Source organism: Chitinophagales bacterium (assembly GCA_040877935.1).
GTDB lineage: Bacteria > Bacteroidota > Bacteroidia > Chitinophagales > CAIOSU01 > JBBDNB01.
Genome location: JBBDNB010000039.1, coordinates 173,014 through 230,684 on the forward strand (window position 1 = coordinate 173,014; position 57,671 = coordinate 230,684).

The 57,671-nt window shown below is 39.1% G+C and carries 51 protein-coding genes and 1 tRNA gene (1 of these 52 running past the window's edge); 30 read left to right on the forward strand and 22 right to left on the reverse strand.

Annotated elements, in window-relative coordinates:
• The 4 genes from WD048_09910 to WD048_09925 form a co-directional block, all read left to right on the forward strand.
• A protein-coding gene (locus WD048_09910; protein ID MEX0812518.1) for an MBL fold metallo-hydrolase crosses the window boundary here: on the forward strand, positions 1 to 1,320 show its 3' portion. It extends 93 nt beyond the left edge of the window; the window shows 1,320 of its 1,413 coding nt (coding positions 94–1,413); its start codon lies beyond the left edge, outside the window; its stop codon occupies positions 1,318 to 1,320.
• 67 nt (positions 1,321 to 1,387) lie between these two features.
• Positions 1,388 to 2,218: a universal stress protein gene (locus WD048_09915; protein ID MEX0812519.1), complete on the forward strand. Its 831-nt coding sequence runs from the start codon at positions 1,388 to 1,390 to the stop codon at positions 2,216 to 2,218.
• Positions 2,219 to 2,239: 21 nt separating this feature from the next.
• Complete coding sequence (locus WD048_09920) at positions 2,240 to 2,815, forward strand: YeeE/YedE thiosulfate transporter family protein (protein ID MEX0812520.1); 576 nt, start codon at positions 2,240 to 2,242, stop codon at positions 2,813 to 2,815.
• A 19-nt stretch (positions 2,816 to 2,834) separates the two neighbouring features.
• A complete protein-coding gene (locus WD048_09925) occupies positions 2,835 to 3,248 on the forward strand; it encodes a DUF6691 family protein (GenBank protein MEX0812521.1) in 414 nt (137 codons plus the stop codon).
• 77 nt (positions 3,249 to 3,325) lie between these two features.
• On the opposite strand, the gene WD048_09930 is transcribed toward WD048_09925, so the two are convergent.
• The 3 genes from WD048_09930 to WD048_09940 all read right to left on the reverse strand — a co-directional run bounded on the left by WD048_09930 (position 3,326) and on the right by WD048_09940 (position 6,216).
• Positions 3,326 to 4,483 carry a porin gene (locus tag WD048_09930; protein MEX0812522.1) on the reverse strand — a complete coding sequence of 386 codons (1,158 nt, stop codon included), beginning with the start codon at positions 4,481 to 4,483 and terminating at the stop codon, positions 3,326 to 3,328.
• A 112-nt stretch (positions 4,484 to 4,595) separates the two neighbouring features.
• Positions 4,596 to 5,828, reverse strand: a complete 1,233-nt coding sequence (locus WD048_09935; GenBank protein ID MEX0812523.1) for an ammonium transporter — start codon at positions 5,826 to 5,828, stop codon at positions 4,596 to 4,598.
• A 49-nt stretch (positions 5,829 to 5,877) separates the two neighbouring features.
• Positions 5,878 to 6,216 carry a P-II family nitrogen regulator gene (locus tag WD048_09940; protein ID MEX0812524.1) on the reverse strand — a complete coding sequence of 113 codons (339 nt, stop codon included), beginning with the start codon at positions 6,214 to 6,216 and terminating at the stop codon, positions 5,878 to 5,880.
• Positions 6,217 to 6,645: 429 nt separating this feature from the next.
• Between WD048_09940 and WD048_09945 the strand changes: the two genes are divergently transcribed.
• Positions 6,646 to 8,058 (forward strand): MBL fold metallo-hydrolase, encoded by a 1,413-nt coding sequence (locus tag WD048_09945; GenBank protein ID MEX0812525.1) that lies wholly within the window; start codon positions 6,646 to 6,648, stop codon positions 8,056 to 8,058.
• Between the two features lie 72 nt (positions 8,059 to 8,130).
• Here WD048_09945 and WD048_09950 read toward each other — a convergent pair whose 3' ends face one another.
• Positions 8,131 to 12,702, reverse strand: a complete 4,572-nt coding sequence (locus WD048_09950) for a T9SS type B sorting domain-containing protein (protein ID MEX0812526.1) — start codon at positions 12,700 to 12,702, stop codon at positions 8,131 to 8,133.
• A complete protein-coding gene (locus WD048_09955; GenBank protein ID MEX0812527.1) occupies positions 12,702 to 13,157 on the reverse strand; it encodes a hypothetical protein in 456 nt (151 codons plus the stop codon). Before WD048_09955 ends, WD048_09950 begins: the two co-directional genes overlap by 1 nt.
• Before the next feature lie 234 nt (positions 13,158 to 13,391).
• On the opposite strand from WD048_09955, the gene WD048_09960 reads away from it, so the two are divergent.
• From WD048_09960 to WD048_10005, 10 genes are all read left to right on the forward strand, one after another.
• Positions 13,392 to 13,712: a hypothetical protein gene (locus tag WD048_09960; GenBank protein ID MEX0812528.1), complete on the forward strand. Its 321-nt coding sequence runs from the start codon at positions 13,392 to 13,394 to the stop codon at positions 13,710 to 13,712.
• A 238-nt stretch (positions 13,713 to 13,950) separates the two neighbouring features.
• On the forward strand, positions 13,951 to 14,910 hold the full coding sequence (locus WD048_09965; protein MEX0812529.1) for an endonuclease/exonuclease/phosphatase family protein: 960 nt from the start codon (positions 13,951 to 13,953) through the stop codon (positions 14,908 to 14,910).
• A 120-nt stretch (positions 14,911 to 15,030) separates the two neighbouring features.
• Complete coding sequence (locus WD048_09970; GenBank protein MEX0812530.1) at positions 15,031 to 15,846, forward strand: ABC transporter permease; 816 nt, start codon at positions 15,031 to 15,033, stop codon at positions 15,844 to 15,846.
• Positions 15,843 to 17,024 carry an ABC transporter ATP-binding protein gene (locus WD048_09975; GenBank protein ID MEX0812531.1) on the forward strand — a complete coding sequence of 394 codons (1,182 nt, stop codon included), beginning with the start codon at positions 15,843 to 15,845 and terminating at the stop codon, positions 17,022 to 17,024. The genes WD048_09970 and WD048_09975 overlap by 4 nt, the downstream gene beginning before the upstream one ends.
• Before the next feature lie 7 nt (positions 17,025 to 17,031).
• On the forward strand, positions 17,032 to 17,907 hold the full coding sequence (locus WD048_09980) for a phytanoyl-CoA dioxygenase family protein (protein MEX0812532.1): 876 nt from the start codon (positions 17,032 to 17,034) through the stop codon (positions 17,905 to 17,907).
• A 12-nt stretch (positions 17,908 to 17,919) separates the two neighbouring features.
• Entirely contained in the window at positions 17,920 to 18,951 is a 1,032-nt protein-coding gene (locus WD048_09985; GenBank protein ID MEX0812533.1) for a hypothetical protein, read from the forward strand.
• A gap of 7 nt (positions 18,952 to 18,958) precedes the next feature.
• On the forward strand, positions 18,959 to 20,065 hold the full coding sequence (locus WD048_09990; GenBank protein MEX0812534.1) for a transglutaminase domain-containing protein: 1,107 nt from the start codon (positions 18,959 to 18,961) through the stop codon (positions 20,063 to 20,065).
• Between the two features lie 6 nt (positions 20,066 to 20,071).
• Positions 20,072 to 22,834, forward strand: coding sequence for a tetratricopeptide repeat protein (locus WD048_09995; GenBank protein MEX0812535.1), 2,763 nt, complete (start codon positions 20,072 to 20,074; stop codon positions 22,832 to 22,834).
• A gap of 482 nt (positions 22,835 to 23,316) precedes the next feature.
• Entirely contained in the window at positions 23,317 to 24,858 is a 1,542-nt protein-coding gene (locus WD048_10000; protein ID MEX0812536.1) for a hypothetical protein, read from the forward strand.
• Positions 24,859 to 24,872: 14 nt separating this feature from the next.
• The gene (locus WD048_10005) at positions 24,873 to 25,304 is read left to right on the forward strand and encodes a hypothetical protein (GenBank protein ID MEX0812537.1); all 432 of its coding nucleotides are present in this window, start codon (positions 24,873 to 24,875) and stop codon (positions 25,302 to 25,304) included.
• Positions 25,305 to 25,392: 88 nt separating this feature from the next.
• Here the strand turns inward: WD048_10005 and WD048_10010 are convergent.
• A tRNA-Asn gene (locus WD048_10010) sits at positions 25,393 to 25,466 on the reverse strand.
• 212 nt (positions 25,467 to 25,678) lie between these two features.
• Here WD048_10010 and WD048_10015 point away from each other — a divergent pair.
• Both WD048_10015 and glpK read left to right on the forward strand, forming a co-directional pair.
• The gene (locus WD048_10015; GenBank protein MEX0812538.1) at positions 25,679 to 26,614 is read left to right on the forward strand and encodes a PfkB family carbohydrate kinase; all 936 of its coding nucleotides are present in this window, start codon (positions 25,679 to 25,681) and stop codon (positions 26,612 to 26,614) included.
• 19 nt (positions 26,615 to 26,633) lie between these two features.
• On the forward strand, positions 26,634 to 28,106 hold the full coding sequence (gene glpK / locus WD048_10020) for a glycerol kinase GlpK (GenBank protein MEX0812539.1): 1,473 nt from the start codon (positions 26,634 to 26,636) through the stop codon (positions 28,104 to 28,106).
• A 374-nt stretch (positions 28,107 to 28,480) separates the two neighbouring features.
• Here glpK and WD048_10025 read toward each other — a convergent pair whose 3' ends face one another.
• The 3 genes from WD048_10025 to WD048_10035 are packed head-to-tail and all read right to left on the reverse strand — an operon-like array spanning position 28,481 to position 29,814.
• Positions 28,481 to 28,906: a hypothetical protein gene (locus tag WD048_10025; protein MEX0812540.1), complete on the reverse strand. Its 426-nt coding sequence runs from the start codon at positions 28,904 to 28,906 to the stop codon at positions 28,481 to 28,483.
• A 29-nt stretch (positions 28,907 to 28,935) separates the two neighbouring features.
• On the reverse strand, positions 28,936 to 29,631 hold the full coding sequence (locus WD048_10030; protein MEX0812541.1) for a DUF3800 domain-containing protein: 696 nt from the start codon (positions 29,629 to 29,631) through the stop codon (positions 28,936 to 28,938).
• A gap of 9 nt (positions 29,632 to 29,640) precedes the next feature.
• Positions 29,641 to 29,814, reverse strand: a complete 174-nt coding sequence (locus WD048_10035) for a hypothetical protein (GenBank protein MEX0812542.1) — start codon at positions 29,812 to 29,814, stop codon at positions 29,641 to 29,643.
• A gap of 134 nt (positions 29,815 to 29,948) precedes the next feature.
• On the opposite strand from WD048_10035, the gene WD048_10040 reads away from it, so the two are divergent.
• Positions 29,949 to 30,335, forward strand: coding sequence for an FGGY-family carbohydrate kinase (locus WD048_10040; GenBank protein MEX0812543.1), 387 nt, complete (start codon positions 29,949 to 29,951; stop codon positions 30,333 to 30,335).
• Positions 30,336 to 30,357: 22 nt separating this feature from the next.
• On the opposite strand, the gene WD048_10045 is transcribed toward WD048_10040, so the two are convergent.
• Positions 30,358 to 30,951 carry a GNAT family N-acetyltransferase gene (locus WD048_10045; GenBank protein ID MEX0812544.1) on the reverse strand — a complete coding sequence of 198 codons (594 nt, stop codon included), beginning with the start codon at positions 30,949 to 30,951 and terminating at the stop codon, positions 30,358 to 30,360.
• A 9-nt stretch (positions 30,952 to 30,960) separates the two neighbouring features.
• Positions 30,961 to 31,125: a hypothetical protein gene (locus WD048_10050; GenBank protein ID MEX0812545.1), complete on the reverse strand. Its 165-nt coding sequence runs from the start codon at positions 31,123 to 31,125 to the stop codon at positions 30,961 to 30,963.
• A gap of 526 nt (positions 31,126 to 31,651) precedes the next feature.
• On the opposite strand from WD048_10050, the gene WD048_10055 reads away from it, so the two are divergent.
• The 8 genes from WD048_10055 to hutU all read left to right on the forward strand — a co-directional run bounded on the left by WD048_10055 (position 31,652) and on the right by hutU (position 39,317).
• Positions 31,652 to 32,536 carry a cysteine synthase family protein gene (locus WD048_10055; GenBank protein ID MEX0812546.1) on the forward strand — a complete coding sequence of 295 codons (885 nt, stop codon included), beginning with the start codon at positions 31,652 to 31,654 and terminating at the stop codon, positions 32,534 to 32,536.
• 152 nt (positions 32,537 to 32,688) lie between these two features.
• Positions 32,689 to 33,138, forward strand: coding sequence for a M67 family metallopeptidase (locus WD048_10060; protein ID MEX0812547.1), 450 nt, complete (start codon positions 32,689 to 32,691; stop codon positions 33,136 to 33,138).
• Between the two features lie 126 nt (positions 33,139 to 33,264).
• The gene (locus tag WD048_10065) at positions 33,265 to 33,543 is read left to right on the forward strand and encodes a MoaD/ThiS family protein (protein MEX0812548.1); all 279 of its coding nucleotides are present in this window, start codon (positions 33,265 to 33,267) and stop codon (positions 33,541 to 33,543) included.
• Positions 33,544 to 33,549: 6 nt separating this feature from the next.
• Positions 33,550 to 34,725: a molybdopterin-synthase adenylyltransferase MoeB gene (gene moeB / locus WD048_10070; GenBank protein MEX0812549.1), complete on the forward strand. Its 1,176-nt coding sequence runs from the start codon at positions 33,550 to 33,552 to the stop codon at positions 34,723 to 34,725.
• 212 nt (positions 34,726 to 34,937) lie between these two features.
• Positions 34,938 to 35,711, forward strand: coding sequence for a universal stress protein (locus tag WD048_10075; GenBank protein MEX0812550.1), 774 nt, complete (start codon positions 34,938 to 34,940; stop codon positions 35,709 to 35,711).
• A gap of 210 nt (positions 35,712 to 35,921) precedes the next feature.
• Positions 35,922 to 37,010, forward strand: coding sequence for a bifunctional 3-deoxy-7-phosphoheptulonate synthase/chorismate mutase type II (locus WD048_10080; GenBank protein MEX0812551.1), 1,089 nt, complete (start codon positions 35,922 to 35,924; stop codon positions 37,008 to 37,010).
• 331 nt (positions 37,011 to 37,341) lie between these two features.
• Positions 37,342 to 37,560: a hypothetical protein gene (locus WD048_10085; GenBank protein MEX0812552.1), complete on the forward strand. Its 219-nt coding sequence runs from the start codon at positions 37,342 to 37,344 to the stop codon at positions 37,558 to 37,560.
• A gap of 116 nt (positions 37,561 to 37,676) precedes the next feature.
• Positions 37,677 to 39,317 (forward strand): urocanate hydratase, encoded by a 1,641-nt coding sequence (gene hutU, locus WD048_10090; protein ID MEX0812553.1) that lies wholly within the window; start codon positions 37,677 to 37,679, stop codon positions 39,315 to 39,317.
• A 134-nt stretch (positions 39,318 to 39,451) separates the two neighbouring features.
• Here hutU and bcp read toward each other — a convergent pair whose 3' ends face one another.
• The 5 genes from bcp to WD048_10115 form a co-directional block, all read right to left on the reverse strand.
• Positions 39,452 to 39,922, reverse strand: coding sequence for a thioredoxin-dependent thiol peroxidase (bcp, locus tag WD048_10095; protein MEX0812554.1), 471 nt, complete (start codon positions 39,920 to 39,922; stop codon positions 39,452 to 39,454).
• Between the two features lie 4 nt (positions 39,923 to 39,926).
• Positions 39,927 to 41,606 (reverse strand): M23 family metallopeptidase, encoded by a 1,680-nt coding sequence (locus WD048_10100; protein MEX0812555.1) that lies wholly within the window; start codon positions 41,604 to 41,606, stop codon positions 39,927 to 39,929.
• A gap of 295 nt (positions 41,607 to 41,901) precedes the next feature.
• On the reverse strand, positions 41,902 to 42,591 hold the full coding sequence (locus WD048_10105; protein MEX0812556.1) for a TIGR00730 family Rossman fold protein: 690 nt from the start codon (positions 42,589 to 42,591) through the stop codon (positions 41,902 to 41,904).
• A complete protein-coding gene (locus WD048_10110; protein MEX0812557.1) occupies positions 42,581 to 44,059 on the reverse strand; it encodes a sodium:solute symporter in 1,479 nt (492 codons plus the stop codon). The genes WD048_10105 and WD048_10110 overlap by 11 nt, the downstream gene beginning before the upstream one ends.
• Positions 44,060 to 44,147: 88 nt before the next feature.
• Positions 44,148 to 45,890 carry a phospho-sugar mutase gene (locus WD048_10115; protein MEX0812558.1) on the reverse strand — a complete coding sequence of 581 codons (1,743 nt, stop codon included), beginning with the start codon at positions 45,888 to 45,890 and terminating at the stop codon, positions 44,148 to 44,150.
• Between the two features lie 223 nt (positions 45,891 to 46,113).
• Between WD048_10115 and WD048_10120 the strand changes: the two genes are divergently transcribed.
• Positions 46,114 to 46,464 (forward strand): type II toxin-antitoxin system RelE/ParE family toxin, encoded by a 351-nt coding sequence (locus tag WD048_10120; protein ID MEX0812559.1) that lies wholly within the window; start codon positions 46,114 to 46,116, stop codon positions 46,462 to 46,464.
• The gene (locus tag WD048_10125) at positions 46,445 to 46,756 is read left to right on the forward strand and encodes a helix-turn-helix transcriptional regulator (GenBank protein ID MEX0812560.1); all 312 of its coding nucleotides are present in this window, start codon (positions 46,445 to 46,447) and stop codon (positions 46,754 to 46,756) included. Before WD048_10120 ends, WD048_10125 begins: the two co-directional genes overlap by 20 nt.
• A 7-nt stretch (positions 46,757 to 46,763) precedes the next feature.
• Here WD048_10125 and apaG read toward each other — a convergent pair whose 3' ends face one another.
• From apaG to WD048_10140, 3 genes are read right to left on the reverse strand one after another with little or no spacing between them, the layout of a single operon-like run.
• Complete coding sequence (apaG, locus tag WD048_10130; protein ID MEX0812561.1) at positions 46,764 to 47,150, reverse strand: Co2+/Mg2+ efflux protein ApaG; 387 nt, start codon at positions 47,148 to 47,150, stop codon at positions 46,764 to 46,766.
• 17 nt (positions 47,151 to 47,167) lie between these two features.
• The gene (gene gmk, locus WD048_10135; GenBank protein MEX0812562.1) at positions 47,168 to 47,728 is read right to left on the reverse strand and encodes a guanylate kinase; all 561 of its coding nucleotides are present in this window, start codon (positions 47,726 to 47,728) and stop codon (positions 47,168 to 47,170) included.
• Entirely contained in the window at positions 47,725 to 48,597 is an 873-nt protein-coding gene (locus WD048_10140) for a YicC/YloC family endoribonuclease (GenBank protein MEX0812563.1), read from the reverse strand. The genes gmk and WD048_10140 overlap by 4 nt, the downstream gene beginning before the upstream one ends.
• A gap of 204 nt (positions 48,598 to 48,801) precedes the next feature.
• On the opposite strand from WD048_10140, the gene WD048_10145 reads away from it, so the two are divergent.
• Entirely contained in the window at positions 48,802 to 52,539 is a 3,738-nt protein-coding gene (locus tag WD048_10145) for an SNF2-related protein (protein MEX0812564.1), read from the forward strand.
• A 71-nt stretch (positions 52,540 to 52,610) separates the two neighbouring features.
• On the opposite strand, the gene WD048_10150 is transcribed toward WD048_10145, so the two are convergent.
• Complete coding sequence (locus tag WD048_10150) at positions 52,611 to 56,045, reverse strand: hypothetical protein (GenBank protein ID MEX0812565.1); 3,435 nt, start codon at positions 56,043 to 56,045, stop codon at positions 52,611 to 52,613.
• Between the two features lie 231 nt (positions 56,046 to 56,276).
• On the opposite strand from WD048_10150, the gene WD048_10155 reads away from it, so the two are divergent.
• Positions 56,277 to 56,918: an MBL fold metallo-hydrolase gene (locus WD048_10155; GenBank protein ID MEX0812566.1), complete on the forward strand. Its 642-nt coding sequence runs from the start codon at positions 56,277 to 56,279 to the stop codon at positions 56,916 to 56,918.
• On the opposite strand, the gene WD048_10160 is transcribed toward WD048_10155, so the two are convergent.
• Positions 56,915 to 57,268 (reverse strand): DUF5615 family PIN-like protein, encoded by a 354-nt coding sequence (locus WD048_10160; protein MEX0812567.1) that lies wholly within the window; start codon positions 57,266 to 57,268, stop codon positions 56,915 to 56,917. The two genes, WD048_10155 and WD048_10160, sit on opposite strands and share 4 nt — an antisense overlap.
• Positions 57,268 to 57,504, reverse strand: coding sequence for a DUF433 domain-containing protein (locus WD048_10165; GenBank protein ID MEX0812568.1), 237 nt, complete (start codon positions 57,502 to 57,504; stop codon positions 57,268 to 57,270). The genes WD048_10160 and WD048_10165 overlap by 1 nt, the downstream gene beginning before the upstream one ends.
• Positions 57,505 to 57,671: the final 167 nt, after the last annotated feature.

Sequence of the window (57,671 nt, forward strand, 5' to 3'; positions counted from 1 at the left end):
GAAGTGCAACCCTATATTGATCGGGCAGAGAAAGATGATGCCAAGATCAAGTATGTTTTTCAAACGCATTTCCATGCCGACTTTGTAAGCGGACACTTGGATTTGGCAAAGAAAACCGGAGCGGATATCGTGTATGGGCCAACTGCCAAGCCAGGTTATGACGCTATTACAGCCGAGGACAATCAGGAATTTAAAGTCGGGGATTATACCATAAAAGTAATCCATACGCCCGGGCACACCATGGAAAGTACCACTTACATGTTGATTGATGAAAAAGGAAAAGAATACGGCATTATCACGGGAGATACTTTATTTATCGGAGATGTGGGCAGACCGGATTTGGCACAAAAAGTAGTGGCCGACTTAACGCAGGACAAACTTGCCGGCCATTTGTACGATTCTTTGAGGAACAAAATTATGCCCCTAAACGATGATTTGATCGTATTTCCAAATCACGGAGCGGGAAGTGCTTGTGGCAAAAACATGAGCAAGGAAACTACCGATACTTTGGGCAATCAGAAAAAAACCAATTACGCCCTGAATCCAGAATTGAGCAGAGAGGAATTCAAAAAAGAAGTATTGACCGGTTTGGTAGAACCACCGCAATACTTTCCTGAAAATGTGCTGATGAATATCAAAGGCTACGAAAGCCTGGACAAAGTGATAGAAAGAGCCAAAACACCATTGAGTGTAGATGCTTTTGAGGTAGTGGCCAATGAAACCCGCGCATTGATATTGGATACCAGGAATGCGGAGGATTTTGCCAAAGGACATATCCCAAATAGCGTGAACATTGGTATTGATGGAAATTTCGCCATGTGGGTAGGAGAAATGATTTTGGATTTGAAACAAGAAATCCTTTTGGTTACCGATAAAGGCAGGGAAGAGGAAAGCATGATCCGATTGTCAAGAGTTGGCTATGACAATACCATTGGCTATCTAGATGGCGGTTTTGAAAGCTGGAAAAAAGCCGGAAGGGAAGTAAATACCATCAACAGAATTTCTGCTGAAGAATTTGCCAAAAAATACAAGGAAGATGCACTGGTATTTGATGTGAGAAAGAAAAGCGAATACGATTCTGAGCATGTCATCAATGCCAAAAATGTACCGCTCAATCAAATCAGCGAACATCTGGCGGAATTCCCCAAAGACAAGGAATTTGTACTGCACTGTGCCGGTGGGTATAGAAGTATGATTGCCGCCTCTATTTTAAAGCAAAGAGGCTGGGACAATTTCACTGATGTAGTGGGCGGATTTGAGGATATTTCCAAAACAGACGTGGAGAAAACTGAATATGTTTGTCCATCTACATTGTTGTAAAATTTAAAACACACAAAGGCTTTCGGGTATCATTTGCCCGGAAGCCTTTCTTTAAAATCACAAGACCATGAAACGAATACTCATCCCAATAGATTTCTCAGAGCTATCAGAATATGCATTTTCTATTGCTAAGGAAATACAGGAAAAAACCAATGCGCAATTAATTGGGCTCAATGTAGTGCATGTGGGCAAATCCGCACTTTACAAAACCGATGGAACCCTTTCTGACAGCAACGATTTTGATGTGGAAGCCATTAGAAAGCAGCAAGCGGATAATGAGCAAAAAATACAGGAATTTTTGAAAGATGTACCCAACTCAAAAGGGGTGGTCAAAATCGGGAATATTGAAGAAATTATCCTAAACTGTGAAAAAGACGAGGAAATAGATTTAATCATTATGGGCACACACGGTTCTTCTGGTCTATCCCAACAATTGAGCGGAACCATTGCCGATAAAATCGTACGCAAAGCACAGGCATCTGTCATTACATTGAAATGCAAACGCGAAACTTCTGAGTTTAAGGACATTTTATTGGTCAGCGACTATGACCAGGCCGAGAAAGACAATATCGCACAGCTAAAAGAAATAGCATCAATTTTTGGAGCAAAACTGCATTTGCTAAAGGTCAATACTCCATCTAACAGCAGCGAAGTATCAGAAATTGAAAACAATATGTCTAAATATTGCCAACTTAACGGCTTGGAAAATGTTGATTTTCATGTTGTTGAAAACGATAAGCTGGAAGATGGGATCACAAAATTCGCAGATGAAAAAGGCATAGAATTTATTGCCATTGGCTCCAAGGGTAGAATGGGCATCAGTGCCTTGTTTAGGGGCTGCATTTCTGCCGATTTGGTCAATCATTTATACAAACCCGTTTTCACTTTTAGAGCATAAAATTTTAAAAGACTATCTACTATGAACCTAATTGAATTGATAAAAGAACCTTGGCCCTGGTATGTTGCCGGGCCATTGATTGCCTTTGTATTTTTCTTATTGTCCTTTTTTGGAAGGAGCTTTGGAGTTTCCGATTCCTTGCGGACCATGTGTTCGATGAGCGGAGCTGGAAAGAAAATCGAATTTTTCGACTTTGACTGGCGCAATCAAATCTGGAACATCATATTTATTATTGGCGCAGCCATTGGAGGATTTATTGCCACATTTTGGTTGTCATCCGATACACCTGTTCAAATCCATGAATCGGTGATTGCAAATATCCACGCCATGAATTTGGATGCTCCTTCGCCCTACAAAATTTTACCCGAATCCATCTTCTCTTTTGAAGCATTGCTAACCCTAAGAGGTTTTATAGCCCTGGTGCTCGGTGGATTTTTAGTAGGCTTTGGCGCGCGCTATGCAGGTGGCTGCACTTCAGGTCACGCCATTAGCGGATTGAGCAATTTGCAATTGCCATCATTGATTGCCGTAATAGGATTTTTCATTGGCGGCTTGATTATGGCGCATTTGCTACTGCCTGTAATCATGAATTTATAAACTGAAAAAGAAAAATAAAATGAAATACTTAAAATTTTTATCGGTAGGGATACTATTTGGAATAGTGCTGGCAAAAGCAGAAGTGATTTCCTGGTACCGAATCTATGAGATGTTTTTGTTCAAGAGCTTCCACATGTATGGAATAATTGGCTCGGCAGTGATCATAGGAATTATAATCGTCTTTTTGGCGAAAAAATACAAATGGCGTACCTTAGATGGAGAAGGTATGGTCTTCAATCCCAAGCAAATGAGCATACCGAGGTATCTCTACGGTGGTATAATATTCGGATTGGGCTGGGCATTGGCAGGAGCTTGTCCAGGACCCATGTATATTTTGGTGGGAGCTGGTTATCCGGTAATTCTTGTAGTAATTTTCGCAGCCTATCTAGGTACACTGGCTTATGGCGCTGTAAGAAGCAAATTGCCTCATTAATACAAAAGGAGTGAAAATCAAATTAAGAGAGTGGCATTAAGGTTGCCACTCTTTTAATTTGAATAAAGTAAACCAACTTAAAAGACTCCAATAACTGCTATCCCAGCAGTAGTCTGGTATTTTTTAAACTTTACTTCACCATTTGTTTTGGGACCACTTATTTCAGCAGAATAAATATTTTTATTGCTCCTGTCATGTCTGATCTCAGGCTTGATTAGAACAGCCCCATTGGCTAAAGTAAAAATTCCGGTTAATGTTAATCCTGTGTATTTGGCTCCTAAGTATTGGACACCTCTGTCATCATCAAAATATTCTACCCTGGTTCCTATAGCAAATAAATCAGTAAAGTTGTAATTAAGATAGAGAGCTGCACCGCCCCAGGCACTAAAATTATTATTGTCAAACTTGTAAGTTCCGAATGCAGCATTTACTCCTATATTGAATTTTTCAGTAACAGAATAAGTAGAGGTTAAATCCACCATTTGTTTATAGCTTTTTGTTGAATCTCCTGTTATTTCAGAGCCGTCTTCGTTGCCTCCAATCCAATTGAGATAAAGCTCGAAATCATCTGAAGGGCTCAAAGCCAACTGACCAACAAAAGATTTTCCCTTATTATTGTCAGAGATATTATCCCAACCATTTACAATACCTGCCATCACTTGTACTTTATCGCTAAACGCATAATTTAATAGTAAGCCTGTATGGTAAAACGGGCCATTGCCAAAAAGATAAGAAAGGCTGTAATTGAAGTTGGCATTTGCATCTACCAGTTCATATCCAATATGAGTTCCGAATTGCCCGACTTTAAAGCTGAATTTTTTACCTAAAGAGTGTTTGATGTAGGCCTGCTTAATCAAAATACTGGTACCGGTATTGCCAAAATTTGCCAGCTCTGCGGCAGGGCCAAAAGCGAGTTCTCCTACAATTTCTGTTTTTTCTGTTTCGTACGCCACCATAGTACGCAACATACCAAATGCGATGCGGTTGTGTTCCAGATCAAATATCCTTCCTACACCCGTTGTTCCCCCGTTTTCCAGAGGCCCAGGTTTATTAAAATTATAAGAGTAATAAGTATCAAGACTTCCGGAAAATGAAAATGCACCTTTGCGAAAGAATCCTTTTTTTTCCGTAATAGTAGTGTCTGCAACTTGTGCTGACACATTTGTTCCTGTAATCAGAACTGCGCATAAGATTAGAAACCATTGTTTTAAAAGTGTTGTGTTGTTTGAATTCATGAGTAAAAATTGTTTAGGGTTAAGAGAATAGAATTCCTGCATTCCGCATATGCGGACGTTGTAAAAAGAGTGGCACAAGTGGCACTCAGGCACTAATACTTTGGTTCAAATCTTATTTAATAGTAAAATCAGGGTATGCATGCATACCGTGTTCGGTAATATCCAGCCCTTCTATTTCATCAGCTTCAGAGACACGAATGCCCAATAATTTCTTTATGATAAAAAAGAGTATAAAAGCAAACAAAAAGCAAAATACTCCTACTAGCCCGATACCGATCAATTGACTAATTAATTGAGGCATTCCTGCATTGGCGCCAAATAATCCTACGGCAAGTGTTCCCCATATTCCACATACAAGATGGACTGAAATTGCACCCACAGGGTCATCAACTTTTACTATGCGATCGAAAAAAGCTACAGCAAGAACTACCAATGCACCTGCTATAAAACCAATAATTACTGATGAAAGGGGATCCATTAAATCAGCGCCAGCTGTAATACCAACTAACCCTCCAAGAATACCATTAAGCACCATCGTTAAATCATGTGATCTGAAAATGGCAAAAGAAAATATGAATGCCCCTATAGCCCCTGCTGCTGCTGCTAATGAAGTTGTGACAAAAACTAAAGAGACCAATTCAGCGTCTGCACTGAGCACAGACCCTCCATTAAACCCATACCAACCCAGCCAAAGTATGAGTACTCCAATTACAGTCAGGGGCATGCTGTGTCCGGGAATTGGCCGGATTTTCCCTTCAATATATTTACCTAATCGGGGACCCAGAATAATGGCTCCTGCAAGAGCACCCCAACCACCAACAGAGTGAACAATAGTGGAGCCTGCAAAATCATAAAATGGAGTGGAAAGACTATCGAGAAATCCTCCTCCCCATTTCCACATGCCAACAATTGGATAGCATATTGATACATAAACCACTGAGAAAAGCAGGAAACTGAAAAGTTTGATACGCTCTGCAACTGCACCAGATATAATTGTAGCTGCAGTTGCTGCAAACATTGCCTGGAATATAAAATCAGTCCAATACGTATATCCACCTGAATACTCAGAGGTCATTCCTCCGGGAGGGGGTGTAATTCCAAAACCGGCAAAGCCAAAAAACTTCCCGGCAAACTCCGCACCAGGATACATCAGGTTAAACCCTAAAAGTGCATAAGTCAGCAAGCCGATAGATATAATCATTACATTTTTAAAAATAATATTCACTGTATTTTTAGAGCGTGTAAGTCCCGCCTCGAGCGAGGCAAATCCCAAATGCATAGCAAATACCAAAATTGCTGCTATCATTATCCAAAGGTTATTTACCGTAAAACTGACTGTTTCCATTTTTTTACTGTGTTTTAGATGTTTATTAATGTTGGTTTGAATAGTGTTTTTACAAAGCCGAAGTACCTTCTTCCCCTTTTCTGATATTAAATACACGCTCTACAGCAGTGACAAAAATCTTCCCATCTCCGATTTCTCCTGTACTGGCTGAATTTATGATGCACTGAATGATCTCATCTGTTTTTTCCTCAGAAACTATTATTTCAATAACCGTTCTGGGAATAGATGCCATATCATAGATCGCACCGCGATAGTGGATTTCCGCTCCTTTTTGCTTGCCAAACCCCTGCACATCATAGAAAGTGAAGAAGTTGACATTGATTTTCGCTAATTCTTCTCTCACTTTTTCCAGTTTGGATGTGCGGACAATGGCTTCGATTTTTTTCATCTCTAAAGTGTTTTAGTAAGAAACTCGTTAAAAAAAACTAAAAATTTTGACCAAATATATCTAAAAAGTGGTTTTAAAGAAGAAAAAAGTGATTTATTTTAATGAAAAAATGCTTTTTAAAGCATAAATCGCTAAAATAAATAGGTTTTTTGTGAGTGAAGATGATGGAAATCGAAAAATTTGACTTTTAATTGATGAATTATTGGCGAAGAGGCCAAAAGAAAGAATTGTTAATGACAGAAAAGAGTAATGTCCTTCTCGGAAATAGATCAAAATAGCCCGCCATTAAATTAATTTTTCAGTCGAGTTTCACTATTTTCCATATTTCTGAAGTAAATAATATCCGAACTCAGGCTTGATGTAACTAATGTAACACACCCTGAATCAGTCTTTGCCTAGTTTTGTTATTGAATAAAAAAATACAGCATTATGCATATTGAACAGATTTATACCGGATGTTTGGCACAAGGTGCTTATTACATCGAAAGCAATGGCGAAGCAGCAGTGATTGATCCCTTGAGGGAATCTGCACCCTATTTGGAAAAAGCCAAAAAAAGGAATGCCAAGATCAAATACATTTTCGAAACCCACTTCCATGCCGATTTTGTATCGGGTCATGTGGATTTGGCCGAAAAATCCGGTGGAATCATTGTTTATGGCCCCGGAGCAAAAACCGATTTTGATTTTCACGAAGGAAAAGACGGTGAAATATTTGAACTGGGCGATTTGAAAATAAAATTGCTGCACACGCCTGGGCATACCATGGAAAGTTCCACCTATTTGCTTTTGGATGAAAAAGGAAACGAAAAAGCCATATTCAGTGGCGACACTCTATTTATAGGCGATGTAGGCCGTCCTGATTTGGCACAAAAAGGAGACATCACCCAAGATGATTTGGCAGGAATGCTTTATGATAGCCTGCGCAATAAAATCATGCCGTTACCAGATGATATTACCGTATATCCAGCGCACGGTGCTGGTTCAGCTTGCGGAAAAAACATGAGCAAGGAAACCACAGATACTTTGGGCAACCAAAAAAAGACCAATTACGCATTGCGCGCTGATATGAGCAAAGCCGAATTCATCAAGGAAGTGACTGAGGGATTGTTGCCTCCCCCACAATATTTTGCCAAGAATGTGGCCATGAACAAAACAAAGGAAACTTCTTCGCTCGATAGTGTTTTGGAAAAAGGAAATGTAGCTTTGGATCCTGAAAAATTTGAATCCATCGCCAATCATGAAGGTGCATTGGTGCTCGATACTCGTAAGGAGAGCGAATTTGCCAAGGAACACATCCCCAATTCTATTTTCATAGGAATTGATGGCGACTTTGCCCCTTGGGTAGGCGCTTTGATTCCAGATTTGCAACAACCCATTATTTTTCTAGCAGAAAAAGGCAGGGAAGAAGAAGTGGTTACCAGGCTTTCAAGAGTAGGCTATGACAATACGCTTGGATATTTGGAAGGCGGCATAAAAGCATGGAAAGCTGCGGGAAAGGAAACCGATTCCGTTCAGTCAGTATCTGCCGGGGAATTTGCCAAAACCTATGAAAATGGCAATACAAATGTATTGGATGTGCGCAAGCAGAGCGAATTCCAATCAGAGCATGTGGAGGATGCGCAAAACTTCCCATTGGACTACATCAATGACAATATGGATGAGTTGGACAAAAACAAGGAATACCATGTGCATTGTGCAGGCGGCTACCGCTCTATGATAGCCAGCTCTATCCTTAAAGCCAGATCTTACCAAGATGTGGTAAATATTGAAGGTGGATTTGGGGCCATATCCGAAACTGATGTGCCGAAGACCGAATATATTTGCCCAAGCACATTGAAGTAAGCAAAAAGATGATCCTAATTTTCAAGAAAGACTTGATGCACAGCCAAAGGTTTTGGATTATCGGTTTTAAATTTACCTGATAACCGTTATACTGCCGGATCGTTCGTATGTTTCCAGGTTAATATATTCTGCATAAATACGATATACATAAACACCGGGTTCGATCAACTTGCCTTTATATCTGCCATCCCATGCTTCATTTACATCTCGGCTTTCGTATAGCAGTTCGCCCCAGCGGTCGAATAAGCGGAACACAAATTGGTCAACACCTTTGTGAACAGGAGCATAATAATCATTGAGTCCATCTCCATTGGGTGAAAAAGCCGTTGGCATGTGCATGTAATATTCTCCTTCAAGTACTTCAATCAGAATGGTATCGGTTTTTGTGCAATTGTTGGCATCAGTATAGCTCAGCACGAATTCCTGTGTTTCAAGTGGGGCAACAATAGGATTCAGGCAATTATCGCAACTTAATAGATATTCGGGAGACCAAACAAATATTCCCGGAGGATTGGTGCTTCCATTGATCAAGCCCTGTAATTGAGCATTGTTAAATTCCACAATGGATGTATCTTGTCCGGCATCTACAATCAATGAATCACTGATATTTGCAGTCACTGAATCAGCAGCCAGGCAGCCATTGGCATCACTTACTGTAACTGAATATGTACCACTTTGGCTTACTTCTATACTTTGACTTGTTTCGCCTGTTGACCAGGAGTAAGCAGCAAAGTTTCCTGCATCAAGCGTTTCAGATTCTCCAAAACAAAGCACTATGGTTCCTCTTAAGTTCACAGTCAGAGGAGCAGGATCAATCAATTCTACGGTATCACTTCTGCTGCAATTGTTTTGATCGGTTACTTCTACCCAATAAGTACCCGCAGGTAAATTGTCAATAAAAGTATCTGTACTTGCATTGTTCCAATTGTATTGCAGCGGGGGATTGTTCGTTCCTGCTATTGCTGAAATGCTTCCATCATCAGCTCCGTTGCAGCTGATGGGATCCACATCAAGGCTTAGGCTAACTGTATTGTTTGCTTCATCTACTTGAGCATTCACAGTATCTGTGCAACCATCGGCATCCTCTACAACAATGGTATAATTTCCGGCAAAAAGATTATCAAATACTGGATTGTTACCGAAAGCTCCGCCATCAATTGAAAAACCCAAAGGTAAAACTGCTGTGGATGAATCTGTATTTACTTCGATAGAGCCGTCATTTGAATTACAATTCGCCCCCTGAATCAGGACGGTGGATGATAGATCATTGGTTTGTAAATATAAGGTGACTATGGAATCACAACCACCAGCGTTTTGCAAAGTATCTGAATAAACACCACTTTGTGAATAGAAATCACCATTAAACTCAAACTGATCACCTGAACATATGGTATCATAAATATCTGTGAAAACCTGAGAAACCACTTCTACATCCAAAACGATGTTAGAATCACATCCAAATGTATTGGTCAATTCAAATGGATAGGAACCAGGTTCAAATATGTCCACACCATTAAAAGTAATCGTATCTGTTTCACAAATACTGGTATTTATCGTATCATAATTTGCAACAAAGGGAGGGGTGTTAACACTAGTTTGGGCCAAAAAGCCAGCAAAATTTGCAGCAGACGCTACATGTAAAATCAATGTGTTCAAACCGGGATTCCAGTCGTCACAAAGGGCTACACTTAACATACCCGATTGTGCATAGCCAGTATGTGTATAAGGATTACCAACAGGAATACCTGGTATTTGTCCGGATTGGGCAGTTCCGTTAATATATATTTCAAAAACAGAATTGTCGCTGAAAAAATCCAATGCCAAACAAAATGCATTTTGGTCTGAAAAACTTCTGCCACAAGAATCCATGCAAGGAAGCTCGAACTCAATTTTGTAGAAATAATCAAGGCTACCTCCATGTCCCCCAGTTTGATTATGTGAAATCCATTCAGCATCCGGGAAAGGGCTGCTATAATAATTTCCAGGAATACTACTCATCACGACAGCCGGATTGTAAGAGCCATTGATATCGTTTACAGCAACTTCCCAATTCAAATCATTATTACCACCTGGTAATATACCTCCACTTCCATTGTTTCCTGTATTGAAAAAATTAGGGTCTGGTGCTTGGCCGATTGCTTGGATATTGGATATGTTTAAATTAATTACCGAGTCACAACCTGAAGGGGTTTGTAAGGTATAAGAGTATGTACCTGCTGAATCAAAAACTACTCCATTAAAAACTATAGGTTCATTTGCACAAATAGCAGTGTCAATGGTAATTCCTGAGTTAACTATTCCAGTCAATGTTATAGATGTATCTATCGTACAATTCACCTGGTCTAAATCTTCCACTGTAAGATCGTACACTCCGGCACTGAGATTGCTCAAATTGTTTCCACTACCGGATGGTTGCCAGGTATAGTCATAATTGCCGCTACCATTCTGCACAGCGACAGATATGCTGCCATTGCTTGCTCCGCAATCAGGGTCAGTGATAGCAGCAGTAAGGGAAATATCGCAGCAATTTAGTCCCGGATCTACAGTCATGGAAGCAGTAGCTTCACAGCCGTTGTTGTCACTAACAGTCACATTGTAGGTGCCGGGAGATAGGTTGAATAAAACCGAATCAGTTGAAGTGCTATTGTCCCATGCAAAAGAGTAGGGGAGCATACCACCGCTTACCGCAATTCCCGCAATTCCATCATTATCGCCCAGGCAGGTCTCTGCAATGGCTACTGCGGTATCAATAACAGGCGCCCCCGGATTGCTTAGGGTAAATGTGCTGTCTTTAATGCAATTGCTTTGACCCAAATCTTCAATGGTTGCCGTATAAACCCCGGCAGACAAATTGGTGGCGGATAGCCCCGATTGTCCATTGTCCCATGAAATATCATAATTGCCACTGCCCTGGGTAATATTCAAAGTAATACTTCCATCACTTTGTCCACAGGCGGGTTCTTGCACGGTGGCCTCAAATTCCAAATCGCAGCATACCGAATCAACCTGCACAAAAACAGTATCGGAAAGCGTTACACAGCCGGCTGTATCTGTGGCAGTTAAAATATATTCTTGATCAGCAGTAGGGCAAACTGTTGGCGACAAAGTGTTTTCGTTTGTCATATTGGTAGTGGGACTCCAGGTAAAGTCGGCTTCATAGCTGAGTTCTGGGTCATCAAAGGTAATAGACCAACCAGTTAAAGTTCCTTCTCCAGCAGAGGCGAAATTAGAGCCAGCAGTAACTACAATAGACCAAACTCCGTTGGCAGTGCAACCTGTAAGGTTATTAAAATTTTCATCAGGTCCGAAACTGCTGCTATGCCTTGTCCCAGAACCTGTTGATATAGGAGGGCCTGCCGGGACAAAACAGGTGTTAACAAAAGTGACGCTATCGGGCCCTTGAAAACTTGGGAAAAATGGAATGGGCTGATAAGCGATGTTTTGTCCTTGAGTAGCTCCGGCAGGAACGAGTAATATTCTTGTGCCGTCAGGGCATTCAAGATAAATATCTAGATCAGCCGCAGTTTGTATGCTATTAGGTCCGGGAGGAATAGCAGTAATGTCGACACCGAAATAACTGAATCTATCAATACAAACCTGTGTAATAGAGTTTGGCAGCACATTGTTCATGTTTAATGTTTGCACATTAACATTAACTGAAGATTCTGAGCCAAAAGTACTACTAACTGGCTCTGGCTGGATGTTAGAATAAGTTCTATGTGCAGCAGGCCTGTGAATGACTTTAGCAGAAGCACTTAATTCTGCACAATTTCCTTCGCATATAGTAGTGTCAGCACCTGCATTAATTTCTAGTTGAGGTTCAACAACATTAATAGTTACTGAGTCTGAACATGTGGAATTACCATTGGTCATTTCTACATAATAAGTAGTTGTATTGGATGGATTTATGGGATTGGGATTTTCACCGCCCGGATTTCCTACTCCATAAGAGTAGTTGTCATGCTGCCAGGTAATTTCGTAAGTAGGGTCATTATAGTAGATATTCACATTGTCAATGCCCCAGTGGTCGTATTCAGCTCCAGAATCATAGTCCTGAAACCAACGAAAGCTGGTATTGGTTGTGATTCCTCCAGGGGGAACGGGAAAGCACCAATTGTTCCAATTGACCAGATCGGGGTCATTGCCACCATTAGGATCGAAATAATGAATATCTGTCCAGGTATTACCTCCATCGGTAGAGTATTGAATATAAACCCCTTCATCAGGTTCGTCTGGCCCTTCACAGGGTGCAGCATTCCCTTGTTCAGCAAAAAGCATATCAAAACAAATGGTGACTCCAGCAGTTGCTGGTGTTAAATCGTAGCCGACTGTTTCAAGTGCACGTGGAACGGCAGATTGATCTCCCATCCAGATGTGCGTGGTGCCATCTACACCATTGGGGCTACATGGGTTTGTAAAGGTAGCTTGTTGTGTGAATGCCCAGCCAGAAGGGTTTCCATTGTCAAACTGTTCTACAAAAACCTGTTGTCCCTGCCCTTCTCCAAAAACAGACAAAGAAATATAATCTCCACATACAATGGTATCGGGAACACTTGAAATCTCAACTTCACATTGAGCATTTAAAAACAAGGGAAAACAAATACTAAATGATAAACTTAAAAGGAAATGATATATTTTTTGCATTATTTGACGTTTTCACCATTCACAGCCAATGGTATGATTTTAAAATCAGTCAATTTTCGGGCTTTTGCAGTTCCGGTCATTTTAGAGAAAACAGCAAGTTTTCGGTTTCTATAATCTTTACATGAACCGGTAGCACTTTCACCAGCAGCCAGTTCTATTGAGAAAGAAGAATTTTCTCTTTCATCTAAATCACAATTGCTGCAAACCTCATCATACCATTTTTCGATTTTGTAATCCAGTTGCAAAGCATTTTTGCTTTTGTTCTCAATTTTCAAAAACAAGTATTCCTTGCTGATACCTTTGGATGCATCACTGCAATTGATTTTTTTAGTTGAGATTTCAAAGTTTGAATTGCCTTGGGAAATTACCCAATCAGCACTGCTTTCCTGAGCAGATATTGAATAATATATTCCAATAAAAATAATTGCTGTAAATAATCGGCTAAAAAATTTCAATGCTTTAAAATTTGTTTATGCACATAAAAATAAGGGATTTGAATTGGAATAGTAAGTGTTTATGCAACTTTATACAGAAAAGCTGTCTGCTTTGCTAAGCTGGAACTGAAGCTTTTGTCATCATCAATAAAAAATTTTAACTTTTTTTTCGAATAGTTTTAAAATTCATGAATGCTTTTTATACATTTGTGAAATCAAATTATTATTCATTCTTTAATTAAAACCAAACAAACAATGAAAAAGCAACATTTTTTAAACCTGTTTATCGCAGTTTCTTTACTTTTTGTATTGCAATCCTGTTCAGAAGATTTTGACTGTAAAACTTGTAACTGCACCGTTACAGAGAGGGATACAGAATTAGATGGCGATGGTAACACGGTAGAAGTTACTACCACCCGAACTGAAACTTTCACAGCTTGCCCAGGTGGTGACAATAATACAAGCGGTGTTCGAAGCCTAGAGTATTATGAATCAAACCCTATTGAAAAAACTGAACAAACTATTGATGGCGATACATATGTAGACGAAACATCATATAGCTGTAGCTGTAGCTAATCTATATTTTCTTTCAAATAATTTAAGAGCGTCAGTAAATATTTACTGGCGCTTTTTTTATGTTTTATAGATATTAATTGCTGAATAAAGAATTTTAACCCGCATTATGCAATTGAAAAGCGATTGCATAATTTGACGAATGAAAATCAATAACTTATCATGAAATGGAGAATACCAAAATGGTGATTTTCATTGTCAGGGTTTAATCGGGATTAAAAATTGCTGTATATTTAAGCCTATGAAATCAAAGATATACGCAATCCGCATTTTAGTATTGTTTTTTATTGTCAACCTTGTATTGTTAAGTGCCTGCAAGAAAGAACCGGTTGACGATAAGGATGATGATAAAGACAAAAACCCCAACGATACCACCCAGGTAGAGGAATACCGCGAAGTGGAATTTTCTATACTCTGCTACAATGTAGCAGGTTTACCCCAGGGAATATCTTCCTCAGATCCTGAAAAATACATGACTTCAATCAGTCCACTGATGAATGCCTATGATGTAGTGCATGTCCAGGAAGATTTTAATTATCACGATTCACTTTTGTTGTACAATTCTCATCCATATAAAACACCCCCTTCGCCTCCTGTACCCAATGGCGATGGTTTGAATACCTTTTCAAATTTCCCGATTTCCAATGTAGAACGCATTCCATGGACGGAGTGTACCGAAGCAGATTGTTTAACCCCTAAAGGCTTTTACTATTCACAAATTGAAATACAGGGCAAAACCATTGATTTTTATAATTTGCACTGTAATGCCGGTGGTGATGAAGCATCCATTACAGCTAGACGAGCCAATATTGCCCAGCTTACCGATTATATTGCAGAACATTCAGAAGGTAAGCCGGTATTGCTGTTTGGTGATTTCAACTGTCGCTATGTTCGCCAGGGAGATTCAATCAGGGCTGTGCTGGATATGGGCTTTAAAGATGCCTGGATTGAGCTGATCAGGGAAGGTGATATTCCGGCTTTGGGCAGCCCGAGGCTGGATGATTGCGATCCAGACCGGAACAGTCCGGATTGTGAGGTGGTGGACAAGGTCTTTTACCGCGGAAATGATGAGGTGGAAATTACAGCCCTTTCCTTCCAGACAGACGACCCTGCCTTTTATTTTGAAGGCGATCCCAACCAGGAACTTTCAGATCACTGGCCGCTTATTGCCGAGTTTAAATTGCGGTTTAAGGTGGAGTGATACTTCTATTCCATATGTCTGTATAAATCCAATAAATGGATATACATGGCATTTGTCACAAACCATAGCAGTTTTATTTTAAACCGATATTAGCAGTACTTTTGTGGCAGAATCAAATTAATGAAGCAGACTTTAATAACATCAGAACCGGTCGGCCTTTCCGGTTCGTTGAAAAAAATCTGGGATTACAGGGCTCTGATATTAACCTTTGCACAAAGAGACTTGAAAGTAAAATATGCCCAAACAATCCTGGGTATTGGCTGGAGTATCTTACAGCCACTTACAGCACTTTTGATATTTGCTTTTTTTTTCGGCTATATTCTAAAATGGGATGCTGAGGGTTTGCCCTATTCACTGTATGTTTTATCGGGTTTGCTCGGTTGGAATTTTTTCTCATACATTGTTTATCAGGGCACAGCGAGCATACAGGAATCAGCTATGCTTATTAAAAAAATATATTTTCCAAAAGCGGTATTGCCCTTTTCAAAAATATACATTGCCCTGGTTGAATTGGTCATCAGCTTTCTATTGTTCATCCCATTATTGTTGTGGCATCAGCAGATTGTTTCGTGGAAAATCGTATTTATACCGCTGGTATTGTTTTTCAATACACTGGCTGCTTTATTTTTGGTTTTTATCTCCACTGCTTTGGCTTACAGAAAAAGAGACATACTTCATGTCGTGCCTTTTTTGATGTATTTTGGAATATGGGTGACCCCGGTTTTTTTTACCAAACAGACATTGTCCGGTACCTTGCAATTGATATGGTATCTAAATCCAATGGCTGCTGTCACTGAAGCCTGGAGATGGTGTTTGTTTCCACAGTGGGAATTTGATTTGTATTTCCTTCCCGGATTGCTGGTACTAATCCCTTTGTTTTTATTCGGGTTTTGGTTGTTTATTAAAAATGAAAGAAAATTCAGTGATTATATATGAGCAATGATTTTGCCATTAAAGTTGAAAATGTTTCTAAAGTATTTTCTGTAAGCAACACAGAGGATGCTGAAATGGGAAACGGTCAGGAATTGTGGGCGCTAAAGAATTTGTCCTTTGAGATCAAAAAGGGAGAAAGTGTAGGTATAATAGGCCCCAATGGAAGCGGAAAAAGTACATTGTTGAAAATCCTGGCGAATGTAACCTATCCAAGTACAGGGCAAGTTCGAATAAATGGCCGACTTGCAAGTATATTGGATATAGGAGCGGGTTTTCACCCGGAACTGAGCGGCAGGGAAAATATTTACCTAAACGGTCAGATTCTCGGGTTTAGCAAAAGGGAAATAAGACAGAAATTTGACCAAATTGTTGAATTCAGCGGAATTGAAAGATTTATTGCCGAACCGGTAAAGAAATATTCCAATGGCATGTATCTGCGCCTGGCATTCAGCATTATGGCCCACCTGGATTTTGACATTTACCTGTTTGATGAGGTATTGTCGGTAGGTGATGCCGAATTCAGAAATAAGATAAAAAAGAAAACGGAATCAATTATTGACAGTGAAAAGACCATTCTGTATGTAACACATAACCTGAACGACATTGTGGAAGACTATACCAAAGGAATTATTCTTAGAAAAGGTGAGATAGAATTCATGGGGAACAATAATGCAGCAGTAAAAAAATATATGAATGACCTTTATGCTCCAGAACAATCTGAAAAAGAAATAAAATTTGATGATGTACCGGAGGATTATAAAGTTAAGATCACCGGTGTGGAAATTTCTCCAAAGGAAAAAATTTATACAAGCTCAGCTATAAATATCGAACTGGACATAGAAAAAGCAGATAACATTAAAGAAGATGTAGTATTTGGAATAGTTTTGTATGATTCATTGGGAAATCCTGTTTTTACTGCCATGTCAAATTTCGCTGAAAATCAGGTGAAATTTGAGCTGGAAAAAGGACAGCACAAAATTTCATGTGAAATACCGGCTAATTTTCTTTCATCTGGTACCTTTGTAATTGATCTTTATTTTGCCTGTCCTGAATCGAAAAGCAAACTTGTTAGAAAAAAACGGGCCATGGTCTTTCAGGTAGAAGAAGAACCGGAGATATCAAATTTGTCGTATAGCATTGGTCCTTTAAGACCCAAGTTTAAATGGCATTTAAAGAATTAAAGTTGTTATGGAAAGTGTTGTGTCAAAAAAAATAGAACTGCGTGATGAAGGTTTGAATACCACTCTATTAAATAAAGGATATGCAGTAATCCCTTCTTTTCTGTCAGCTGGGCAAATCGACAATTTGTTGAAATTTTATTCAGATTGTAATCTTGACCAAGATAAAACCCAGCCCAATTATCTGTATCTGAACCCAGAAAAAAGTTTTGAGATCAACAGATACATAAAGTCACAGATTGAAGCATCATTTGATGAGAATTTTAATTCGGGCAATCTTTTGGGCGGTGTGTTTATGATAAAAAAACCAGGAGAAAACAGGGAAGTCGATTTTCATCAGGATTGGAGCCTGGTAGATGAAACCCAACATATCTCCTATAATTTGTGGTGCCCACTTACCAATGTCACTAAAGATTCTGGTGCTCTTATGATTATTGATAAAAGCGATAAAGCCGGCCTTCCATACAGAAGTTCAACTTTTCCACCACTGGAAATAGGGCAGCAGAAAAAATACACGAGATTTATCAAAAATTTCAATTTAAAAGCCGGTGATGCTATAGTCTACAAACACAGTTTGTTTCACGGCTCTGGGAATAATAATTCGCCCAAAGACAGAATAGCCATTGCATGTGGAATAATACCCGAAAATGCTGCATTCATTTACCAGCATTGGAATGAAAATACATCAACAATTGAAAGCTATGAAGTTGATCAATCTTTCTATATTAGGTGCATACATGATGTATTGTCCGGTAAGATTCCTGAAAAGTATAAGTGTATAAAAAAAGTGCCCATGACATCAAGACCTGAAATTTCGGAGGCTGTTTTTTACAAAAAACTCAGGAAGGTGCACGGTGTGAAGAGATTTATTTTTTTTGATTTTTAGCTTGGTTTGTCTATGTTCAAAACACTATCTGAACTTGAAGAATATTGTCTTGATAAAGTCAAATCAGGTCAATGTGAAAATGGGGAATTCAAGACATTTCTCTTTTTTCCTGGTAAAAAGGAAAATGGCTGGATATATTCAGGGCCTTCGGTTTTTCTCACCACATCTATAGCAATAGCACTTTTATCATCTGATGATGAAAAGGTGAAATCCATTACAGGTAAAGCGGCCCAATTTGTAAGGTCACAGATGGAAGCAGGTGGCTTGTGGAGATTTTATCCGCACAATGGCCTGTTTAAGTTTAATACTCCGTTGGATGTTGATGATACAAGCCTTGCGTCTTTTTTGCTGACAAAGTGTGGGGTTGATTTCCCGGATAATAAAAAATTATTGCTGAAACAAATTGACAAGAGGGGTAATTTTTATGTTTGGTTTTTACCACGGTTTAAATACCTGAGCATGCCTGGTTTCCTGCTGAGATTGGTTGCTGATCTCAGGTATTCCTTACCCATTTTCTTTGCTATGAAAGGCAGAACCGATGCACCGTTGATCAATTACAATGATTTTGAACATTCGGTTTCCTCAAATGCTGTTTTATACTTGTCAAACACAAAAGAAACCCAAAAATCAATAAATCACATTACCGAAGACATACTATTTGGCAATGAGCACAACCTGTATTTTTACCCATCCTTTTTATTTACACTATTTCATATATCAAGAGCTTATCGTCAGGGCATTTCGGACTTTTCAAATTTGAAAGAGAAAGTTGGCAATTACTTTAAAAGCAACAGGGAGCAGGTCGAAAAAAATCTATTGAACAAAGCCATTGGCGCAATTACACTTTTGAATTTTGAAATTGAAAATCATATGGTCAGGGAATTGATGTATGATATTTTAAAGTCTTCTGAGAAAGAAATCAATACACCATATGGATATTTCTGCACCAAAGACAGGAATATGGAAGGGGGCAGCGTAGAGTTCAACTGTGCAATTATTTTTTATGCCATTCAACTTTATCGATCTTCTAATATTGAAAAATAATTAAAGTTTGAAAATCAGTCTAACTGCTTTAAGCATTGTTTTAATTATTAATTTTTCATGTGGAAACTTCTATATGGAAGATGAAACCGGAACCGTTGACCATGAGATTTTGATTTTGAAAAACCAGCAATTGCAAATTGTAAATACTTCTAAAGGTGAATCCTGCTTTTTACTAAAGGCAGGAGGTGGCTATTTTTCTAATGATGAAATTACAGCGCATGTAAGAAGTATGCCCGATGATATTCCCAGTGAGGCATTGGAAAGAAAGGCTTGGAGGTTTGTAATTGATAATATTGAATATTTACCTTCCATCACCGGAAGCAGAAAAATCCACCACCCATTGACCCTAATAAATTCCATAGGTTTTGGCCAATGTGATGATTTGTCAGCAAGCCTTTATTTTATATGGAAATCACTTGGCTTTAAGGCCAGGGTATGGGAATTGGGCGGACATGTGGTTCCTGAAGTCTATGCAGATGGAAAATGGCAAATGTATGATCCTTCTTTTCAGGCATATTATCTTAATAATAAAGGTGAAATTGCAAGTGTTGAGGAACTTGTCCAAAATCAGGAATATATTTTGGAACCCAGAGAAAAGATCAGTGCTTATACATTCCATTATTCTGTATCAGATAGTTTTAAAAGTGTATATGATAGTTTAAAATATTCAGATTTTATAAACAAATATTATGCAACAACAGGAAATAATAAGCCCAATGAATGGTATGAAAATACTTTTATCTACGATAGGATGAAATTTTGTTTGCCTTCCGGTGCCAGTTTGAAAGTCCCTGTTTATGCAGACAATATCATCAACTTTAAGGATTGGTTTGGAAATGAAAGTGAAATAAATTATTTCATAAAGGTTGAGTTTCCTGCCAACAGCAATGATAACATAAACCTACCCCTAGTATTTGTTCAGCCTAAGAACATGAGCGCTGGTAGTGTGAACCAAAAAAACATGTTGTTAATTTCAGATAGTTTGCAAACAGGTAATCTAGATAGCCGTGAATTATTTGCATTGATCAATAACAATTACATTGGTGATAGTATTCGTTTTTATTTTAGAGAACTGGATACCAATTCTGTAAGTATCAGGCTTTTGAATAATTGATATCTGATGGGAAATGCTGTATTTAGCTGGTTTAGTTTGTCATTGCCTTCATTTAGGGTAATGATGTTCCTATTGTTTGCTTTTGCTTTTTTGCTCTATGGTAATACAATTAACCACGAGTATAATTTTGATGATGCTCTGGTCACACAAAATCACAGACATACTTCCAGGGGTGTTGAAGCAATTCCGGAAATTTTTACTTCACATTATTATCAGGATGAGGACGGGTATGCATATGAATACAGGCCGGTAACACTTGCAAGCTTTGCCATTGAACATCAATTTTTTGGGGAAAGCCCAACGATCAGTCATTTTATTAATGTACTGCTTTATGCTATTTCTGGAGTCTTGTTGTTTGTTTTATTATCAAGTTTGTTGCCTGGGCAGGGCATTCATTTTTGCTTTTTGGTTGCTTTTATATTTATTGCACATCCACTCCATACAGAAGTGGTAGCAAGTATAAAAAACAGGGATGAAATTCTTGCGCTGCTCTTTGCAATGCTTTCCTGGGTATTTGCCATAAAATTTATACATAGGGGGTATCTGTTTTTGTTGTTTCCATCACTAATATTTTTGGTCATGGGCATATTATCCAAAATGAGTGTGGTGGTATTTGTGGTATTAATACCACTATCTGCGGTTTTCTTTGAAAATGTGAAATACAAAAGGGTATTTATTTTGAGCTTTCTCTTTGCAGTTGCTTCAGTCTTTTTTATTCCGGAAAATGCCAAGCATTTAAAATTTCTATTTTTTCTTGTAAGTGCCTTTGTTCCATTGACCATCACTTATCTTTTAAAGAGTGGTTTTGTCGAATCTGCTTACCACCGCACGTATGATTTTTTATACACAAAGGATCGACCTGTAAATGATAGGTTAAAAGCATTTTGTGGCTGGTTTAAAAAGGTATTTGAAACAAATACTATAGCAATAATTGCATTGCTGGCGATGCTTTATGTAACAGGCCTATTACTTAACAATGATATTGCTGTGCTAATAGCAGTGAATGCCTCTTTTATTTTTATGGCATTGTCTGTTGCTGATCGAAAGAGATATTTCCTGGTTTTATTGAGTTTAATGTTAATCGTGACTTTTTGGTTTGCAGCTACTGATATAGTTGCCAAATCCTCTGTATATGCCGTTGTTTTGTTGTTTGTTGCAGGCTACATACCCAAAGAGAAATTAAATATTGCTTCTATTATTGTTCTTACCATTGCTGCAGCTTTTTTTGTTCACTATTCCATTACACCGCTCATATTAATGCTTTTGGTGTCGGTTATAGCTAGCCGAAACAGGGCCTTGCTGTTCACTTCATTTTTGTATTTTATATATTTGGTATTCAGGTTTTTTCTTGGGAAATATGATAGTGCTATAGATTACATTTTCCTTGTTATAGCTTCTATCATTCCACTATTGCTAATGAGGGAAAAGTTGGGAAAAACCGGCCAGGTTTTATTGTTGTGTGCTTTTATAGGATTTACTGTTGCAGGTATTTATAATTACAGGCTTATACAGTCTGATGCCAATTTATCTTTGTCTGAACCTTTGGCTGAGATGATTGAAATGACCACACCCGAGGTATTGGAATATACTGACAGACCTTTGGGATACCTGGAATCACCATTGGACAAAGATGCTTCATGGAATACAAAGATCGGCACTTCTGCGTATGTACTGGGAGAATATCTGAAAAAAATGTTAGTCCCAATTTCAATGGGCTTTTACTATGGATATGCGCATATTGTCCCTGTTGGAACAGGTAATATGCAGTCACTGATATCGCTTGTTTTACATTTAGCATTAATGTTGGCTGCAATTATATTATTGCGCAGGCATCTTGTTTTGAGTTATGGAATTGTCTTTTACCTGGTAAGTATTTTACTGTTTTCAAATTTGTTTTATCCTGTTGTGGGGATGATGGGGGACAGGCTTACTTATGTAGCTTCGATTGGTTTTAGTATTTCACTGGTCTATTTGTTGACCTGGATATTTAAAATTAAACCAGGAAAGAATTCAAATATTAGAGTTCAATATGCTTTAGTATATATGTTTATATTAATTATAAGTGTGTATTCTGTGAAAACCGTTGCTCGCAACAACCTTTGGCAAGATCCATTAACCTTGATGGAGCACGATATCAAATACCTTGATAAATCAGCACAGGCACATAACATGCTGGCAAGTTACTATTTGAGAGAATACAATGAAAACAAGAATTCACTGGATAATCAACGCTATCTTGATCAGGCAATTAAACACTACAATAGTGCAATTGAAATTTACCCTGATTTCTTTAATGCACACTACGATCTTGGAAAAGCTTATAATCACAAGAAAGAATACAAAAAGGCAGTTAAATCCTTTAAAAGAGTGATAGAACTGGATTCAACATATACCAATGCCATGATAAGCATAGCCAATATATATGAGGTCAATGATTTACTTAAGTACAGCATTCCATACTATGAAATGGCCATTAGCAATTCTTCTGATAATTTATTGTATTACAATTCCCTTGCTTATGCCTGGTATAGGCTTGGGGAATACAATAAAGCAATAGAAGTTGGGAAACAGGCAGTTAAGGCATATCCCAATGAATTTGATCCCTGGTCAAACCTCGGAAAAATTTATATCAAGACAGGAAATAATGAACAGGCAATTATTTGCTTCGAAAAAGCGCTGCGTATAAGTAATCATAGCAAGGAAGTCTCTGACATCTTATCAGAGTTATACAGGGAACAGGAGGGTATTGAAAAAACGATTCATAATTAAATTTACAAGAAAAGACTTTTGTCTGTGCTTGTGATGCTCTATGTCCACAGATATTTACCCCCTTGATCTGCCACCTGTTATTGGAGTTGGTCAGAAGAAAAACCTACATGGCTTAACATACCTCCAGCAAATTTGTCGAGAAAATAGGGGTTTGCCTGTGTTGCTATCACAGTCTGGGTTAAGCATATAAACCAATATACCAGGGGATCAAACGGGTAAGGATTGACATGCGTCCGGCTTATTTATTCAAAGCATTAATCACACACAATACAACCAATGCTTTTCAATCGCTATTTTAGTTTGAAAAACAGTTTAGTCAAATGTGTTATTATAAACATAAGTATTGTAATTTAATTATAAGGAAATATGCTGTTTGCCAGCAATATCTATTAGCAACATAAGCAAAGCGAAATATTATTTATTAATTCTTGCTTTTCAGTTGTTTTATAGTTAATTTGCTTTTGCATAACCATCTTTGACATATGAAGAAGCATCTACTCACATTTTTGTTTGCGTTTATTTGTCTGTCAGTTTTTCCTCAATCTGGGAATATTGGCATCAATACCAGCACCCCTGATGAAAGTGCCTCTTTAGAAGTTGGCAGTACTGACCGGGGGCTGCTTATCCCTAATGTTTCGCTAACTGGTGCAACTGATGTTACCAGTGTAATTGGAGCTCCATACCCCGAGCGATTGTTGATCTATAATAGCGCAACAGCAGGTTCTGCGCCAAATAATGTAACACCGGGATATTATTATTGGAATGGCAGCAAGTGGATCAGAATGAAAGTTGGTTCTGAAGGAGAAGACCATGACTGGTATGAGTCCGGAGGAACTGCCCCCGACAATATCAATGACAATATTTATACCTATGGAAATGTAGGAATTGGTATGGCTTCACCAAGAGCAGGTACCACATTGGATGTCAATGGAGCAGTCGGCACCTCAAGAATGGGAATTGGAGGCACATATAATTCAAGCCAGGTTCAGGGTATATGGTCCATTGCCCCCAATTATAAAATCTCAACCGGCAACAATGATTTTGGCAACCAATATGGAATCACCTACGCACATACCAATGCAGGCACTTCAACATCAAAACATCCAATTTCAGGCTGGGGACATCAGATATTATTCACTAGTAATGGAAGCAGGAATGCCGTAATTGGCCTTACCAATGGACATGGATATTTTGCGGGAAATGTAGGAATTGGAACCACCAGTCCAAGCGAAAAACTACATGTGACTTCAAATATCAGGGCTGATGGTGTTGTTTACTGGGGCAATGGATTGGTGAGGACCGAAACCCGCAATGATGCAGGGTTACAGGGCAATGCAGGTGCACGCAGTGGCTTTTATGAAACTTCTTCTCCATCACCTGCAGCCAACTGGCCATCCGGAGCTTCAAACTGGTGGCACTTGCTGGATGTAAGGCACAGCAATAATTCCAATAATTACGCTATGCAGATTGCCGGAAGTTTTTTCGATCAAAACCTCTATTACAGGAAAACAAATAACAATCCTGCCCAGCCCTGGACAAAAATTGTATCGGGCAATCAAGGAGCAACAGTATATTCCAATGCTTCTGAGATAAATTTGGTAAGCAACAATTCCGGATCATTCAGCTACAACCCCGGTGTTGGGTGGACACCGGGCACCTGGCAAAATGTGTCGGGTTTTTCTGTGACACGAAATATCACATCAGGAAGTTTTGTAAATATTACAGTATCAGCATTGGTTGAAGGAGATAATTACAATTATTATGTGCCCAGTTGTGCGTATTTCAGATTGATGCGTGGTTCTACTGAATTGGCCCGCACAGCAGTTAAACTAACTACATCTAGTTATACATATGATTACTTTTGGTTTTACAACAGCAATAATTTCTCATTTAATGTTGTGGACTCCGGTGTATCAGGAAACCAAAGCTATTCGATTCAATATTGGTTGCCTGATGAATTTACTTATACCGAATATGTAAGAATAGGTTCACGAAATTTAAACGTAATAGAATTAGGCAATTAAGAAATCACAAAATCATGAAGAACATCATTTTTATACCCATTATACTCTTTTTAATTCACCAATCTGTTTTTGCACAAGAACCTACCCGAAGACCACAGATTGAATTTGAACATGGTGATCTTGTTTCTTCCAATACGGGAAGGATTGCTGATGGGATCTTGTCTAAAGCATCCAAGGCATATTCAGAATTTTTTGCAGGAGTATATAATGAAGCGTCTGGAATCAGTAATATTCCATCTATACTTACCAGTGGAATTGTTTACATCAAGTTTGACTCCAGTGAGGGACATGTTTCCTATGGAGATTATGTGACAACCTCGAACGAAAAAGGTTTTGGAATGAAAGCCTCTCGTTTAGGATTTATTATCGGAATTGCTTTAGAAGATTCCAATAACACTTCAGGATTGCTGAAGATAAGGTTAGAACCCTGCTGGGTGGAAAAATAATAATCCAAATCATTTACCCCCCCCCCAATTTTTATACGGGTTAAATAAAAAAAGGCTCAAAGTCCTAAAAACCTTGAGCCTTCCTTTGCTCCCCCACCTGGACTCGAACCAGGGACCCTCTGATTAACAGTCAGATGCTCTAACCAGCTGAGCTATGGAGGACTGTATTTTCATTATTTTCAATTCCATTCTTTACCAACGCGGGATCAGATGCTCCCCGCCCGAACGCCCGCCTGAATGACTTTAGTCGGGCAGGTTCCTTTTCGGGACTGGCGGGTAACCAGCTGAGCTATGAAGGAATTTGAGACCGCAAATCTATTATATCTCAACAAATAATCCAATCTTTACAGTTAAATTTTTAAAAAAAGAATAGCATGAGTTTATTGATTGTAGGTACAGTGGCATTTGATGCCCTTGAAACACCTTTTGGAAAATCAGACAAAATAGTTGGAGGATCAGCATTATACTTCAGCTGGGCTGCAGCTCAGTTCAAAAGTAATATTCAGCTTGTTTCAATTATTGGTGATGATTATGATTTCAATGAAATAAAAGCCTTAAATGAGCAAGGTGTAGATACTTCAGGACTTCAGGTTATTGAAGGAGGAAAATCTTTCTTTTGGTCTGGGCGCTATCATATGGATATGAATACACGCGATACATTGGCTACAGAACTCAATGTACTGGCAGATTTTGATCCTGTTTTGCCCAAAACATACCGCAGCGCAGAATTTGTAATGCTCGGTAATCTTACACCCCAGGTGCAGTTGCGCGTTTTGGAACAAATGGAAAAACGCCCCAAACTGGTAGCCATGGACACCATGAATTTCTGGATGGAGCCGCAATTTATTGATGATTTGAAAAAAGTAATGAAACAGGTGGATATTATGATCATCAATGATGAAGAGGCACGTCAACTGGCCAATGAGCATGCACTTGTAAAAGCTGCCAAAGAAATTCTGGAGATGGGCCCAAAATACCTGGTAATTAAAAAAGGAGAGCACGGTGCCCTGCTTTTTCATGATAACGATGTGTTTTTCGCCCCTGCCCTACCTCTTGAAGAAGTTTTTGACCCAACAGGTGCCGGAGATACTTTTGCAGGTGGTTTTGTTGGTTACCTTGCAAAAACCAAAGACATATCATTTGAAAACATGAAACGTGCCATAGTTTTTGGCTCAGCAATGGCTTCTTTCTGTGTGGAAAAATTCGGAAGTCAACGCCTGAAAGAAATTGATCATTACGATTTGGATGAAAGAGTAAAAGAATTTATTGACCTCGTTCAATTTGATATTACTTTGGTTGATGAAAAGTAATTTGCAAATTTAATATTCTATGAAAAAATACGTACTCTCCTTAGACCAAGGAACCACCAGCTCCAGAGCCATTCTTTTTGATAAAATCGGAAATATTGTAGATGTGGAGCAAAAGGAATTCACGCAGTTCTTTCCAAAATCGGGCTGGGTAGAACACAATGCAGAAGAAATTTTGCGCTCGCAAATTGAAGTGGCACAAGCCTTGATTTCCAGGCATTCGGTAAAAGATATTTCGGCCATTGGTATTACCAATCAGCGGGAAACAACCGTGGTTTGGGATAAAAACACGGGCAAACCCGTTTACAACGCCATCGTGTGGCAAGACAAAAGAACCGCCCCGATTTGCAAAAAACTAAAGGACAAAGGCCTGGAGGATTATGTGCGCAAGAACACCGGATTGGTGATCGATTCCTATTTTTCGGGCACCAAGGTCAATTGGATTTTGGACAATGTAAAAGGCACACGCGCCAAGGCCGAAAGTGGCGATTTGATTTTCGGCACCATCGATACCTGGTTGATCTGGAATTTGACCAAGGGAAAAGTACACGCTACGGATTACAGCAATGCCAGCCGTACATTGCTCTATAATATTGGCGATTTGGAATGGGACGAAAAAATGCTGGGCGAATTGTCCGTTCCCGCTTCTATGTTGCCCGATGTACGTCCTTCAAGTGGAGATTTTGGAAAAGCGGAAGCCAATTTCTTTGGAGCGGAATTGCCCATTGCCGGAGTGGCAGGAGATCAACAGGCGGCTTTGTTCGGACAGGCTTGCTTCAATAAAGGCATGGCCAAAAACACCTACGGTACCGGCTGTTTTATGCTGATGAATACCGGAAAGGAAATGGTGACATCCAAAAACGGCTTGCTGACCACCATTGCCTGGGGCTTGGACGGTGAAGTAAAATATGCGCTGGAGGGCAGTATTTTCATAGCCGGTGCTGCCATTCAGTGGCTGCGCGATGGACTGCATATAATAGACGATGCGCCTGACTCGGAATATTTCGCATCCAAAGCAAAAGACAATGATGGGGTTTATGTGGTACCGGCATTCACCGGACTGGGTGCGCCATACTGGGATATGGAAGCCCGGGGAGCTGTTTTTGGCTTGAGCAGAGGTACGCAAAAATCACATTTGATTCGCGCTACTTTGGAATCCCTGGCTTATCAAACCCGCGATGTGCTTTCTGCTATGGAACAGGATTCGGGCATTGCACTTTCTGCCCTGCGGGTAGATGGTGGAGCTTGTGCCAATAATTTGTTGATGCAGTTTCAGTCGGATATCCTTGGCGTAAAAGTGGAGCGACCGCAAGTGATTGAAACCACCGCATTGGGTGCAGCATATCTGGCAGGTTTGGCAACGGGCTTTTACGATGTAAAGGAAATCAGCAACAATTGGCTGATGGACCAAAAATTCCAACCCGAAATGGACGAAAAAGAAAAAGAAAATTTATACAAAAGCTGGAAAGAAGCGGTGAGGAAGACGATGGCTTAGGGGGATGACCGTTCAAATAAGCCTGAATTGAGATGTCTTTTCAGTTCCCTAACAGAAAGCTTCTCGACAATGGTTGTCAATAGATAAAACTGCTTTTCCTGTTTTTTTGGAGAATCCTATATCGTTTATGGAGAATTGGAGGAGCTCTGGAAAACGCCTATTTACCTGAGCTCGAGATTTTTTTAGAGAATGAAATGCGAAATATGGGGAATTGGAAACCATATGGAATACAATGTTTTCATTTGGTTTCGTAATTATACATGGTTTCAGTTTGAACTTCTTTATTTAAAATTGTATTATTGTATTGGTCTTTACCTTAGGTAGGGAACTTGCAAAGGCTTCGAACACTGTGCCCGTAAACAGTGTTCTTTTTTTTATAGCCATTTATCCCCATTCCAATCTGGCCCATTTAAGAATTTTTCTAAGTTTTTATCATTGTCTATTTGAAATGCAGTAACAAACTTTGCTACTCTAACCTTTGTAAATCTTATAATAACAACATAATTATTCTTTACAAGCGCTACTCTTCTGTTATTTATGTATGTTTTAGTTTTATTATCAAAGCCTTGCTTTAATTTAGCTTCATTATCCTCAAGTGTATCTTTGATCCATAGCATCTTCTCGCAGCGATTCAATGAGAGGATTGATTTATCTCCTTCTTTCCAATTTTCGCTTTCATAAAAAGCATGATCAAACATGTCTTCATAAAATTTCACAGTTATTCCATCAAAAGTTTTAATTGGTTTTTCACGATTGCAATAAACATCTTTCCATAATAACCTGAGTTCTATTTCACTCATTTTGTATGACTTAATTTTTTTGTAAGCCATTACCACCCTCCTTTAAGTGTGATTTTGAAAATATTGAACTTCTCTTCCCACTTTGGAGTAGGTGAAATTTCTATTTTAATATATATATCCTCTATAAGAGTTGTTAATTCGCGTTTTGCATTACTGGTTGTTTTATTATTGAATTTTGCGGAAACCACTCCAGTTAAAATATCAGCTAACTGAATTCCAAGAGATTGTTCTGATGGAATTGCCTGAACATTATCTACAGAAGAGGATAAATTGGAGTTATTTAATACATTTTTTAATACTTGAAGTCGACTACTATCTCTATTGATCTTGTAGTCAAGAAATATTTGGTAATTGTTGAAGTCAAATATCCAATGGTGGATAAGCTGGTAATAAAATTTATAAAAACTCAATTCATTGTCACTGCTATTAAAGTGAAGATTGTTTACTTTTTTGGAATTGATAATTATAACTCTGAAACGGAGGGAGTTAGTTGAGAAAAAATATTCTACTATCTCTTTGTATAAATCCAGATAGGTAGGAGAAATTTTATTCCATTTTAACTCACCATAGATACTATGTTTTTTCTTTATGGCATTCATTTTGTTTTTGAATGTTTCACGATATTCAGACTTCATCCAAATACCGCCTATTGCCATGTATCTATGAGCGCTATTATCAGTTAAAACTTCTTGTCTGCTTTCATCACAGTAAATTTCGAAATTCATAATCTGTGTTTAACCTTTAGATTTTCTTTGATCAATGCTTCTTGGATAGGTTGTTTCTTCTTGAAAGCTACCTTTTATTTTATGTTTTTTTAAAAAAACTGGAATCCAGTATGCTATTTTTGCTTTCTTTAATAGCTTCATTTTTAGTTGACTCTTTGAAAACTTTAGTTGCTCTTTGGGCATTTTCCTTTTTTAAGTGTCCAATTTCCATTGTTTCACGTTAAGCGATAATTATTCATAATTGTAGTTTTAATTTTTCCTAAATTCTTTCACCCTCACCTTCCCCGTAAGCAATTCCTGCATTAGCCATTTTCGGCTTGAGCAGGGGCACGCAAAAATCACATTTGATTCGCGCTACTTTGGAATCATTGGCCTATCAAACCCGCGATGTACTTTCTGCTATGGAGCAAGATTCTGGCATTGCACTTTCTGCCCTGCGGGTAGATGGCGGAGCTTGTGCCAGTAATTTGTTGATGCAGTTTCAATCGGATATTCTTGGCGTAAAAGTGGAGCGACCACAAGTGATTGAAACCACCGCTTTGGGTGCAGCATATCTGGCAGGTTTGGCAACGGGCTTTTACGATGTAAAGGAAATCAGCAACAATTGGCTGATGGATCAAAAATTCAAGCCCGAAATGGACGAAAAAGAAAAAGAAAATTTATACACAGGCTGGAAAGAAGCGGTGCGGAAGACGATGGCTTAGTTGCTTTGTCTTAGCATGGGTTTTATTTAGTAAGTTTAATAAGGTCGAAATAAAGCAATCTTGTTTTGAGGCTGTCCTCTGTTTGCAGGCTCAAATATTCTTTTTCCTCTTCTTCACTTTTAAAGATGTTTTTGAATCCATTGTTTTTGTAGAAGGTCAGAGGTATTTTCTCATTGTAAGAATCTACAATAATGAAACGGCAGCCGGTTTTGTTTTCCTCATCAATAAACCATGCCTTAAGGGAATCCATAAGTTCTTTGCCTATTCCATTTCGTTTAAATGCTTTATTCACGCCCAGTCTTCCAATCAAAACTGCGGGGTAGTTGTGAAATCTTTTGGGATTGCTAATAGGCCTGGAGATTTTATTCCGAGTGCTTTTTTGCAATGACATGGCTTTAATGCTGTCATTGGCAAGGGTAAAAGCGCAAACAATTTTTTTTGGGTCTGAATCGAAAGTAAAGCAGTAAGTTTTTCCAAATAGGTCTTTGGTATAGTAAATACAATCTTTACTAAAGAATTCATTTAAATCTTTGTGTCCACAATCGAAAGCATCACATTCATCAAGTATGCTTTGATTTAGCAACCTAAGGGAGCAGTTGTTTGCTAAAAAACTCAAAATTTAAAGCTATTTATTACGCTCAAACTTTTTCAGGATAATTTTTGCGGACTTTACCTGTTTAGAAAAATCCACTTTATCCCTTTCGTTCTTTGCGTTATTTTTTGCTTTTGCTATGAATCTTTTAGCTGCACTTTCTTTTAGAGTGGGAACGCTATTGATTGTAATGGCCATGTGTCGAGATGTTTTTTTCCGAATCGAGTCGTTATACAAATTTATAAAGATTGCTGTTTTAAATCAAAAATTCAGAATATTGGAACAGAATGTTAATTGCTATTTCGCTGCAATTATCAAAGGTAAAAGCAACGCTTATAGTTCAGTGATTTTTTCGTATTTAACTTTGTATTCTGTTTTTGCTAATCTAAAACCAAAATGTAAAAGCTTGAAAGAAGCGTTGCGGAAGACGATGGCATAATTTTTTAAAAATATTCCCCAACCTATTGCCCGCTAAAAAATAATGGCATATATTCACAACTTGAAAATGAAAAGAAACGCATTCCATATTGAAAATTGTTGTTGCTGCTGTTGTAGTGCATCCAATCGATGGAGTGCTGTTGCTTTTGCGTATTAGTAAAGTTTAACAGGAAATATACAGCCCCATCGATCATTCGTTGGGGCTTTTTGTTTATACTGGGTTAAATATCAGATGGAAATGATAGCTGAATTAAAAAACAAGACATTGCAAGAAAAGATTAAAAAAATGGAAGCCTTCATTGGCAACACGCCTTTGTTTCCAATTATTGGCCTACACAAAAATGAAAAAGTAAAAATCTTCGCCAAGCTCGAATGGCAGCAATGGGGCAATAGCGTAAAAGCGCGTCCGGCATTCAATATTATCAAGCAGGCCATTTTAAATGGAGATCTGTCAGAGGGCAAACATTTATTGGATGCCAGCAGTGGCAATACCGGAGTGGCTTATGCTGGAGTTGCAGCGGCTTTAGGCATTCCCTTCACCTTATGTATTCCCGAAAATGCCTCCAGTACAAAAATTGCTGCGCTAAAGGCTTTTGGGGCCAATTTGATATTTACCTCTAAATACGATTTAACGGATGGCGCCCAGGAAAAAGCTGTGGAATTGCAGGAAGCAGAGCCCGATAAGTACTTTTATGCCGATCAATATGCCAATGACAACAATTGGAAGGCACACTATAAATCAACAGGGCCTGAAATTTACAATCAAACAAAACAGGCAGTTACGCATTTTATAGCCGGGCTCGGCACAACGGGTACATTTACCGGAACTGCTCGGGCTTTAAAGGATTTTGACAAAAACATAAAAGTCATTGCCCTGCATCCAGATTCTGCGCTGCATGGCCTGGAGGGTTGGAAGGATTTGGAAACGGCAAAAGTGCCTAAATTTTATGACCCTGAATTGGCCGATGAAAACAGAGTAGTTTCTACGGAAACGGCTTATAAATATGTGAAAATTGCAGGTGAAAAATTGGGCTTGATGCTGAGCCCTTCTTCTGCGGCTAATTTGTCAGGCGCATTGCAATTGGCAGACGAATTGGAAGAAGGTACGGTGGTGACTGTTTTCCCCGATCACGGGAGCAATTACCCCGAAGTGATGAAAGAAATTTTTTAATGAAACATGGTCAAGTCAATAAATACAAAACCAAAGAATTTTTACTAAGATGATCCATCAAAAATTACAATTGAAATAAATACAGTACACAGAAGCATGATGTTAACTTTGTGTCTTAGTGCCTTCGTAGCAAAACAAAATTTAAACAAATTATGAAAGTAATATTATCAGGAGAAGCAAAAGCCACAATGGTAGAGGATGCATTGAGCACCTACCCACACGAATGCTGTGGTTTTTTCTACGGAAATGAAAAAGACAATCGCGTAATCACCAAGTCTATTCCGGTGAATAACTCCAAGGAAGAAAACCGGGAGCGCAGGTTTGAGATTTCCGCCAAGGACTACATCAAAGCCGAGGAATATGCCGATGAAAACAATTTATTGCTATTGGGTGTCTATCATTCACATCCCGATCATCCGGCCATTCCATCGGAGCACGATTTGAGGCAGGCGGTTCCCTATTTTTCCTATATCATTATATCGGTGAAAAAAGGAAAACTGGCGAATATTCTGTCCTGGAGGCTGAATGATGAAGCGCGATTTGAAGAGGAAAATTTAGAAATCAAAAAAGAAGAAATAAACTTAGATCAATTTTTAAACTAATGATAGAACGCTCCCGCCCCTTATGGGTCGGGCAGGGATGACGCTGATCAAGCAGATTTTCCGCAGAAAATATCTGTGTGAAATCTTAAAAAACCTGCGGCATCTGCGTTCCAAAAAAATTAAACCATGGCAAAAATTACGATTCCCACTCCTTTGAGAAAATTTACCAATCAGGAGAAAACTTTTGAAAGCAATGCCGACAATGTAGATGCGGCCATTAAGGAACTGGTGGAAACCTATCCCGATATCAAAGGCCAATTGCTGGATGCGGAAGGCAATCTCCGCTCCTTTATTAAAGTATTTGTGGGCGATGAGGACATCAAGGATTTGGAACAGGGCAATACGGCTTTGAAAAGTGATACAACCGTAAGCATTGTTCCGGCCATTGCAGGAGGAAAAAACTAAAATACAATGTCAGAAAACAATCTATTTTCAAAAGCAGAGCTGGAAAGGTATAGCCGCCACTTGATCATCCCCGAATTCAATATCGAGGGACAGAAAAAACTGAAAAAGGCCAAGGTACTGATAGTGGGTACCGGTGGACTGGGCGCTCCTTTGTTGCAGTATTTAACGGCAGCCGGAGTAGGCACCATTGGCGTGGTAGATTTTGATGTGGTGGAAGACAGCAATTTGCAACGACAGGTTTTGTTCACTACCGATGATGTAGGCAAACCCAAAACAGAAGCGGCAGTAGCGCGCATGAAAGGCCTGAATCCGCATGTGAATTTCAAGATTTACAATACCCAATTGAACTCCTCCAATGCGCTGGAAATCATAAAGGATTACGATATTGTGGCCGATGGAACGGACAATTTCCCGACCCGCTATTTGGTAAATGATGCCTGTGTATTGCTGGGCAAACCCAATGTATATGCATCTATTTTCCGCTTTGATGGGCAATTGACGGTTTTCAATTATCAGTTTGGCGATGGACAAACAGGGCCGAATTACCGCGATTTGTATCCCGAGCCACCGCCCCCCGGATTGGTGCCAAGCTGTGCCGAAGGAGGTGTGATTGGCGTATTGCCGGGCATACTCGGTAGTTTGCAGGCCAATGAAGTGATAAAAGTAATCACAGGTGTGGGCGATCCACTTATTGGTAGAATGTTTAGTTTCGATGCGCTGGGTTTTGAGACCAGAATTTTCAAGTTCAAGAAAGACCCGAAAAACCCAATCAGCGGAGAAAACCCCACGCTTGACCATTTGATCGATTATGAACAATTTTGTGGCATTCCCCAACAGGAATCTGAAAATAAAAAACAAGAAAAAGTGAAAGAACTAACAGTAAAAGAACTCAAGGAATTACAGGACAGCAAAGAAGATTTTCAATTGATTGATGTCCGTGAAGATTTTGAATACGAAATTGCCAATTTGAAAGGCGAACTGATTCCGCTCAACAATATTTTGGACGAGGCAGATAAAATTGCCAAAGACAAAAAAGTGGTGGTGCATTGCCGTAGCGGAGCGAGAAGTGCCAATGCCATCCAGGCTTTAGAACAAAAATTCGGTTATGACAATTTATACAATCTCAAGGGCGGTATTCTCGCTTATGCAGATGAGATTGACAATAGTCTGGCGAAATATTAAATGTGTGTAGGGGCGCACGGCCGTGCGCCCCTACATTCGTACAAAACAACAAAACAACAATTTTTTTCAGAGACCCAGAGCAGGAATGTTCTGGGTTTTTTAATTGTTCCATTTAAAAGTAACAAAGGTCACCAAGTTTAAAATTGAGAAACGCTAAATTTATTTTTGTAAATGATTTAATTTTCTATAATTATACCTAAAACCTTAGTACTATGTTCAACATTCTTTTTTTAACAGATTTTTCTGAAAATGCTGATACAGCACTCAAATATGCCTGTGATTTAGTTGAAGACAAGGACGGTAAAATTACCATGTTTACCAGTTATATCGCCAATAAAGAACAAGACAAAAAAAGTGTACTTGAGCGATTGAAAAAGTATCAGGCAAAATGCCCGGATATTGAATTGGAATTTTTGTTGGAGGAGGGCAATACCCTTGAAAATATTCAAAACTGTTGCGGATCCAATTCTTTCAATCTAGTCGTGATGGGATTTAAGGGTGTAAGTGATGACAGTGAAAGCAATATAGGCGGTGTTACGAGCGAAGTCATCAGAAGAGTAAAACATAATATTCTGGCTGTACCTGAAAATGCAGCATACAAGCCCATAAAAAAGATAGCCTATGCCTTGGATTATGTCGATTTTAAAAAAGAAACTTTAGAAGTCCTCAATACTTTTGCAGAAAAACTCAATGCTGAAATTATTTTGCTGCATGTAAGTGAAGTGGAGCATTATATTGAAGAGGAAAAATTGCAAAACTATCGACAGATTATGGATTCGGTTGTCAATTTTGATAATCTGAGTTTTGAGTTTATAACAGGGGCAGATGTTGGCAAGGCAATAGAAGAATACATCGATGAAAACAATATGGATGTACTTGCTATGCTCACCCGCGATTATCATTTGATCGAAAAAGCTTATGAAAAGAGCCTTACCAGAAAAATTCTTTTCCATACCAAAAAACCGCTTTTGGTTTTTCACGAATAAACTACTTCGGGGCAAACCCACAAGGCATTTATTTGGAAAAATACTTTTGATTATGAGGCCTGCCCGACTAAGCAGGCGGGCAAGCCTCGGAGTCCCGATAACTATCGGGATAAATCTCGATTATCGAGTAAATTTCTTTAGAACTTTCTAAAACAATGCCTTTGCAAGCCCGGTTTTATTTGTGAACCAAGGAAATCGTATTTTTGACAAATGCCTGATGAACTCAACTTAGACAAATACTGGGCGAAATCCCTCAAGCGTCCTTTTTATATTGCCGGTCCCTGTAGTGCGGAATCTGAAGAGCAGGTATTTGATACTGCCAAATCCCTTAAAAGCATTGGTATAGATTTATTTCGTGCGGGAATTTGGAAGCCCCGAACCAGACCTAATTCCTTCGAGGGAATTGGAGCTGTAGGTTTGCCTTGGCTCAAGCGGGTAAAGGATGAATTGAATTTGCCAATAACCATTGAAGTGGCCAATCCCCGGCATGTGGAGTTGGCACTGGAATACGGCATAGATGTGCTTTGGATTGGCGCAAGAACTACGGTTAATCCCTTTCAGGTGCAGGAAATTGCAGAGGCTTTGAAAGGCGTGGATATTCCGGTAATTGTCAAAAACCCTGTGAATCCGGACATCAATTTGTGGATTGGTGCTTTCGAGCGATTGAATAATGTGGGCATTACCAAGCTGGCAGCCATGCACCGTGGTTTTTCTACTTATGAAAAATCTGTTTTTAGAAATGCACCACAATGGGAAATTCCAATTGATTTGAAAAGGAGATTGCCGCATCTGCCCATTTTTTGCGACCCAAGTCATATCATGGGTAAGCGAGAAGGTTTGGGAGAAGTAGCGCAAAAGGCATTGGATCTGAATTACAACGGCATCATGTTGGAAACGCATCCCAATCCGGCAAAGGCATGGAGCGATCCCGAACAGCAAGTTACACCTCGGCAGTTGAATGAAATGTTGGGAAAATTGGTCATTCGCCAGCAGGCTACGGATATTTCAGCAGCCAAAAATGAACTGGAAAAATTGCGCGCCAATATCGACCGCATTGATTACCTCACTTTGGATTTACTGGCAGAAAGAATGGATGTAGCACGAAAAATAGGTGCTTACAAAAAGGAAAACAACATCACCATTTTGGCGCCCGAACGCTGGGATGAGATTATAAAAACCCGATCTGCAAAATCTGAGGAGAAAAAACTGACCCTTGAATTTATTTTAAATTTGTTCAGGGACATTCACAATGAATCCATACACCAACAAACTTCTGTAATGCGAGATGGGGAGGATTGATTTTTTCAATTCTTACTTTGCCTGAAAAATAGAACCGTTTTACTTTGAAATCAAAGAGTACCGGCAGTCGTTTTCATGGCACGAGATTCCTGTCCTTTATTCCTTCGGAGATAAAGGCCGGAATGACGTGATTATTTTGATTGTTTTCCATTGAAAGAACAAATTACAAAACCACAATCATGGTCGTCATTTCGATAAAATCCAGATCCGCAAGGACTGGATTTTGAGAAATCTGGTGGGACAAAATGAGAAAGCATAATTTTACTTTTTAAAATGATTTTTCCTGTTGAATAAAAGGGGTTAAATTAGCCAAAGCCAAATTTTAAAGAAAATGAAGTATGTATATCTGATTATTGCAACAGGATTGATAGGTTTAATTTTTTCCTGCCATAAAAACGGGGATGGAGAATATCCCTACTGTGTGGAATGTCCCGATTCTGCTCCTGGAGATAGCGTGCAATGTTTTAGCACGGAGGACTACGCCATGCAATATTTGGAAAGTAAATCCTATCTGCCGGATTCCAATTCCTGTAAATTGATTTCTGAGTGAAATATAAATTTTTATCACATCGCTCAAATTCAAATACTATAATTTGTCCCATTTTGTAGTGCGCACCAAAATGGTTGAATTAGGTAGAGGATATTAAAAAAATTAAAAACAAAACTATGCCAACCAAAACCATAAAAGCCCCAACAGGAAACAAGCTCAATTGCAAAGGCTGGGTTCAGGAAGCTGCCTATAGAATGATCCAACACAATCTGGATCCGGAAGTAGCGGAAAAACCCGATGAGCTGATCGTATATGGCGGAACGGGTAAAGCTGCTCGCAATTGGGAGGCTTTTGATAAAATCCTGGAATCGCTGAAAAAGTTGGAGGATGATGAAACGCTTTTGGTGCAATCGGGCAAACCGGTGGGCGTATTGCGCTCGCACAAAGATGCACCACGGGTTTTGATTGCCAATTCCAACCTGGTGGGCAATTGGGCCAATTGGGAGCATTTTCGTGAGTTGGAAAAAAAAGGCTTGATGATGTACGGTCAAATGACGGCCGGAAGCTGGATTTATATTGGCTCACAGGGAATTGTGCAAGGTACTTACGAGACTTTTCTTTCACTAGCGGATCAACATTTTGATGGATCGCTCAAAGGAAAATTGAATGTAACGGCCGGATTAGGCGGAATGGGCGGAGCGCAACCTTTGGCCATTACCATGAATGGCGGTGTTTGCCTTGCTGCCGAAGTAGAAGCTTCCAGAATTGAAAAGCGATTGACAACAAAATATTTGGACAAAAGCAGCACCGATATAGACGAAGCTATTGATTGGGCATTGGAAGCAAAAGCCAATGGTGAAGCTATTTCCATAGGTGTGCTGGCAAATGCCGTGGATTTGTTGGAAAGAATGATAGAGAGAAATATAGTGCCCGATACATTGACCGACCAAACCAGTGCGCACGATGAATTGGTAGGCTATATTCCAAAAGGATTTTCTGTGGAAGAAACCAATATTTTGAGGGAAAAAGATCCAAAGGAATACATCAAGCATTCGCTGGATACTATGGTAGAGCATGTGAAATTGATGATTGCACTTCAGGAAAAAGGTTCAATTGTATTTGATTACGGAAATAATCTCAGGGGGCAGGCCAAGGCGCATGGCCTCGAAAATGCCTTTAGCTTTCCCGGATTTGTTCCGGCCTATATTCGCCCCTTGTTTTGCAAAGGCAGTGGACCATTCCGTTTTGTCGCGCTTTCGGGTGATCCACAGGATATTTATACCTGCGATGAAAAACTGAAGGAATTGTTTCCAGAGAATGAAGGGCTGTTGCGTTGGCTGAAAATGGCCAAAGAAAAAATCAGTTTTCAGGGACTGCCTTCGCGTATTTGCTGGCTGGAAATGGGCGCAAGGGAAAAAGCTGCTTTGGCCTTTAATCAACTGGTGAAGGAAGGAAAATTAAAAGCACCGATTGTAATCGGGCGAGATCACTTGGATACGGGCTCTGTAGCTTCTCCCAACCGAGAAACTGAAGCCATGAAAGATGGCTCTGATGCCGTAGCAGATTGGCCTATTCTTAATGCGCTGATCAATACGGCTGGTGGTGCAAGCTGGGTTTCTTTCCATCATGGTGGGGGAGTGGGCATGGGCTATTCGCTACATGCCGGAATGGTGATTGTCGCTGACGGAACGGATGATGCAGCAAAAAGATTGAGCCGGGTATTGCACAACGATCCCGCTTTGGGCGTAATCCGCCATGCAGATGCTGGCTACGAAATCGCCAAGGAAACTGCAAGGAAATTTGGACTGGATCTTTAGGGTTTCACGCAAAGTTCGCTAAGATTTTTCGCGAATCTCGCAAAGGAAGAAAAGATTAATACTCTGATCTTTGGATTTCAAATTACAGGGTGCGGCAAGGGAGCATGCTCCCTTGTTGTGTGCAAGGAAAAGCTTTACACCTCCATTCCCAATAAATCCAATACTTGGGCGCTGGAGTTTTTGGTATCTACTTTTTTGATCACTTCCAGGATTTCTCCTTTTTCATCAATAACAAAAGTAGTGCGGTGCAGGCCATCGAATTCCCTGCCCATAAATTTCTTAGGGCCCCAAACACCGTATTTATTGACCAATTCCTTGTCCTCATCTACCAAAAGAGTGAATGGCAAATTGTGTTTGTCAATGAATTTTTGGTGGGATTTCTCGCTGTCGGTACTCACTCCAATTACTTCAAAACCTTTGGACTGCAACATTTCGTAATTGTCCCTAAAATCACAGGCCTCTTTGGTACATCCGGGTGTACTGTCTTTGGGGTAAAAATACAGGATGACCTTTTTGCCTTTCAGGTCGCTGAGTTTTACCGTGTTTCCATTTTGATCTTTAGCTGAAAAATCGGGGGCTTTATCGCCTTGGTTTAAATGTGTCATAGTCTTAAAATTTTTCTTTTATTGATAAAATATTGCGTTTTTCATCGCTCAAATTCAGAACAAGCTCAGTCTCGCTTTGTTCGAAACAGGAGCGACATTCTATCTCAAATGCATCGTTTTTCGCATCGTAATAGCAGACGCTCCATTCTCCGTTAATATAAGCATGATAATCCGTAATTCCACTTTGGCTGTCCTTGGCATAAAAAATCACTTTTTTCTCTTTGGCCACTTTTTCCATTTTTATAAATTTAGGAATTGTAGTGTCGCTCACCAGGTAATAAGTCCCAAATGATCGGCTTCTTGTACTCCAGGTCTTGTCTTTGTAATGGGTAGTGAGATAACTTCGATTGCCATTTTCTTCCCTTACAATTACTGCTTTATCAGGCTGATCAATTTTTTGGTCGGGTGTTAAACTTATTGAAAATAAACGGTGGGTTTCTCTGTGTGGCGAAGCAATTTTTAATTTATTACATAGGTGTCCTTCTTCTGTACTATCGGATTCTTCAATAAAAATATAGGTATCGTAATAAAAAGCTTTAGCAGGAATATTGATTGTCCATTGTTTGCTTTCGTAATCAAATTTCTGAGCATGAGTAACAGGCATTTTTCCTTTTGCACTATCCTCAATTTCAGAAAAAAATGCAAGCGTATCATTTTTTTGAACCCACCATTCCCGGGTTGTTGTATTCTTATTGTAATCTTTTAGCTCAAGATTAAACTTATAAAGCTGCTGATTTTCCAGTGTGATTTTTCCGTAATTTTCAGCCACATTATAAATAGACAATGCATCGCCCGGCAGAATAAAGCAGCGATGTACGGATTCTCTGTGTTTTTCTTTTATCAATGGATCGGAATGTGCCTGAATGTACCTGCTCTCTGAATAGGAAATCTTATCCATAGTCATTTCAAAAATCACTCTATCATTTAAAGACAGCTTTACAGAATACACGCCATTTTTGTTATAATTGCCATCTTGCCTGTCAAATGCACTTACTGCCACGCCCAATATTGAGCTGTTGATTTGCAGTGTATCACCATCGCAATTGGGGATTCTTTTAGGAAACTCTATTCCGCTTGTATTTTCTAAATTGTACAAATACAGTGCATTAATCTGAGGAGCTTCTTTGTCTTCAATGGAGTAATTGAAATGCAGCGGATTGACAGGGATTTGCAAGGCACTTTCCCTTAATTCAAAATGCAAATGTGGGCCCATAGAACCTCCTGAATTTCCTGAGTAGCCTATGAGTTCTTGTGCTTTTAAAGGAAGCGCTCCGGCCTCAAAATAATGGTCGAGTTCATTGTTTTTGTTTTCACGCATAAGCTCATAGGCCGCTTTTTTTATGCGCGGAGATAAATCTGAAAGATGTGCATATACACTTGTGAGTTTATTTGGATGGTCAATGTAAACAGCCTTCCCATATCCGTAGGGTGAAATTTTTATTCTCGACACGTAACCGGCTTCAATACTTTGCACGGGGAAGCCTTCCCGCCCCAATGTCTTGATGTCAATACCCATGTGAAAATGACTGCCGCGCAGTTCTCCAAATGTGCCCGATAAAATATAGGGCAGTTCCATTGGTTTGTAAAGACTCAGTGTTTTGGCAGCTTTGTAGTCAAAAGCCCAGAATGCAGCTATTATGGTAATTGCAGAGAATGTTTTCCAAAACGGTGGGTGATTGGGCATATGAGTTTTTGTTTTACGGCTAAAATACAAAACAAGAATAATAGCATTTTCTTGTATGAGATCAATAAGATAAAGAAGCTTAACTAATCAGTTTTTACCGCAAAGTTCTCAAAGTTTACCGCAAAGGACGCTATTAATCTGAACAATTTATCCAAACATATCTTCATTGATGCAGCTTACCTATCCTGGGTTTAAGTCATTTATTCTTTGGGTACTTTGCAGATTTTCTCTGTGCGCTCAGCAGTTAAAATAAATTATGCTGTCCAATTATAAAGAGCTAAAAACAATGTGATAACTACAAATTCGGCCTCAATATATGATCTCTTGAATAGAACTCGTTGATGTATTCAATCACTTCATCTGCTGTATCTACCAGTTTAAATAAGTCCAAATCTTCTTTGGAGATATAGCCACCGGTCAGCAATTGTTCTTTTATCCAGGTTACCAGACCGCTCCAGTAATCTTTGCCTACTAAAATAATGGGGATATTGTCCACCTTATCAGTTTGTACCAGGGTGATGATTTCAAACATTTCATCCATGGTGCCAAAACCACCAGGCATCAGAACAAAGCCCTGCGCATATTTTACAAACATCAGCTTTCTGATAAAGAAATAGCGGAATGTAATGAGCTTATCAGGATCGATGTATGGATTGGAATCCTGTTCGAAAGGTAGGTCAATATTTAAGCCTACTGATTTTCCATCAGCTTGTTTTGCGCCTTTATTAGCAGCTTCCATCACTCCGGGGCCTCCACCGGATATCACCCCGAAGCCTTCTTTGCTCAATTTGCTGGCTACTTCTACAGTAAGCTGGTAATATTTTGAATCGGGCGTGACCCTGGCTGAACCAAATATGGAAATACAAGGCCCGATTTTATTTAATTTTTCAAATCCTTCTACCATTTCCGACATTACTTTAAAGACCTGCCAGGAAGATTCTGCTTTTAGATCAGTCCAGTTTTTTGTTAAATGTTTACTGCTCATATTCTTTTTTCTTAATTAACAATAATAAACCCGCAAATGTCAGTGCCCCATTGAGGATCAGTATTTCAAAACCAAATTGATACCCGTTGAACCAGTTTTCTGAATTTTCATTTACAATAAATGAAAGTACCGGTGATAGCAGGCAAATAATAGGCACCCATTTGTCGCGTATCTGCCAGCGTGTAAAAAGTCCGAATGCATACAAGCCCAGCAAGGGGCCATAGGTGTAGCCCGCTGCTTTAAATAGTGAGCTGATTACATCTTCCTCTAATACATACCGGAATATAATGATAATAATAAAGAGCAAGGCAGTGAAACCAATATGTACTTTATACCGGGTATTATAGAGTTTCTGTTTGCTTTCTTTGCTTTTTTCAAAATTCAGAATATCCACACAAAAAGAGGTAGTCAGGGCTGTAAGTGCGGAATCGGCACTGGAATAGGCTGCTGCAATCAGTCCTAAAATAAACACTATGCCCGCCATTGCTGGAAAGTACTCCAATGCCATTGTGGGAAATAAATAATCAGTTCGTTCCGGTACAGCTATGCCCTGAATATCGGCATATATATATAACAGCGCACCAAGGCTCACAAAAATCAGATTCACTACTACCAATATCAGGCTAAAGCTAAACATATTGAGTTGTGCTTCCCTGATGTTTTTGCAGCTGTTGTTTTTCTGCATCATGTCCTGATCCAGTCCGGTCATTACAATGGATATAAAAGCACCGCTGAGAAATTGCTTCCAGAAAAAATTGTCGTTTTTTACATCCCAGAAAAAGAGCTGACTGTATGCACTGTTCTTGATATTTTCTGTCATCTCAATAAAACCCCAGTCCAACTTTTGTGCAATAAAGAAAATACTGATCAGCACTGCTGAAACCATAAAAAGTGTTTGCAGGGTATCTGTCCACACAATGGTCTTTATACCGCCTTTAAAAGTATAAATCCAGATGAGCATCAGGGTGAAAAGTACAGTGAGTGGAAAGGGAAAGCCCCAGGCATCAAATACAAATTTTTGCAAAACAATAGCCACCAAAAATAAACGGAAGGAAGCACCAATACTCCTTGAAAGCAGGAAGTAAGCGGCTCCCGTTTTGTAGGAGGCATTGCCAAAACGCTGTTCCAGATAACCGTAGATTGAAGTAAGCTGAAGGCGGTAATACAGGGGCATTAGCACGGTGCCGATAACCAGATAGCCCAGAAGATAACCCAGCACCAATTGCATATAGGAAAACTGTCCGTTGGGGCTGCTGAAATTGCCCACCACGCCTGGTATTGATATGAAAGTTACGCCAGATAGCGAAGTTCCGATCATGCCGAAAGCTACCAGGTACCAAGGTGATTTTCGCTCACCGATGAAAAAGGAATCATTGTCCGCACCGCGCGAGGACCACCAGGAAATGAGGAGCAGAACAGCAAAATAAAGGCCGATAAATAATAGAATCAGGGGTGGACTAAGACTCATAATTGTGTTTTGCTCAAATCACTAAAACTTTTTGTTAAGATAGAAAAGAAGCTAATAAATAATATGGTTAAGGCAAGATGGAGAAAAATTATCCTGATAAGGCTTCTGTCAATTGCTTTAATTTCTCTTCTAATTTTGCTTCAATTTCTTCATACTCAGCAGTATTTTTTAAAACTGCTTTCGCACTGGAATAAAATTTGATTTTTGGTTCTGTACCAGAAGGACGGGCAGAGATAATACTGCTATCTTCAGTAACAAATTGCAATACATTGGATTTTGGCAAATCAATAGTTTTTGTTCTGCCACTTGCCATGTCTTTTTTAAAGCCTGCCTGGTAATCACTGATTTTTACAACAGGTGAACCTGCAATTTTAGCAGGTGGATTGTCCCGTAGCTCCTGCATCATTTTCTTGATTTCCTCTGCACCACTTTTGCCTTTTTTTGTGATAGAGATCAATTTCTCTTTGTAAAAGCCGTATTGGCTGTAGATTTCAAGCAGAGCATCAAACAATGATTTCCCCTGGCTTTTGTAATAAGCGGTCATTTCTGCAATCATGGTGCAGGAAACAACAGCGTCTTTATCACGAACTAAATCACCCACCAAATAGCCGTAGCTTTCTTCACCTCCGGCAATGAAATTTTCTTTGCCTTCCAATTTTGTGATCAGTGCCCCAATGTGTTTAAAACCGGTAAGGGTTTCATAGCAATTGATGTGGTTTTTTTGTGCGATTTCAGAGATTAAAGGACTGGTAACAATCGTTTTTACTACATAAGGATTATCCGGCAATTTGCCCAGTTCTTTCATGCTGCTGATTACATAATGTACCAGGAGGCTGCAAATCTGATTGCCATTGAGCAATTGAAATGTTCCAGTTCTGTTTTTCACGCCTACGCCAACTCTGTCTCCATCAGGATCGCAGGCCATAACCAAATCCGCACCAATGGTTTTTGCCTTTTTCAGGGACAATTGCATGGCTTCCTCTTCTTCAGGGTTGGGGAAAATCACCGTGGGGAAATTCCCATCGGGCGTGGCTTGTTCTTCCACTACGTGCACATTTTCAAAACCCCATTTTTCAAGTGCTTGTGGCACCAGCATAATGGCTGTTCCGTGAATAGGAGAAAAGACGATTTTCAGGTTTTTTTCTTTTTTTACAGCATCGGGGCGCAAACTCAGATCCATGATTTTGTTCAAGTAAATCCGATCTATTTCTTCACCTATCGTTTCTATATTTTCTTCCTTGGCTTCAAATTTCACCTGCGCTATATCGGTGATTTTGTTCACCTCGGCAATGACATTTTTATCGTGCGGAGCTACCAATTGCCCGCCATCTTCCCAATAGGCTTTGTAGCCATTGTATTCTTTTGGATTGTGCGATGCAGTAAGCATTACCCCGCTTTTGCAGTCCAGTTCCTTTATGGCAAATGACAGTTCTGGAGTAGGGCGCAATCCGTTGAAAAAGTAAACTTTAATATCATTGGCGGAACAAACATCTGCTACGATTTTTGCAAAATAATCCGATTGGTTTCTACAGTCGTGCGCTATTACAAATTTGATTTGTTCATTGGGAAATTGAGCTTTTAGGTAATTGCACAGACCTTGCGTGGCTTTGCCAACGGTGTATTTATTCATCCTGTTGGAACCCACACCCATTATACCGCGCAGACCACCTGTTCCAAATTCCAGATCCTGGTAAAATGCATCCGTTAGTTCATCGTAGCGATTTTCCTCTAATAGCTTGCGAACTTTATTTTTTGTGTCTTCGTCAAATGAACCGTTCAGCCATTCGTCAATCTTCTTTTTCACATTGCTTTCTAATGTTGCAGCAGACATATTTTTACTTATTAATTGTTGTTATAAATAGGCTTCAAAATTAGCTATTTCAGGTGGGAATACCTATTGGATGCGGTACAGCCACTGACAGCAATGGCGAGATAGGGAAAGATACCGGATTACAAATGAGAAAGCTAAGAAGTGTGCGAGACGGGCACTGTATCGTAAGGGATCTGTGATAATAAAAGTTTCACTTTAGAACAACTTTTTGTAAATTAGTGTTGTGAATAAAAATAAGAAATATAGAACTGTAATATTTTACAAGAACTATTTTCAGGATTTTTTTGAAAAACAAAGAGCTAAAGTTAAAGATAAGATTATTTGGACGCTCGATCTAATTGAAGAAATTCAACGGGTACCTGAAACTTATCTCAAACATATTGAAAACACAGATGGGCTTTTTGAAATACGTGTACAGCAAGGCAGCGATATTTTTCGGATTTTCTGTTTTTTTGATGAAGGTAAACTTGTAGTCTTAGCTAATGGATTTCAAAAAAAGTCCCAAAAGACACCAAAGCAAGAAATATTAAAAGCACTAAAAATAAAGGAAGAGTATGAAAAACAGGGAAAATAATACAATGACGCTTGAACAGTTTAAGGATAAACATTATGGTCAACGTGGTACAGCCAGACGCGACAAACTTGAAGCAGGTTATGAAAATTTCAAAATTGGAGCAATGATCCATGAGGCGCGAATTAAAAGAGGTTTAACTCAGGATCAGCTTGCTAAGAGAGCGGGAACAACCAAATCGTACATTTCAAAAATTGAAAATAATATTAAAGAAATACGTTTTTCAACACTTAAAAAGATTGTTGAACTGGGCTTAGGTGGTCAAATAGAACTTTCTATAAAATTAAACCAATAATAAAACCTCAATTCATCTTAAAAGGCACAACAAGTTGAAATTCAGGAATATCAACTTTAAAGAGGCTGCCATCTTCCATATTTTGCATGGTATAAGTCCCCCACATTTTACCGATTTCAGATTTAAGATTACAGCCAGAAATGTATTTGTGTATTTCACCGGGTTTTAATACCGGTTGTTTGCCCACAACTCCATCACCTTCCACTTCATTGGTTTCATTGTTGGAATCGAAAATATACCAGTGGCGGCTGAGCAGCTTAACGGTATATTCATTGCGGTTTTCAATAGTTATTCTGTAAGCAAACATGTAATCTCCGTGAGTAGGGTTGGAGTAGTTTTCCTGGTAAAAAGTTTCAACACTGATTTTTACTCCACGGGTGATTTGAGTTGACATAGGCACAACAAAATTGGTTAGATAAATTTCAGAACAAGCTGCTCTGCTTGCTCTAAAGCTAACGGAAGTTCGTCATTTAGCAGAATAAAATCAAACTTTTTTTCGCAACTCATCTCATACTTCATACGATCTACCCGTTTTTGAAAAGCGGTTTCATCTTCTGTCCCTCTCTTGCTAAGTCGCTCTATGAGTACTTCGAGCGAAGGTGGTTTTACAAAAATAGTGAATGCCTCATTGCCGTATTGCTGCTTAATATTTAACGCACCCTTTACATCAATATCAAATACCGCAATTTTTCCTTCCGAACTGATTCTCTCAATTTCCGAGTGTAGAGTTCCGTAAATAGAGCCTTTATAAACTTCTTCCCATTCCAAAAAGGCGTCTTGCTCTATTTTCTTTTTGAAATTTTCTTCGCTTAGAAAATAATAGTCTTTTCCATCTGTTTCATGTGGTCTTTGTGCGCGGGTAGTGGCACTTACTGAAAATTCCAGCTTGCTGAATTTCTCCAATAAATGCCTCACAATAGTGGTTTTACCTGCGCCCGATGGCGCTGTAAATACAAGTAATTTCGGACTCATAATGCGTTGTTCACCTGTTCTTTTATTTTTTCTAAATCCTCTTTCATCAATACCACAAAGCGCTGAATATCGGTGTCATTGGCCTTGGCACCCAGTGTATTGATCTCCCTGCCCAGCTCCTGCGACATAAAGCCCAATTTTTTTCCTTTGGAGCTATTGTCATTTTCAATTATTTCCCTAAAATATTCACAGTGCCCTTTCAAGCGAGACAATTCTTCATTGATATCTAATTTTTCGATATAATAGAGCAATTCCTGTTCTAGCCGGGTTTCGTCCAACTTGTTTTGATCCACTTCGCTCAGCAGTGCATCTAGTTTTTCCCGCTTTTTCACCCTTCTATTGGGAGCTATTTTTTCTATTTCCAGCACGGCATTTTCAATATTGGACAAGCTATTGAGCAAATCATCCTTTAAGCTTCTTCCTTCTTGAATACGGTGCTGATTGAGTTTTCCGATACCGATTTCGATTTTTTCAAAAATTTCCTTGCATTCATTCTCGCTCAATTCTGAAAAGGCACTCTCCAAAACCTGCGGCATTTTCAATACCTGATCGAGTAGATTTTCTTCGACCAAATTCTGTTTTTTGCAAAATGCGCGCAATTGCGAGAGGTATTCTTCGGCCAGTTTTTCATTGATTTTTACTGCCTCAAAATTTTCCTGTCCTTCCAGTAAGATGCTGCAATCTATTTTTCCGCGCTGTAGTTTTTCCTGCAATAAATTGCGGATATCAAATTCTTTGTGCTTTAAAAAAGCGGGGATTTTCAGGTTGAGGTCAAAGTATTTGCTGTTGAGCGTTTTGATCTCAATCGTGAGTTGTTGTACCCTGAAATTGAGATTTACCCTACCGTAACCAGTCATGGAATGAAGCATGTCGTAAAAATTTTTACAAAGCTAAGGAATTGGGGGCTTAGAAATTTTATGTTAAAATGCTTTTGTGGTATCGGCCTGAATATGTTTTTCCAAAAAATAAGTGTGGATAAAATGATGAAAATTATTTTCGACTATAAATGAAAGGCGAATTGTGGAGTCGTAATTTCATACTTCTGCTTTTTTAAAGAACTCATTAAATTATAGATGTCTACAATAACGAAAAAAAATCTATCGAGTGAGCTTTTGGAGTATATTCAAAGGCATGCCAATTCTTCTAGTCTCTCCAGAGGGCAGGCATACATGAAGCAGCGCAAGTGTAAGCTTTTGAAGTACGATGAGGAAAAAGGGCAGGCCAAATATGAAGTTCGGGGTTCAAGCTTATACACCGTAAATATCAAAAACTTAAATACGGATGTTGAAACCTCCTGTAATTGTCCTTATGATTTTGGCGGAATATGCAAGCACCAGGTAGCCGCTGTCCTTGATTTTGTCAATAAAGCAAAAAACCTAGATGCTTTACTTGAAAAAAAGAAACAGACTGTTCCAAAAAGAAAATCAATAAATCCTATCCAGTATAAGGATTATAGTTCGCTGGAAAATATGCTGAAAGACCAATTTAGATACTTTGAGCCCACTGGGTCTATTTTTGTTGAGCATATTGAAGCGGGCAAAGCAGTATTTACTGTGGAGGAAAGGACGGGTAGCTGGTATAGCCCTATCAAAGAAGTTACAGTAGCATTTAGCTTTAATAAGAAAAACGAATTGCAAAGTGTTTGCAGTTGCGACACCTATGTAAACACATATTGCAAGCATGAAAAAACAGTAATATATGCCTTGAAGGATTCTGCCAAAAATGACAATCTTTTTAAACTAGTCAAAGACCCAAAGCCACTAAGGGAGAAAGTCAAAGAGCAGTATGGCGTGGATAATGACAAACAGATAGACATAGATTTTGAGCTGGAATTAGAGGATGGGTTATTACAGTACTCTCCTATAGATGACAGCATTTTAAAGCGCAGCAAATACATGGATTGGGAAGGTTTCCACATTCAAAGTTTTGTAAACCGAGCGGACAGCGATATTCTGAAAACCTGTATTGTTCCTGAAAAGGAGGGGTCGAAGGCTCAAAAACAAACGGCATTTGGCTATGCCCTGGAGTTTTTTGATGAAAACAGCTTAATCCCACTCAATATCCATCCTTTGGAAGGAAAGGTCTCCAAGAGTAATGACAAGCTCATTTCAGGCATCAAACACATCTATCATTTCCCAAAGACTGAGATTGCCTCGCTACAAATCAAAGTGACAAATATACAAGAAACCACGCCTTATAATCACCACAATCCCGATACCAAGCAATGGTTTAAGTCAACCCTGGAGCTCTACCCCTTACTTGAGGATGCTTTTGAGGTACTTGAAAATGAAATTTGTTATCAGCTTAAACCAAATCAGGAAATACGCAAAAGCAATTTAAGGCTAATGCGCATTCGCTCGGAAAAGCCGCGCCTGTGCTTTGAGCTAAGTGAAGATCAAAATTATTATATTTTTAAAGCATTTATTAAAATAGATAAAAGACTTGTTGATCTTGAAAAAGACTATGTAAACAAACCATTTCCAACAGTATTTTTCACCCAAAATCAAGAAATTTATTTATTTCCAAATGTTGAGATGGCACTTGCCTTTAATTATTTCAAGGAAAATGCTGTTTTTAAATTTCAAAAAGAGGATATAGCTGATTTTCTTCAAAATATGATCATTCCACTATCAGAGAATTATCCCATAAGATTTAATGTCAAAAGTGATTTGTTTGCAATGGAAACAGCCCAAAAATCAAGTAAAAGAATTTATTTAAGCGAATTGAGTGAATATATCCTTTTTAAACCCGTGCTGGATTACGGACAAAAGGAAGTAGATGTATTTCATCAGGGAGATGCTTTTTTTAAGGATGAAAAGGACAAGCTTAAAAAGCTGGATCGTGATTTTGAGGAAGAAAATTTCCTGATGGATTTTTTATTGGATGCGCACGAAAGCTTTAGGAAAAGGAAGCACAGGGATATATTTTATCTTTCAGTGGACGAGATGACGGAATCTGGTTGGTTTTTTAATTTCTTTAAACAGGCCAAGGAAAATGAAGTGGAGGTTTTTGGTTTCGATAAGCTTAAAAACTTCAAATACAATGTCAACAAAGCAAAGGTAAATGTTTCAGTAAAATCCAATATTGACTGGTTTGATACCAAAATTGATGTCAGTTTTGGCGATCAGGTAGTGGATTTGAGCAGCCTAAAAAAAGCAGTAGTCAACAAGCAAAACTATGTAAAATTGGGCGATGGAAGTATAGGCATATTGCCCGAAAAATGGTTGGATAAACTGGAACGCTATTTCCGCATTGGTCAAGTGAAAAAAGACGGAGTTCAGGTTTCAAAACTGCATTTTTCCGTTGTAGATGAATATTTTGACCAAATAGATGATATTTCCGTAAAGCAGGAAATAGAAGAAAAAAAGACGGCATTGCTCGATTTTGAAAAAGTGGAAAACCTGAAATTGCCCGTGGGTGTAAAAGCCCAACTGCGCGATTATCAGCAAAGCGGTTACAATTGGTTGGGCTTTCTCCAAAAGTTTTCCTTCGGTGGTTGCTTGGCAGATGATATGGGACTTGGCAAAACCCTTCAGGTATTGACGCTCCTTATGCAGCAGAAAAATGAAAAGAAAACCTGTAGCCTGGTAGTGGTGCCCCGCTCCCTGATTTTCAACTGGCAGGCAGAAGCGGATAAATTCTGCCCTAAATTAAAATATTTTGTACATCACGGAACCAAAAGGCAAAGCGATACAAAGAATTTTAAAAAGTATGATTTTATATTGACTACCTATGGTACTGCCGCGGGCGATATTGAGTTGCTAAAGGATTATCGGTTCAATTATATTGTATTGGATGAGTCCCAAGCCATTAAAAATCCCCGATCGAAAAGGTTTAAGGCCATGCGGCTTTTACAGGGAGCAAATAGGCTGGCATTGACCGGCACTCCGGTAGAAAATAACACATTCGATCTATATGCGCAAATGCAATTTCTCAATCCCGGGTTTTTGGGTTCTGAAAATGACTTTAAGAAAAACTATTCCGACCCCATAGACAAGGATAAAAATGAAAAGCGGGCAGTGGAATTGAGAAACTTGATCAATCCCTTTATTCTTAGGCGTACCAAAGAACAGGTAGCTACCGAGCTTCCCGAAAAAACGGAAAGTGTCATTTATTGTGATATGGATAAATCGCAGCGAAAAATCTATGATGCCATGCGCAATAAATACCGCAATTATGTAATGGGAAAAATTGAAGAGGACGGGCTGAACAAATCGCGCATGTACGTACTGGAAGGGCTTACAAAATTAAGGCAGGTTTGCAACAGTCCCGCCCTGATTTCCGGTGATGAGGTCTATGAAAATGTGTCGATAAAACTTGATACCTTAAAAGAGCATATCTTGGATAAAACCGGCAATCACAAAGTGCTTGTGTTTTCCCAATTCGTAAAAATGCTGGGGCTTATCAAAAATACATTGGATGAGGCGGGCATTCAATATGCCTATCTCGATGGCGCAACTCAAAAGCGAGAAGAGCAGGTAGATTATTTTCAAAATGACAGTGATTGCAGAGTGTTCTTAATCAGCTTAAAAGCCGGAGGTACAGGTCTAAACCTCACCGCTGCAGATTATGTCTATATTGTAGATCCCTGGTGGAATCCTGCCGTTGAAGCACAGGCCATAGACCGTTGCTATAGAATAGGTCAGGACAAACATGTTTTTTCGTACAAAATGATTTGCAAGGATACCGTAGAGGAAAAAATCCTAGATCTACAAAAGCACAAATTGAAACTTTCCTCTGACCTGATAAAAACAGATGATGCCGTATTCAAAAAACTGGAGCAAAAGGATATTGCCGCACTTTTTGATTAGGGATAAACAGTTGCAAATTCGGTAACGGGGTAGATCTTTTTGCCGACTTGGCATTTGAGTTAACAGTCTCCCTAAAAATCCAAATTCAAAGAAATATACAATCTGGGTTTTTCGGTTCTTTGGCCACTGTCATTGCCCCATGCAAGATCGGCACGAATGAAATAACCGAAAAGTGAAGTCCTGAGCCCGAAACCATAGCCAAACACAACAGGATTTTTAAAATAATTGACCGTAACTACTGGTGAAGATTCTCCAATAGTAGAAGTAAAAACCTGGTTTTCATCTTTGTAAGGATTTAGCCCTTCCCATGCAGAACCGATATCTGTGAAGCCAATGATCTGGAAATTACGAATGAATTCAGAGCGAATAGGATTGTTGATCAGATAGGTAAAAATCGGCACCCTGATTTCTGAATTAAGCACAAAATAAGAATTGCCATTGCGCACATTTTGAGGGAAACCGCGCATATTGGTTACAATGGTTTGAAAGGCATAGTTTTGATCGAGAGAAACCTCGGTATCATTATCGAATTCAGGAGAAGGGATAAGCCAACTGTCAACTCCACCGAGGTAATAGACCAGTTTTTTAGTACCGTAGGATGTTCCCAGGGCTACGCGATTGGCCCAGATAATTTCTTTATGAATGGGTTGGTAATAACGAAAATCAAACCCAAGTACACCGAAATAGCTGTTGTCAAAACTTGGCAAATTGAAATCTACATTATCGATAATGCCTTGTGGCTGCATCTGAAATTCTTTGTGAATTTCTGAGAAGAATTTAAAGCGCACTCCTTTTCTAAGGTTGAGTCCCAGGCCAATGGTATTGTCAAATACATATTCCAGGCGGAAAAAGAGCCAGTTTTCTTTATAGTTGTCCAGGTTGGCGGAAAATTCTTCTTGTTTTTGGAACACATAATTGTCGTGTCTGTAGGCCAGAAAAAACCGGAAACTTCTGAGCACATCAATGGGGTAGGTAAAGCGCGATTCCACATAATTTGTCTTGATCTTGGCCTCCAGAGGAATTCCAGCATCGGTATTTACCGGCTCATTTGTAAAAGGCACCCTGTCGGTATAGGTTTGTGGCATTACTCTGCGGTAATATTTTATTTGTTTGTCAAGGCGTTTTCTTAAATTCTCGTAGCCGATAAAATATTCTGAGCCCTGGAAATTAAAAGGAAAGCGAAAACCTCCAAAAATCCGGTAATCTTCAAAAAGATCTGATACACCAAGATTGATGGTTCCGCTAAATGGAGGATTTTGGAATACAGGAGCACCGGGAGCAAACTTCTGATAGCGCGTCATAATCAGGCTATTGTCGATTTGCGTGAGTACATAATCCGTAGAGAATTTTACTTTATAAGGCAAAACACGGGTTTGTTGAAAGACACCTTTAGACACCTCTGCTTCAGCACTTCCACTTATGGTCTTAGTGACATTTAGCTCGGGGAATACGGTGTATTCAGATTGGTAAAAGAATTCATCAGGGCTGATGCTGTCAGAAATACCTTCTTCATCTTTCAGTGCTTCATCAAAAAGTTTATTTTCCTCAAACTGTTTGCGCATTCTTTCTTTTTCAAGTTTGTTTTCTATAAACTCCCTGTAGGGTGTTGGTCTTAGTTCAAGTTCTTGTGCTAAAGCCAGTTCTTTTGGAGCATCGTGGAGGTAAAACCAGTCAAGTTGATCACTTTCCACAATTTCCGCAATTTTCCCAGAGGGGCTGATGTCCTGTTCATTAATGCTGTATGGCTTGTCGCTGATTGGAACAGAATAAGTGGTGGTTTTATAAACAGGGCGCAATCGAACCGAGTCAATTGTGGCACTGCTGTTGATAAAATCCCATTTAGGATTGCGCACCACTGAATCCCGGAAAAAAACTACTGTATCTCGTTTTACAAATTCATCTTCAAAATAGGCGGCATAGCGATTTGAAATCCCGTTTTTGTCGGATAGATAGGTGAAATGTTTTTCATCCAACTGCTGTGGCATTTTTTCAATGGAGAAGGGGTCATTGGTAACGCGCGTGAGAATTTGTTTGCGGTCGTTGGTATTGTAAAAATAGAGGTCATAACTCTGTCCTACGCGATTGGTATCTGCATCTACAGTTTTCAATGTATCGTTCAGCCTGTTTGATCTGAAAATAATGCCTTCTTTTCCATCAATATTCACATAGGCAGGATCCAGGTCATCGTAATAATCATTGGTGATTTGTTCTGTTAAAGTGGTTGGTAAATAATAGCTGTATATATCCGAATGGCATCTTTTTACAGCCGACAGCACCAAATAGCGGGGGTCACCCATAAATCGGAAACTATTGACTTGCTGGAATTTAGTGATGTTTTTCTTTTCTTTTTTATTTTCTTCTACATCGTAAAGCAGCAGCTTGAGCTTATCGCGCTTTTCATAGATCACAGCCAGGGTTTTCATATCCGGTGACCAGTCTAAAATCGGATTGCTATAATCTGTAACTAGTTTTACAGTTTTTACACCACCTCTCAGTACTCTGCGGATTTTACCGCTTTCAAGATTTTGTACATAGACCCGATATTTGCCCTGTATATTATTTGCATATGCAATGTATTTGCCATCATCGCTGATCTTGAGTTGGTAGTGGTGCCTTTTCTTCCATTTTCTGCGATCAATGATATTTTCTGTTTGCAGGGAATCTCTCAATTCCATATCAGCAGTAAATTCTACCAGGTAATATTTGTACCAGTCTTCCAGTGATTTTTTAATGCCCTCGCCCAGCACAAAAAGAAAACCGCTTTCCATACTGCGGTTGATGCGTGTAAGATAAAGCAAGTTGGAAACAGCTGATTTCCCGTATTTTTCTTCTACATAATGCCATACTGCACTGCCGGCAAATGTGGATTCTTCATCTCTTAGCCGGTTGAATTTTTCAAATTTTCCTGAAAGGATGCCTTCCCGCAATCTATTGTCTTTTTCAGTGTTCCAGCTTTCGCCAATATATTCTACCAGTCCGTTGGTAAACCATTCGGGCAAATTGAGTAAAACGGCATTTTGCAGTACTTCCTGAAAATTACTTCCAAAAAGTATATGGTTCATCATTACACGTGCTATGCCCTGGCGAATTTGTTTTTCCAGATTACCGTGGTCTCCATTGAAATAGACGAATATCTTATTGCCAATAATTTTCGTGACTCCACCGGTATTGTTCAGTTCCAGTCCGTGTCCGATATTGGTTTGGTTGAGGTCAGAAAGGTCATTGTAAACCAGAATATGGGTTTTTCTGTTGAGCTTCCATTCCAATTGGTCTTCTATTTCGGGCAGTACTTTTTCAGCATATTGCAGGGCGTATTTTCCAAGATCCTGACCTCCGAGGTAAAACAGCGTTCTGAAATTTTCAGAATCAAAATATTGCCATTCAAATTCTTTGTACTGAACGGCATTTTGTCCAAAGGTTTCATTGGTGCCTTGCGCAATAAGTTTATTTTGCCAAATTGAGAGTAAGGCAAAGCAAAAGAAAATGAAAAAGCGGAAATTTCTCAAGATATCAATACGGTATTAAGAAGTTCAGTACAATAATAATACTGCTCGCTGATAAAAGCTTAATTTTGCTCGATAATCGAGATTTAAATATTCCGAGGCCTGTCTGCCGACAAAGGCAGACCTATATCGAAATTAAAAAATATTTTATTTCATAAATACCTCGTGGATTTGCCCCGAGGTAGTTTACAGTATTTTGTATGCCGATGAAGATAAAAAAATAAACGAAAAAAGATGAGTAAGATAGCAAAATTCACCTTCAATCCTTTTCAGGAAAACACTTATGTGCTGTATGATGAGAGCAATGAGTGCATCATTATTGACCCGGGGTGTTCCAATGCGCGGGAAAATGCAGAGCTCAGTGATTTTATTGATCAAAATAATTTAAAACCAGTAAAGCTGATCAATACCCACTGCCATGTAGATCATGTTTTGGGCAATTTGTTTGTAGCTGAAAAATATGGCCTCGAATTGGGCATTCACAAAGATGAATTGCAAGTGTTGCAGGCTGTGCCGGAATATGGCAAAATGTTGGGTTTGAATATTACTGCACAAAAGGAAGCCGATTATTTTATTGCGCCCGGAGAAAAAATTGTGTTCGGAAAAGGTACTGAGTTGGATGTGCTATACACGCCCGGACATACACCCGGAGAAATATCTTTTTACAACAAAAAAGACGGCTATGTAATTGCCGGGGATGTGCTGTTTTTCCAAAGCATAGGCCGCACTGACCTTCCGGGCGGTGATTACAATACTTTGATCGAAAGCATTAAAAGGGAATTGCTTCCTTTACCGGATACCACGGTTGTGTATTGCGGACATGGGCCGGATACCACTATTGGCCAGGAGAGGATGAGCAACCCGTTTTTGAATTAAGAAATCACCGTAATTCCATCCGCCCATAATTCAACTAAACTTCCCTGTTTCAATGCTTTTATAAGTGTTTGGATGTTGCTGTTTAAATATCCATTTGCAGATTTAATCCTCATATTCCCAAGCTTTACAAAAACCAATTTATTGGGTTTGCCAGTGGTGATATGTGAATAATAAAAATCTGAATCTTTGGTGACAATGATCCAGTTGTTTCTTTCAGAGAGTTCAATTATTATTTGGTCTGAGCTTAGATTTCCTTTTTCCAAATCACGGGTATGTATGGCTTTAAAACCATGGGATTGAAAAATTTTCACCCAGGAAGGTGGAAGTTGTGCATCAATTAAAAATTGCATTAAGCTACTTTAAAGGAGGTACTCTTGAATTTAAGTATATTATTGGCATAAGAGATACATGCCAAAACATCCTCTCTTTCAAGATCAGGGAATTCTTCAAGAATATCATCAATAGTATCTCCTCCGGCAAGATACTCCAAAATACTTTCTACCATTATCCTTGTATTGCGGATACATGGCTTTCCATGACATATTTTAGGATTGACAGTAATTCGGTTAAAAAGGGCTTTGCTCATTGTTTCTATCTATTTGTGTAAGGGTTTGTTGCAAAAACTGCCTTACTTCTGTAGACCTTATTTTGCATCAAACCCTAAGCAATTTAAAACTTAATTTACTAAAAAAGTTTCTTGATGTCTATTTCCTTTTTTCGGCATCTAAGAATTTTTAAAATTTAAGATAAGTA

Coding starts and splice junctions, on each gene's coding strand:
- WD048_09975 (MEX0812531.1), top strand. CDS start 15,843: ATGAGCAATGATTTTGCCATTAAAGTTGAAAATGTTTCTAAAGTATTT.
- WD048_09980 (MEX0812532.1), top strand. CDS start 17,032: ATGGAAAGTGTTGTGTCAAAAAAAATAGAACTGCGTGATGAAGGTTTG.
- WD048_10005 (MEX0812537.1), top strand. CDS start 24,873: ATGAAGAACATCATTTTTATACCCATTATACTCTTTTTAATTCACCAA.
- WD048_10115 (MEX0812558.1), bottom strand. CDS start 45,890: ATGTCTGCTGCAACATTAGAAAGCAATGTGAAAAAGAAGATTGACGAA.
- WD048_10125 (MEX0812560.1), top strand. CDS start 46,445: ATGAAAAACAGGGAAAATAATACAATGACGCTTGAACAGTTTAAGGAT.
- WD048_10165 (MEX0812568.1), bottom strand. CDS start 57,504: ATGAGCAAAGCCCTTTTTAACCGAATTACTGTCAATCCTAAAATATGT.
- WD048_10075 (MEX0812550.1), top strand. CDS start 34,938: ATGTTCAACATTCTTTTTTTAACAGATTTTTCTGAAAATGCTGATACA.
- WD048_10000 (MEX0812536.1), top strand. CDS start 23,317: ATGAAGAAGCATCTACTCACATTTTTGTTTGCGTTTATTTGTCTGTCA.
- moeB (MEX0812549.1), top strand. CDS start 33,550: ATGTCAGAAAACAATCTATTTTCAAAAGCAGAGCTGGAAAGGTATAGC.
- WD048_09945 (MEX0812525.1), top strand. CDS start 6,646: ATGCATATTGAACAGATTTATACCGGATGTTTGGCACAAGGTGCTTAT.
- gmk (MEX0812562.1), bottom strand. CDS start 47,728: ATGAGTCCGAAATTACTTGTATTTACAGCGCCATCGGGCGCAGGTAAA.
- WD048_10105 (MEX0812556.1), bottom strand. CDS start 42,591: ATGAGCAGTAAACATTTAACAAAAAACTGGACTGATCTAAAAGCAGAA.
- WD048_10060 (MEX0812547.1), top strand. CDS start 32,689: ATGAAAGTAATATTATCAGGAGAAGCAAAAGCCACAATGGTAGAGGAT.
- WD048_09985 (MEX0812533.1), top strand. CDS start 17,920: ATGTTCAAAACACTATCTGAACTTGAAGAATATTGTCTTGATAAAGTC.
- WD048_10055 (MEX0812546.1), top strand. CDS start 31,652: ATGGAAGCCTTCATTGGCAACACGCCTTTGTTTCCAATTATTGGCCTA.
- WD048_10025 (MEX0812540.1), bottom strand. CDS start 28,906: ATGAGTGAAATAGAACTCAGGTTATTATGGAAAGATGTTTATTGCAAT.
- WD048_10145 (MEX0812564.1), top strand. CDS start 48,802: ATGTCTACAATAACGAAAAAAAATCTATCGAGTGAGCTTTTGGAGTAT.
- WD048_09950 (MEX0812526.1), bottom strand. CDS start 12,702: ATGCAAAAAATATATCATTTCCTTTTAAGTTTATCATTTAGTATTTGT.
- WD048_09970 (MEX0812530.1), top strand. CDS start 15,031: ATGAAGCAGACTTTAATAACATCAGAACCGGTCGGCCTTTCCGGTTCG.
- WD048_09915 (MEX0812519.1), top strand. CDS start 1,388: ATGAAACGAATACTCATCCCAATAGATTTCTCAGAGCTATCAGAATAT.
- WD048_10140 (MEX0812563.1), bottom strand. CDS start 48,597: ATGCTTCATTCCATGACTGGTTACGGTAGGGTAAATCTCAATTTCAGG.
- glpK (MEX0812539.1), top strand. CDS start 26,634: ATGAAAAAATACGTACTCTCCTTAGACCAAGGAACCACCAGCTCCAGA.
- WD048_10035 (MEX0812542.1), bottom strand. CDS start 29,814: ATGCCCAAAGAGCAACTAAAGTTTTCAAAGAGTCAACTAAAAATGAAG.
- WD048_10155 (MEX0812566.1), top strand. CDS start 56,277: ATGAGTAAGATAGCAAAATTCACCTTCAATCCTTTTCAGGAAAACACT.
- WD048_10050 (MEX0812545.1), bottom strand. CDS start 31,125: ATGGCCATTACAATCAATAGCGTTCCCACTCTAAAAGAAAGTGCAGCT.
- hutU (MEX0812553.1), top strand. CDS start 37,677: ATGCCAACCAAAACCATAAAAGCCCCAACAGGAAACAAGCTCAATTGC.
- WD048_09940 (MEX0812524.1), bottom strand. CDS start 6,216: ATGAAAAAAATCGAAGCCATTGTCCGCACATCCAAACTGGAAAAAGTG.
- WD048_09995 (MEX0812535.1), top strand. CDS start 20,072: ATGGGAAATGCTGTATTTAGCTGGTTTAGTTTGTCATTGCCTTCATTT.
- WD048_09930 (MEX0812522.1), bottom strand. CDS start 4,483: ATGAATTCAAACAACACAACACTTTTAAAACAATGGTTTCTAATCTTA.
- WD048_10080 (MEX0812551.1), top strand. CDS start 35,922: ATGCCTGATGAACTCAACTTAGACAAATACTGGGCGAAATCCCTCAAG.
- WD048_09925 (MEX0812521.1), top strand. CDS start 2,835: ATGAAATACTTAAAATTTTTATCGGTAGGGATACTATTTGGAATAGTG.
- WD048_09920 (MEX0812520.1), top strand. CDS start 2,240: ATGAACCTAATTGAATTGATAAAAGAACCTTGGCCCTGGTATGTTGCC.
- WD048_10065 (MEX0812548.1), top strand. CDS start 33,265: ATGGCAAAAATTACGATTCCCACTCCTTTGAGAAAATTTACCAATCAG.
- WD048_10100 (MEX0812555.1), bottom strand. CDS start 41,606: ATGCCCAATCACCCACCGTTTTGGAAAACATTCTCTGCAATTACCATA.
- WD048_10160 (MEX0812567.1), bottom strand. CDS start 57,268: ATGCAATTTTTAATTGATGCACAACTTCCACCTTCCTGGGTGAAAATT.
- WD048_10085 (MEX0812552.1), top strand. CDS start 37,342: ATGAAGTATGTATATCTGATTATTGCAACAGGATTGATAGGTTTAATT.
- WD048_09965 (MEX0812529.1), top strand. CDS start 13,951: ATGAAATCAAAGATATACGCAATCCGCATTTTAGTATTGTTTTTTATT.
- WD048_09960 (MEX0812528.1), top strand. CDS start 13,392: ATGAAAAAGCAACATTTTTTAAACCTGTTTATCGCAGTTTCTTTACTT.
- apaG (MEX0812561.1), bottom strand. CDS start 47,150: ATGTCAACTCAAATCACCCGTGGAGTAAAAATCAGTGTTGAAACTTTT.
- WD048_09935 (MEX0812523.1), bottom strand. CDS start 5,828: ATGGAAACAGTCAGTTTTACGGTAAATAACCTTTGGATAATGATAGCA.
- WD048_10110 (MEX0812557.1), bottom strand. CDS start 44,059: ATGAGTCTTAGTCCACCCCTGATTCTATTATTTATCGGCCTTTATTTT.
- bcp (MEX0812554.1), bottom strand. CDS start 39,922: ATGACACATTTAAACCAAGGCGATAAAGCCCCCGATTTTTCAGCTAAA.
- WD048_10015 (MEX0812538.1), top strand. CDS start 25,679: ATGAGTTTATTGATTGTAGGTACAGTGGCATTTGATGCCCTTGAAACA.
- WD048_10030 (MEX0812541.1), bottom strand. CDS start 29,631: ATGAATTTCGAAATTTACTGTGATGAAAGCAGACAAGAAGTTTTAACT.